The sequence below is a fragment of the Levilactobacillus hammesii DSM 16381 genome (genome assembly GCF_001434395.1).
In the GTDB taxonomy this organism is placed as follows: domain Bacteria; phylum Bacillota; class Bacilli; order Lactobacillales; family Lactobacillaceae; genus Levilactobacillus; species Levilactobacillus hammesii.
Genome location: NZ_AZFS01000059.1, coordinates 1 through 52,714, shown reverse-complemented (window position 1 = coordinate 52,714; position 52,714 = coordinate 1). Strand labels below are relative to the sequence as shown.

Sequence of the window (52,714 nt, the reverse complement as noted above, 5' to 3'; positions counted from 1 at the left end):
AACACAATCAGAGCCGGAGGAGGCCAGGGATGGAGCCAGCCGTGAAAGTGGTGTTAGCTGGCGATTTTTCTTCTGCCAGCTTACAGCACGGGCGACTTTGGAGACACATGGTTTTCGTGGCTCCAAAGCGAGCGAGAAGACCGGTGTTCTGCCGGTCTGAAGCGTCCCCACAGCAGGTGGAATCCCTGGCAGCCGGAGTGCGGCCAATTTACACGAATTTACTGGCGTGAATGCTTGCAAAAACTGGGACGCTGTGGGAAAGCTATTTGTACTTCATTTCTAAGCGACTCATCCAATAGCCCAGAGCCGTGCCTAAGACGAGGGCGACGCCGCTGTAGAGCCAGGTGGACCAGGTAGCGCCGGCATACGAGATGCTCTCGGCTGCGTGGGGGTTGGGTACCAGAATCAAGACGGTGCTTGCCACCACGATGCCCAGGATGAAGTGGTAAACGCGCGAGTGAAAACGGTGGATCAGGTAGTCCATGCCCTTGGAGAAGAGAATCATGGCCAGACCCCCGCCCAACGCGATTGGCAGGTAAACGCCGAGAAGATCGAAGTTCTTGAAGCCGGTCAGCATGGGCGTGAATAGACCCAGAATCAACAGCAAGTTCGAGGGACTCAGCCCCGGCACCAGTACGCCCAAGGCAATCAGGACGCCGGCGACCATAAAGCCGCCAAAGTTGGCCGGTAGCGTGCCAAACAGGTCACTCATAAAGTAGAGGAGCCCGCCACTGATGACGAGTGTGCCCAGGAACCAACCGTAGTCGGCGGCATCGCGAGGGGTGTGGGAACTGGCGGTGCGCATCAGGGCCGGCAGGGTACCAATGATGGCACCCGCAAAGCCCCACAGAACAATCACCTGCCAGTGGGCCAGCAGGTATTCCAGGGGAGCGGACAGTAGGGCGATACCCACGATACCGCCCAGTCCGACCGGCACAAAGTACCAGAAGTCGCGTTTGAAATTTTGCCGGAAGTGGGCCATGAAGCCCAGTAGGCGTTCGTAAATACCCAAGATGGCGGCGAGAACGCCACCGGAGACACCTGGAAGAATAAAGCCCAGCGCAATAATGACGCCTTTGAAGAAGCGTTTCACGGGGCTATCGGATCGCGTCGTCTGCATACGTTACTCCTTAATGGTGAATTTAACCGTTGGATTAGTAGTCTCAACTTAGCAAATCCGGCAAGTCCAAGCAACCCAAAGCACTCGGTTCGGGCTCATCTTAAGGTTTCGTTTGAAAAGCGTTTGGGGAACGGACCGTTGTCTAGGGCGGTTAGAGGCGCGGCCAAAAAAACACGCAGAACCAGAGTCGGTCTGCGTGTTTGCACGTTTGTGTGATGTTCGGTGAGACTGGCCTAGCTAGCCGTCAACTGCGGTTAGTCGTCATTCTTAGGTTGAGACCAGTAGTGGGCGCGGGTCAAGAGATCCTTGGATCGCTCATCCGCCGGCACGAAGCCGCGGGTAAACAGATGCTTGAAATACATCATGTTGTAAAGCGATCCCCAGAGGATCCCCCGCAACGTTTCCCAGCCCCCAACGGCCATAAATCTTGCCAGTTGGTTCATGGGTACCGTCATGGTTAACACCATCATGAGACTCAGTTCCACACCTAGGATACACAGTAAGTTGTACCAGTCTGCCCGGAATAGGGTTGGAAACGGGGGAAAGATAAACATCGTCCAGGAAAAGCCGACCTTGGCGATACGCATATTCCCCGTTTCAGGGTTAACAACGGTTGCGTAGTTTGGCGGTAACGGCAGTCCTTGAGGGCCGTCACCGTTTTGGTTATCTGGATCATCATCGTTGTTAAAGCCCTTGAAAGGATCTTGCATGTCATTTGCCAACTTTCTACAGAATTCAATGTCGTTACGTTAAATAAAAGTCTAACACGAAAAGACGTGTCTGCCTATTAATCTATTGGTCACGACGGGCGACCCCGGTTACCACTGCCGGTCAGCGGTGCGTTTAAACGCGGCGACTGAGCTTAACGACTGCTTCACAGCGCGCCGTTTGGGGCATCATGTCGACTGACTGGATGTAGTCCACGCGGTAGTCGTGGGCCAAGGTGACTAGGTCTTTGGCTAGCGTTGACGGGTTGCAGGAGATGTAAACCAGTTTCGGAGGACGAACGGCCAGGAGCGTCTCAATCAGGGTATCATCGAGACCGGTACGGGGTGGATCGACCACAATAGCATCCGGATGGAAGCCGGTCATGATCCACTTGGGCAGGAGTTCTTCGGCCGTCCCCAATTCGTAGTGGGCGTTGGTGATCCCGTTGGCTTCGGCGTTGGCGTTGGCATCGTCTACGGCTTCGGGGATGACGTCCATCCCGCGCACTTCTTCAGCGACACTGGCGAGTGACAAGCCAATCGTGCCGATTCCAGAGTAGGCATCGACGACGGTTTCGCCGGGTTGGAGATCCAACGCCTTTTTGGCTTCGGCGTAGAGGACTTCCATCTGGTAAGGGTTCAACTGCAGGAAGGCCCGCGCTGACAGCTTGAAGGCTAAACCGTCTAATTTTTCGGTAATGGCTTCGGCACCAGCGAGGTGTTCCGTCTTTTCGCCCCAAACCAGGGACGTTTTACCAGGGTTAATGTTTTGCATGACGGAGGTGACTTCCGGTAATTCAGCCGCGATCCGCGTAAGCAGGTCGTGTTTGTGTGGCAGCTTGGGTGAGTTGGTGATGAAGACCAGCTGCACATCATCGGTATGGGCTGCGGCCCGAACGACCAGCGTTTTCACGATCCCGGATTCTTGTTCTTCGTCGTAGATTGGCATGTCGAGGTCTTGAAGCATGGCAACGACGGCTCGCATGACGTGCATGGTCACGGGCATTTGGACGGAACAGGTGGGGAGATCAACCAGGTCATGGCTGCGTTCGGCGTACAGGCCGGCTTCGACTTGGCCTTCGGCGTTGCGGCGAACTTGGAATTGCGCCTTGTTGCGGTAGCCATAAGGATCGTCCATGCCTAACGTTGGGCGCAGGTCGTAGTGGCGGTAACCCTCTGGTTGGTAGCGTTCCAGGGATTGGGCGACCACGTCTCGTTTGAAATTCAGTTGTTCAGGGTAGTCTAAATGTTCCAGCTCAAAGCCGCCGACTTGATCGGCATAGCTGTCGCGTGGTTCCACGCGATGAGGGCTGGTCTTACGAACCCGGTGAATCTTGGCGCGCAGGTAGCGGGTAGCGACGCTGGTCACTTCGGCCACGACTTCTTCATTGGTTAAGGCGCCGGGAATAAAGACGGCCATGCGCTTGTAGTAGCCGATTCCCTCGCCGTTGATTCCCATGCGTTTGATGGTTAATGGGAACCGCTGACCAACTTCAACCTCAACTTGTGGGGTTTCACGCCGGCGGTTGTTCGACCGGCGATTATTGGTTGGGCGGTAATGGTTGTCGGTGCTGTGTTGACGCCGATCGTTGCGGTCGTTGTGAAAGCCGCGGTGGTTCTTTGACTCATAATTTGGCATATTTTCTCCTACTTAGGTTGACATTAGTTCAATCACTTTACTTTTTCCGAACAGTTACGGTCTTGAACATTATACCAAACTTTAGCGGTTGCTGGGGCGTTGCGGCTTTTTCACCAAAATGAAGCCGTTTCCATAGGCAATCTACCGCCGGTTAGGTATAATCGGTTTATATGCCGTTTGCACGCTCACACACTGGTTAAGCTTCACCTGCGGCAAGGCCAAAGATGGAAAACCTGTGCAGCATGGTGCCAACCTGCCGCCTTACCGTTCGCCAAATTCGGACTGGAACGCTGTGGGCAGGACGGTCCGAGCCTGAGGAGCGGTCTCGAACCTCGCTCTGAGCCGAAGACCACGTCTCAGAGTCGCCATTTACCAAGAAAAGTACTTGGTAAATCCCACGGCTGAGTCCGAATTTGGCTCACTCACGGCTACATACGATGGTGATAACTACGTTAGGTGAAAGCTGTCATGTCAGCGATGTGCCGCTCGCGTCCTGGCATGAAGCAAGTGTCACCGGAGGCAGCCAGAGATGGAGGTAGCTGTGACAACGGCGTTAGCCGAGGTTTCCTGACTCGGCTTACACCGTGGGACGCGTTTGAAGACGGTCGATCTTTGGCCGGCTTCGAACCGAGCCGGAGGACCGCTTCTCAGGCCGCAGGCGGTCCCCACAGACGCCGGAATCTTTGGCTGCCGCAGGGCAAGGCTGATGACTAATTTAATAGTTATCAGTTTGGTTAGCGGAACCGAACCGTGTGTTTGTTTAATGATCTAAGGCGGCAAATTTCATCTATTAGAGTTGCTTAGGAACTAACCTTGGTGTGTCAGTGCGTGTGAACCCGAAAGCCAAAAGGAGGCGGGCCAATGACCTTATTGGAATTGCAGAACGTGGGCTACCAGGTTGGCGAGACACCGATCTTGCAGGACATTAACCTGGAGATCGCTGCCGGGGAGTGGGTGACGCTGACCGGTCCGTCCGGGAGTGGAAAATCGACGCTAGTGCGCATCATCGCGTCTCTTCTGAGTCGGACCAGTGGCGAGTTGCGATTTGCGGGGAAGTCCATCGATGACTATGATCCCATCGCTTACCGGCGGCGCGTGTCGTATGGCTTCCAGCAGCCCACCTTGTTTGGTGAAACGGTTCGGGACAACCTTGAATTTCCGTATCAGATTCGCCAGTTGCCGTTTGATCAGCAGCGGGCCGTGACGGCGTTAGAGTACGTGGGGCTTACGGCCAGCGACTTGACCAAGGCCGTCGTCGACCTCTCCGGCGGGCAACGCCAGCGGGTGGCGCTCCTTCGCAATGTGATGATCTATCCGGAGGTCTTGATTTTAGATGAAGTGACGGCGGGGCTGGATGCCGATAACAAGGCGTTTGTCTGGTCCATGATCCGGCATTTTAACGTCGACGATGGCATCACGGTGATTGCCATCACGCATGATCAGTCGGAAATTGAGGCGGCGCAGCGGCTGGTCACGGTGGTCGATGGGCGTCTCACCACGGGAGGTGCGCAATGAATCTAGCGGTGAACAACCAATCGTTGATTCTGGCGCTGGGGCTGGTCATGATTGCCCTGGCCATTGGCTGGCATGAAAAGTTGGGTATTGACCGCGACATGATCATTGGCGTGGTTCGCGCGGTCATTCAGCTCTTCGTGGTCGGCTATTTATTGAAATACGTCTTTCGCTTGGACAAGGTTTGGCTCACGGCGGTGTTGATTCTGATCATCATTTTTAACGCCGGATACAATGCTAAACAGCGCAGTAACGGCATTCCCCGGGCGCTTCCCATCTCCGTGGGGGCCATTCTGATCAGCACGGCCGTCACGTTGGGCGTGCTGATGCTGGCGGGGGCCATCAAGTTTATTCCCTCGCAGATGATTCCCATTTCCGGGATGATCGCGTCCAACTCGATGGTGGCCATCGGCCTGTGCTACCGCAATCTCAACGCGGAGTTCAAGCAGGAGCGACAGGCGGTGCTGGAGAAGCTGGCGCTGGGTGCGGATCTCAAGGATGCGTCCCGCGATATCGTGCGCGCCAGCATCAAGACCGGGATGCAGCCGACCATTGATTCCGCCAAGACGGTGGGAATCGTGAGTCTCCCGGGGATGATGTCCGGCTTAATCTTTGCCGGCGTCGATCCGGTGCGGGCCATTAAGTACCAGATCATGGTGACCTTCATGCTGATGTCGGCGACCAGTATCGGTTCGGTGTTGGCCTGTTACTGGGCCTACCGGGAGTTTTATAATGAACGAAAACAGTTAATTGGACCGTCAAATTAGGAGGTAATGTTATGTCTCATCGAAAAGTTGCGTTGGTTACCGGTGCGTCGTCAGGAATTGGCAATGCGATTGCCCGGAGTTTGCATCGAAATGGCGTCACCGTTTATGCGGGTGCGCGGCGGGTCGGCCGGATGAATGATCTGGATGACCTGGGCGTCACGACTCTCGCGTTGGATATCACGGATCCCGACAGCGTAGAGGCGGTCGTCGATCAGATCGTGAGTGAAACGGGTCGGATTGACATTTTGGTCAACAACGCCGGCTACGGCCTCATGGGGGCAGTGGAAGACGTGCCCTTGGAACAGGCGCAGGATCAATTTGACGTGAACTTGTTTGGTGCGGCTCGCCTGATTCAGTCGGTGCTGCCCATGATGCGGCAGCAACACGCCGGTCGGATTATCAACGTGACTTCGGTGGATGGCAAGGTCGCACAACCCTTTGGGGCCTGGTACGTGGCGTCCAAATTTGCACTGGAAGGCTTGTCCGATGCGTTGCGCCTAGAGCTCAGCCCACAAGGCATTCACGTGGCGGTGATTGAACCCGGCGCCATTCAATCCGAATGGGCCGACATCGCGGCGGACCACCTGCAAGCTACCTCCGCCAATGGGCCTTACGAACAGGGGGCCAGTCGCGCGGCGGCGATTTTAAAGGCCGTTAAACAATTCTCCAGCAAGCCACAAGTCATTGCCCGGCTAGCGGACAAGGCGGCGTTGTCCCGGCGCCCCAAGACCCGTTACTCGGCGGGGGCCGGTAGCCAAATTCTCTGGGTACGGCGCTTCCTTTCCGACAAGACGATCGATCACCTGTGGGGGGTAATTGGTAAGGCGGCTGAACAGATTACCCGGTAACGCGAGAATCGTTGACGTGGCCGAAAAACCTGTTATGCTGGAATTAACCAGAACACTAGGGGTGTCCACGATGGACTGAGATGCGGGATGACCCGTGATCCCTTGGAACCTGTCAAGTTTGGACTTGCGAAGGGAATGTGTCGTGGCACTTAGGGCCGCCGGTTCACTACCTTGTGAGCCAGCGGCCCGTTTTTTATTTGGCGCTGTCCCGGGAACTTGCGGGTGTCGTCCCGTGTGATCTCTAGTGTTGGGGATGTTTGGACGGCTTTAGAACTGAACTTTTGGCAGAAACACCGTATCTTTTGTTGAAGTGAGCGGGTCAGCTGGGGGAGTGATCGCGGCGGCTTAAAATGGGGCCACCGTGAGTTTTCGCCGAGTCTGACCGGCTCAGACCGTAGAACAGTAGCCAGATTCCTAGGGGGAAGAAAATATGAAATTAGACTTGTTAGATACCTTACGGCAACAGAACCCAATCGTCTTTAACATCTCCAACTTCGTCACAGTGCAGGACGTGGCCAACGGACTCAACGCGTTGGGAGCCTCACCCATCATGTCCGAAGAGGTCGCCGAAGCCGGTGAAATGGTCGGCTTGTCCAGTGCCGTTTGCCTGAATCTTGGGGCATTTACGCAAACGCAGGTGGAACAGATTCGGACGGTCGGGGAGCTCGCTAACCAGAAGCACAAGCCGTTGGTGATCGATCCGGTCGCGGTCGGGGCCGTGGCTTATCGCAAACAGGTGGCGATGAATCTGTTGACGCACTTCCATCCGGATGTCATTCGGGGAAACGCGGGTGAGATTGCGGCGCTGGCAGATGTCGATTGGCAAGCCAAGGGGATTGATGCCGGCGAAGGGTCCGGTGACTTGGTCGCGATTGCACAGGCGTGCGCCCAGAAGCTGGCGTGCGTGGTGATCTTGTCGGGGCCAACCGATATCATTACCGACGGCACGCGGGTGGCCAAGGTGCTGAACGGGACGCCGTTGTTCCAAGTCCACGTGGGTTCTGGCGACATGTTGTCGAGTATCGTGGCGGCATTCTGCGCCGTGGATGCGGATTATTTTGAGGCTGCGCAGACGGCCTGCTTGGTTTTTGCGGCGATCGGGGAACGGGTTGCGAAGGCAACGCCGAACCTGGGTGCCGGGAGCTTCAGCGTCCAACTTATGGACGGGTTACAAATGACCACGACTGCCCAGATTGCGGCAATCGCGGCTTATCAGTAGAAGGGATGAATAAGGATGGCAAATGAATTTCCACAAACGTTAACGATCGCGGGGACTGACAGCGGCGGCGGTGCCGGTGTCATGGCGGATTTAAAGACGATGCAGGAGCGCAACGTCTTTGGGACGGCCGTGGTGGTCGCGGTGACCGCGCAAAATACGCTAGGCGTTCAGGACTTCATGGCCTTACCACAGAAACTCGTTGATGAACAGTTTGCCTCGTTGGCGGCCGACCTGAAGATTCGGGCCTGCAAGACGGGGATGTTGGCGGATGCCGAGCACGTTCACGGCGTCGTTGAGAATTTGAAACGCTACGACTTCGGCCCACTGACGGTCGATCCCGTCATGATCGCCAAGGGTGGCGCGGCCTTGTTGGCCGATGACGCCGTGGCGACGGTGCGTGATGAACTGGTGCCCCTGGCGGACGTGTTGACCCCCAATTTACCGGAGGCCGAACGGTTAACGGGTGTTAAGATTAGTGATGAGAAGGGCATGGAGGCCGCAGCCGTGGTCTTGCAAGACCTGGGCGCTAAAAACGTCATTATTAAAGGCGGTCACGAGACCACGCCACAGCAGGCCCGCGACTTTGTGTTACTTGAAGACGGTCGGTCCTTCTGGTTGACGGCACCGCGGATCGATACGGTGCGGACGCACGGTACCGGAGATACCTTGTCATCTTGCATTACAGCAGAATTGGCGAAGGGCCAAGATTTCGAAACGGCCATTCGCATTGGTAAGGACTACGTGACGGCAGCCATTGCCAATCCCATTGCAGTCGGAAATGGTCATGGGCCCTTGAATCATTGGGCTTACAGCCAGGGAGGTGCGCAATAATGTCAGTAACTTTTGAGCCCGGTCTATTACGGGCGTACTTTGTTGCCGGGAGTCAAGACGTTCCCGGACAAGACTTACGAGACGTGTTGGCGACCATGTTAAAGGCCGGCATCACGGCGTTTCAGTTCAGAGATAAGGGCACTAGTACCTTGACGCCGGAACAACGCGTGGCGTTAGGTAGCGATCTACGGGATCAGTGTCACGAGGCCAGTGTGCCCTTTATCGTGGATGATGACGTGGATTTGGCCTTACTGCTACACGCCGATGGGATTCACGTGGGCCAAAGTGATGAGAAAATCACCAAGGTGCTGAGTACCGTCAACGGCCGTGATATGTTCGTGGGCCTGTCGTGCAATACGCCGGAACAGGTGGCGAAGGCTAACCAGATCAAGGGCATCTCTTACATCGGCAGTGGCCCCATCTACCCAACGACGTCAAAGGACGATGCCGATCCCGCCATGGGCGTGACGGGTCTGCAAGCGCTCGTTGAACAGGCCAATGTGCCCATCGTGGCGATTGGTGGGGTGACGGTAGCTTCCTTGCCAGCGATTGCGGCGACCGGTGCGGCTGGTGTTGCGGTCATTACCTTATTGACGCGGAGCACGGACCCGCAGGCAGATACGCAGGCAATGCGGACGGCCTTTGCGGGCTAGTTCTTAAATAGATATTACTAAAACAACCGTCTGTCGTGGAAAATGCCATGACAGACGGTTGTTTGTTGGTCATCAGTGATCAGATTATTGCGAAAAAGTAAGTCATCGGTTTGTAACGTATTCATGACATTGTAACATGACCGAAAACACAAAAAAACGGAATCAGTCTTACCGCGTTTAAGTGACGGTAAACCTGGTCCCGCATTCAAAGTTGAGGAAGCTAGTTGACTAGGGCTAACTTCACAAGTTCATAATAACACGGATAGTTGGGAAATGCTACCCAAATGCTAAACTTTAATATTTCATTATTAGGACCTTGCGCGAACCTAGTACGCCAAGGAAATAGTTTATTTGTTAGGTGAACTAGTTTACCAGATGCGTCAATATTAGGCCTGAACGGTGCACTAAGTATACCGGTAAAAAAACAGATTGGTCTAGTGAATTTTGACCGAGCCCGGTTGCTGGCAATTGGTAACGGTTTCGCAACTGCTCGTGGGTTGCTTTGACGTGGGGCGAGGCATCTTTAAAGAAGCCGGCTAGAAAAATAAGACTTGCATTGTCGAACAAACGTTCGTATAATAAATTTATCAGCAAGGGGGTCGCGATGATGGACTATCGGAATGAGCCGCACGGATTGTTTTTTATGATTGACAATAAATCCTTTTATGCCAGCGTTGAGAGTGTTGCGCGGGGCCTAAACCCGTTACGGTCGGTCATCGTGGTCATGTCGGAAGCCGATAATACCGGGAGCGGGCTGGTTCTGGCAGCCTCGCCCATGGCTAAAAAGTTGTTTGGTATCAGTAATGTTTCGCGCCAGTATGAGGTGCCGGACGATCCCCGCATTCTAGTCGTGCCCCCACGCATGAACCTATATATCCAGGAGAACTTGAAGATCAATAAAATTTTCCGGGAGTACGTGGCTGATGATGACCTGTTTCCGTACTCGATTGATGAGTCAATTCTGGATATGACCAAATCGTGGCGCCTTTTTGGCAAGACGCCTGAGAGCGTTGCCCGCCGGATTCAGCTTCGAATTCGCCGCGAGATGGGGCTTTATACGACCGTGGGGATTGGCGAGAACCCCGTGCAGGCCAAACTGGCCCTTGATCTGCAAGCCAAGCACGATCACGAACTAATTGGTCGCCTGACTTACGAGACGTTTCCCCAATATATCTGGCCAATCACGGACCTCGAGAAGGTGTGGAGTATCGGTCGGCGAACGGCAGCGCATTTACAGCGCTTGGGCATTCACAGCATGCGCGACCTCGCCATGGTGGACCCCTATGCGTTACGCGCGGAGATGGGATTGATTGGCACGCAACTCTTTGCGCTGGCCTGGGGGATCGACCGTAGCCAACTCCGCCAGTTGCGACCGGCTAAGGAAAAGAGCTGGAGTAATTCGCAGGTTCTGCCGCGCGACTACCAGGTTCAGCAGGAAATCGAGCTGGTGATCAGGGAAATTGCGCAGCAGACGACCTCTAGAATGCGACACCATCATCAGCAGGCCGGTTGCGTGAGCCTAGGGATTGGTTTTGCGCGAGCGGGTGAGGCGGATGATGGGCGCAGTGGGTTTCACCACAGCTGTCGGCTGGACCCAACCGACAATGCGCAGACCATTGCGGCGACCCTGCTCCGGCTGTTTCGGCAGCACTGGGAGGGGCAGGCCATTCGTAATATCAGCGTGGGTCTGTCGCGTTTGAACACCAGTCGTGGTTTGCAGCTGGATATTTTTCAAGATCCGCACCGCCAGATCAAGGATGAACGGTTCGACCGAGTGATTGACGAACTTCGGGATAGGTTCGGCAAGACGGCGGTCATTCCGGCCAGCAGCTTGATGCCCGGTGGGACCATGCTACGGCGGGCCGCGTTAGTTGGCGGACACAATGGGGGGAATAGCTTTGATTGAGGCACAGCAAGAAGCGGAGCTGATTTACAGCCGCATCGTGCCGTTATTTACGGCACAGTGGCACTGTCAGTACCGGATTGACGTGGTGAACGATCAGTATGGTCAGACGTTTAATTTCTTTATGGGTATCAAACGCCAAAACCATCGGGAACGCTCGATCCCACTCCATACGCTGCGGACGACCGATCTGGCGGTGCTAGAACGGGTGATTGTCGCCTTGCAGCAGCAGACGCAGCTTTCCCTGAATTTTGTGGACTTCGGTCACGTGCGCTGGCCAGTGAGCCAGCGTTGGATTCACTGAGGACGTGATGAGCATGATCTTACGACAAGTACCGGATGATAAATTGGCAACGGCCTTCTTTCAGCGCGATTATCACGACCGCGGGATGCTCAAGTGGGGCGGCTTTTACCTGTCCGACCATACCAGTGCCTTGGCGAAGATGCATGCGGCTGAGCAGGTTGAGACGCCCCGACCGCAGCAGCCGTTGCCCGAACTCAGTCGTGCGTTGGCCGCGGCATGGCGGTCACAGCGACCGGTTCATTTGCAGCTGAATGTCTGCGATGATAATCAGGTGCTGACCACGGTGGATGGCGTGATTGCGGGCGTTGATGCGGACCAGATTGTGGTGCGGTTAGCCTCCGGTGAGTACCGGGATCTCCAGCTGACGGAGATTCGGTGTCTACTTTAACAGCAACAGTTGACTCTCAAAATGTCGGGTGGTCGTTGCTTATAGCTATTTTCGTGATAAAACACAATCAGCGCCGGAGGAGGTCAGGGATGGAGCCAGCCGTGAAGGTGGTGTTAGCTGGCGTTTTTTCTTCTGCCAGCTTACAGCACGGGCGACTTTGGAGACACGTGGTTTTCGTGGCTCCAAAGCGAGCGAGAAGACTGGTGTTTCTCCAGTCTGAAGCGTCCCCACAGCAGGCGGAATCCCTGGCAGCCGGAGTGCGCCCAGGTTAGACAAATTTAATGGCATGAATTAGCGACGAGGACTGCGAGCCTCGCCGCTTTTCTAATCTTATAGATAGGAAATTGGTTAACCTAATTAATGGATAACCCTGATAAGGGTCGCTTTTTGAAACGCTTTCATGTATGATAGGCAGTGAAAAATGGCCCGCAGATGATGAATCGTCTGAGGACCATTTGTAAATCATAGTGAAGGGCTAACCGGCGAAATGCGTTATGATTGATGTAACAGAATGAGGAGGCCGGTAGTCATGGATTTTATTGATTTAACGCCCATTGCATTGCGGCATACGCCACTGGGAACCCGATCGCAGTTGCCCAAGCAACACGATTGGCAATTGGATTGGCAGACGTTGGCCGCTTTGATTCGTGATAACCACGATGTCATGGCGGTCGTGCAGGCGGGATTGGCCGAGGACTGGTTGAATACGCAGGGAACGATTTGGGACGAGCAGCGGGGATATTACCGCTACCCGAATGATCCCCGCGAACCCGACGATACCGTCTTCTGGGCGGCCTCGACTTGGGCCACGCCCGCCATCTTAGTTACATTTCATAACGAGCTGACCCGGGCGTTCGCCTGTTATTGCGTTGGCCGTGATCCAGACTTCCACTATTTGGGTAGAAAGCCGTAACTCAGGTCACGTGAAAGGAGAACAATCATGAAGTTAGTCGACGGCCCCCACCTCACCCTGAGCGTTGAACGGACGCCACGTCGGGGAAAGTATGAGGCTGGCATCGGCCTAGCCGTCTTGTTAATGATTGCGGTTATTTTCGCTTTATTGTAAACAGCGTTGCATGAGGATAGAAGTTAGCAAAGGGAACGTCAATGCCGGGCAGGCGTTGGTGTTCCCTTTGTTGGAGATTGAGTTATGGTAGTTATTCCAGGCGAATCGGCCAAATACCAATTCGTCTCGGGGCAAGTATAACATTGTGAGCGTCATTTGAGCAGTATTTGGGCAAAGAAAGCGGTTAAATTCGCTGCTGCTTAAGGATGTGATTTCTGTTGTGAAACGCGTCTGACAGACCATTTGGTTGGCTAGCGCTGGTTGCGTAAAATTTTGGGGAAAAACTAAAAATTTCTGGCCACATTTTACGGAGTTAAGGGGTGGAACCTAAAAACTTCGGAATGGGTGGGGCCCATGGTTAATCTTGAGGTGATTGAAGGACTGGCGATTGCGCTTAAGAACATGTATGATGCTTTTAGCAATCAGCTTTACAGTCAGAATATTGATTTAAACCAATTAAAAAGTTTAAAACGCGTCAAATTGACGACGGATGATCCGGTTTGGAATAGGGTCAGTGCGATGATTGATAGCTACATGACGGGACTGAGTGAACTTGGTAACGAAAAATTGACGCAACTGCAAACAGTCTTTGATTTTCAGTATCGCATCAAGCTCCAGACAACTATTCTGTTAAAAATTAAGGTGAATATGGATAAACATCTGTATGTGGCTAAAGTTTTGAATGACTTTTTTGGTGCTCGTGTCGTTCTGACTGGCATAGAGGGACAACAATACCAATTGGATCAGCTTTTGCAGAATTTGAAAAGACAGGGTATCCTTTCCAGATACTATACTAGAAGTGATGGTCAATATCGTGCGACACATTGTTATTTTCAGACGGATAATCGCTACTTTCCTTGGGAACTTCAGATCTGGGATACTTTGCGTGAAAAACAGAATCAATTAGAACATATTCGTCATGAAAAAGAACGTCACAGATAGGGAAAGCTAGGTGAGACCGTGTACAAATATATACATTTTATTGTGATTGCCAAGTTTGGTGATCGTTCAGTCGCTTATGATTATGCCAGTGCTGACTATACTGATATTATTAAAGAGAAAAAAATATTTGATCGCAAAAGGCGTGTGCCAGGTTATTTGTACGGGATTCATTCGTTAAAAACCGCCCGTCCCGACTTCCAAGCCGTCCAAGAACGCGATCCCTATTTCAACGACTTCGAGGTCTTCGAAGATCTCGATGACTTCCTCGACGTCGTCTACCAGTTGGCGCTTCAAGCCAATGCCCTATAACCAAGAAAAGCAGTGCCCCCACCATCATCGTGGGGACACTGCTTTTTAATATGCCGTTTTAAAATTTATTGTTCGTTGCCTGCATCAGTTCGGCACCCTTGTTCACCAACAGGAAGCTCGACCCATTCTTGGTAAACTGAATCCCTTCGAATTCACGTTTGCCGCTGAAATTGGTGGCTTCAACTTGGCTGGCCTTTAACTTCCCTAACTTGGAAACGGGAAGGGAGGCGATACTGCTGTCGGAGACCAGGTACAGCCGGTTACGCTTGGCGTTGTAAGCCATAGACTGTGGCTTGGTCCCAGGACGGTTGCGCAGGCCCTGCATAACCAAGTGGAACTTGACGGACTTGCTGCCAATCTTCCCCTTGTAGATCTTGACCGCACCCTTTGGCGCCCAGCCACCGTTGGAGTAGGTGAAGAAGTAGGCGTTGCCGTGCTTATCAAAGGTCAGGTTGGATCCCATCGTGACGGTGCTCTTCAGCTTGAAGTTAATCTTCGTGATCGGCTTTAAGCTGCTGGTGCTGACCCGTTGGACGTTGGAGTTAACGGCGACGGGTTTACCGATGAACCAGAGTTGCCCGTTCTTGGGGTTCATGGCCAGGGATTGGCCGTGGCCCGTGTTGAACTTAGGCCCCACCTTGACATACTTCATGATCTGCTTGTCTTTGCTGGTCATCTTACCCACCGAGTGATCGTAGCTGGCCCGACGCAGGGCGTCCATGTGACTGGTGCTGATGCCAAATTTACTGCGGAGTTGGCCCAGGTTATATTTGACGATCCACCCCTGGTTACTGCCGCTGCTCTTCGTGATCAGTTCGTAGAGCGTCTTGCCATCCTTGGACAGGACCTCGGCCTGAGGATTGCCCCAGTCGGCGGACTTGTTGTAGGTGACGGGCAGAAAGACGTTGGACTTGAAGGTCGCGGTCTTGCCCTTCGTGCTGTGAATGCTGGTTGGCTTGGTCTGGAAGATGTTGCTGTAGCTGGACTTAAACGTGTACCGCTTAACGAATAAGTTCCGGTTCTTGACCGTCTTGTACTTCTTAACGTTGTAGCCGGCGAGGGCATTACCCCTCTGGTTGTACGTCTTGGCCTGTGCTAGGGTCGTGGTGCCACCCAAGAGCATGGCGGCTGCGGCGACTGTGGTTAACAAAAGTGCTTTTTTCATGAACCTAAATCTCCTCCTGAACGGGGTGGGCTGAGTGGTTGGCCGGTTGGTAGAGTTGTCGCCTCATATGTAACCGCTTACGATTAACGGTAAAACCAGCCGGTGATCGCCACGCAAGGCACCCCAAATTTGTCTCACATCATTATTTATACCACAAAACAATCACCCCGCCGCAACAAATTACCAAATTTATTTTGAACCCCAAAGTGAAAAAACGCGAGGTTTCCCGAAATAACGGCACGGACGACGGGGGCGCGCAAACCGGGCCTTTTTCGAAAATTGACGCGAAGGGGCGGACAAATTCCAGTAAAAACCCCGCCGATTCGCCAAATAATCCGCATTCGCCCTCGTCAGCGACTTTCGGTAGAGTGGGGGCTGACCATAGCGCTATGGATCACCACTTTTGAAGGGATGATTCTAAATGATGACCGACACTGCCGCCGCGTACCGTTTCTTGTACACCGGCGATCACGAAACGATTATTTACGCCGCACTCAAACGCCTGGGGATGCGCCCCCATCAGGACAGCTACGAGGACTATCTGCAGGAGGCGCGGGTGTGTTTTCCCAAGATCTACGCCGACTTCCCCGATGATCCGCTGGCCAAGCCGCACCAGTTCTTGGCATACGCTCAGAAGGCCTTGGTCTGGCAGCTGACCGATCAGATCCGCCGGGACCGCCGGCAGGATGTGCCACGCGAGGCTGGCGACCAGACGCCCTTGATTGAAGCGGTCGCCAGCGATGAGGACATCCTGGACGCGATCGGCCTCAAGGACTTTCGGACGTATCTGATTCAATTGATTGGCGGTGCCGGGACGACCGGCGAGTGGCGTTTTCTGGTGGGGACGCTGGTGGACCAGCTCACCCCGGAGGAGATTGCGACTAAATATGGCGTGGGGCGGGCCACCGTCTTTCGTTGGCGCCGGTCACTGTTGCGCCGCTTGGTCCACCATTTAGCCCCACCGGAAAGTTTTTTGGAATAAATTGAAAATAAGTGAGACTGATTTCCGATTTTTTTCGTTAGTAATAAGTGTAAGGGTTGGCCAACCACTTATAAAATCTCGCACCACGGAAGGAGCACCACCCATGCAAACAAATTGGAAGAAAACGACCATCACCTTTATCTTCGGCGACGCCCACGAAAAGCCCGTTAAGATCGTGCTTCAAAATGCGATCAACGCGCCGGCCGCGCAGCAAGTCGAAACGTTCGGTGGGTACCTCTCCGGTTTGACCGGTTTACCATTCCGCACCGCCGTCGTGTCCACACAAAGTGACGTTGCCTAACTACACTCCCGCAGAATAGAAAGGAAGTTCATCTATGAAGACTTTAGAATTGAGTTTTAAGGGTTCCGACAAACGCGTCAAGCACCTGCGCCTCAAGTACGTCAACACGGATCTCACGCCAACGGAGGTCGAAGCACTGATGAAGCAGATTGCCGACGCTAAGCTGTTCGCCAAGGGGGACGTTGACCTGTACGCCGAGCCCCTGCGTGCCGATGTGATTGAGACCACCAAGACGGCCTTGGTGGGTGGCCCGCAACCGGTCGCGCCGGTTCCCGCCCCCGCGGTCTAGGTCGCTAGGCACCCGTCGCTAAGGTTTGGTAACGCAACTCCGACTGGCCGCTGCCCTCTGTGTGAGGGTGGCGGTCGTTTGGGTACATAGTTCACCTCAGCCTAACTTGATGGCTAGCCTCGAGAACGCCTTGAATAGGTTTGAGACAGGAAATAAATGGGTGGGTTGACAAGTTGTAGGCTGATTCGATTGTTAGCCACAGAGGGATAAGATTAATTGAAAGATTTGGAAATAAAGGTTAAACTGTTACCCACAAGTAACGTTCTTAACGTGGAGGAGAATCTTTGAAAGATGACAGGTTTAAGGCGTCATTAGCCGTTGTCCGTCTCAGAGAGTTTTATCAACAGGGGAAGCTTCAGGTTGTTTTGAATCGTAAGTCGCGGTTATATTTGGATAGAACAGGGCGTTCTTATCGTGTGGTGGTTAAAGATGCGATTGAGTCATTAGAGGCCAGTCAGTATTTCCGAGGCCCCTCGCCAGTTCATCATCATGAGGATGAGCCCATGGCCGTCTATGAATTTTTGGTTATTTTGTATCAAGGAGAAATGTATATTAAATTTTATATTTCGGCGTTGGGAGCAGAGTTGCATTCGATTCATCCTGCCGAAAAGGCACCAGATCAGACGTTTTCAAAATTTAAGTGAGGCGATAAAATGACGAATAAGTATAAGATTGTTAAAACGATCGACATCGTCAGAACACTGACCGGTCAACCGGCCCATTTCACAGTCATTAGTCTAGACGAGGTGGTACAGGTTCGCCGGCGCGAGATTAAAATGACTCATGTATATTGGGTGCCGGAGGGTGAACGTTTAGATGATCCGGAAAATTATTTAGAGCCCATCGATGATCCGGATTTTAATTTACAGGCTGATTTTCGTGAGTATCGTCATCAGTTTGGGGTTTTGACGCCAATGGCAGTTCGGCAGATTCGGGAAAGTTATCAGTTGAGTTTGCGGCAGTTTGCCCTGATTTTGGGCATTAGTTACAGTACGTTGTCCGAAATTGAAAATGGCTTAGTCCTCCAGACGGACGAGCAGGAGAGCTTGTTCCGGCTATCGCAGAATGAACGGGCTTTCGCAGCGCTAGTGCAGGCCAAAAAAGCGATTATGTCGGTGAGCCAATACCAAAAGATTACGCAAAAAGTGGCGTTAGTATAAAAATAATCGTCGTTCGACTTGGCCAAGTTAGGGGCAAGTTGAGCGACGATCTTTTTATAAGCAGCAAGTCTAATAGCGAATAATATAATAGTCAGAGCGACACAGGTTAGCCCACGTGGGGATGTGCCAGCACCTTGTCCGGGTACTTCGCCGTCACGTAGGCGGTGATGGCCGCAATCATCTTGGCGGTCGAGGGTGCCTTGGCCTGTTCCGAGTTGACGACCAGACAGATGGTGCGGTAGAACTTGGTGTCAAAGGGGTAGACGTTGACATTGCCGCTGACCCGTTCGAGCGCGAGTTCGGGCAGAATGCCCATGCCCATACCGGCCTCGACCATGGCGAGGATCGACTGGTCATCGATGGAGAAGCGCAGCGCGTTGGGCCGAATCTGGTAGTGGTCCAGCGCCGCCTTGGTGTCCTTGTCGTAGTCGCCCCGTTGCAGGATGAAATTTTGATCGACCAGGTCGGCCGCGGTCACCGTCGTGCGGTTGGCGGGGATGAAGTCGGTAGGCGTGATGCAGTAGATCTCGTCCTTGACCAGCGGCAGGACGGTGAGCTTCTCGGAAACGGGTAGCGCGGAGAAGCCCAGATCCAGCCGTCCGGTCTTGACGGCCGAGGCGATGCTGCTGAAGTCGGCCTGTTCCACGTTGATGGCAATCTCGGGATAGTCTTGCTTGAACTGCCGAATGATTGGTGGCAGCCAGTTGATGCAGACGGACGAGAAGGCCCCCATGCGGACGGAGCCGGCGTTCATGCCGTTGATGTTTGCGGCGGCCTGCTGGAGCCGGTCCTCGGCGTTGATGATGGCCTGAATCAGGGGCAGGATGGTCTTGCCGTCTGGGGTCAGCTCGACGCCGGTCCGGTTACGGATGAAGAGGGGAAAGCCGAGTTCCTTCTCCAGTTGGTTGACCGAGTGGCTGATCGCTGAGGGCGTCACGTTCAGCGTTTGCGCGGCTCGGTAAAAGGTTTGTTCTTGAACAATGGTTTGAAAGACGCGATAGGCAAAGGGTAACATCGTGGCCACCTCCGATTGGTTAAGATGAATTACATTCATGCTATTTCTAGATAGTTGAAATAGTTTTTCTGTCAACGGTATTCTATCATACTCTGTGAGCAGTCGGAAGTGGTAATTGGCGGTTGGGACGGTGGTTGTAGGTAACGGTGAAGGGTGCCTCCGGCTGAACTTTACGGTGCATTACTTACCATTTCAAAGGGTTGCCGAATTGTTCCTTCCGTATTATCGGTGATCGTTGTCAGCGTAGTTTCCTATTCCCAGAAAGGTGTGATGATCATGCTCCAAGACTTATTGGCGCAACGTGCGAATCCCGATGTTCCCTCGGCTTTGAGTGGGCTGTTTCCGCAAGATACTGATCCACGGGCGCTGTCGTTTGCGGCGGGGAGTCCCCGTGAGGACCTCTTCCCGGTGGCGGCGATGCGGGCGGCCTTCGACACGGCGATTACGGAGAACGGCGCGCACCTCTTTCAGTATCAGACTGCCCAAGGAAATCCGGGGTTGCGGGCGAAGCTGGCGGCCCGGATTGGCAAATGGGGACAGGTGACGACCACCGCGGATAACGTGGTGTTGACGGTCGGTGGGCAACAGGCTATCGAGCTGGTAGCGAAGGCCGTGCTGAATGTGGGCGATGAGATTGCCGTGGAGGTGCCGACCTACGTGGGTGCGCTGGCAGCCTTTGACCTGTATCAGCCGACTTATCATGCGGTGCCGTTGCAGGCGGATGGCTTGGATCTCGACCGTCTGGAGGACACGCTGAAACGCCATCCACGGATTAAGCTGCTCTACACCGTGCCAGATTATCACAACCCGACCGGGATCACGATGAGCATCGCCAAGCGTCGGCAGCTGGTGGACTTGGCAAATCGCTACGACTTCATCATTTTGGAGGACTCGCCTTACCGTGATCTGGGCTATACCCACGTGCCGTTACCGGCGATTAAAAGTTTTGATACCGCGGGCCGGGTGGTCTTCGTGTCCAGCCTGTCGAAGATTCTGATGCCGGGGCTGCGGACGGGCTGGCTGGTGGCCGATGGGGACCTGCTGGCGGCGATTCTGCGGGTGCGGCTAGCGAGTGACCTGGAGACGGCTAACGTGGTGCACGCGGCGATTGACGCCTATCTGGAGGCTAATGATCTGGATGCCCACATCGACGCGCTGCGGGCCAATTACCGGGCCCAGTGCGCGGCGTTGGTGCAGGGTCTGACGGCGTATTTTCCGGATGAGGTGGGCTATACACGACCGGATGGCGGCTTCTTTGACTGGGTGACGCTGCCCGAGGAAGTGGACGCGGCGGCCTTGTTGACGCAAGCGGCGATTCCCCAGGCCCACGTGACCTACGTGCCGGGAACTAACTTCTACCCCAACCGCGACGTGCACAACGGCTTGCGGCTGTGCTTCACGGGACTGACGCCTCACGAGATTGACGTGGGGATGCAGCGACTGGGCGCCGTGGTGAAGCAGGCGGTGCGTGGGGCGCGGCCGGTGGTGTGATTTACAGGTAATGCAATCGCTGCTCTAACAAAGGGTGTGTTATAATCGCAACAGTGATTGATTGTTAGAAATTGATAGGCGCTTTTGGGGATCAATTCAATCTAAGTGAATTGATCCCTTTCAAGAGTTAGAGATGAGAGGAGGGCATGAGATTGCTAATTTATTTAAAAACTAGTCTTTTCGAGAGCCCAGCACAGGTGTTGGTGAATACAGTCAATACCGTTGGTGTCATGGGTAAAGGAATTGCCCTCGAATTTAAAAAAATGTATCCGCAAATGTTCACGGAATATCGGCGGCTCTGTGAGACTAAAAAATTAACCGTTGGTAAGCTTTGGCTTTATAAAACAGATAACAAGTGGGTTTTGAATTTCCCAACCAAGGAAAGTTGGCGCAATAAATCGAAGCTAACTTATATTGAAGCTGGTTTGAAAAAGTTTGTTGCTACCTATGAAGAGAAGAAAATTAAATCGATTGCCTTCCCGCAGCTTGGTGTTGGTAATGGTGGCTTAGATTGGGAGCGTGAAGTGCGTCCTTTGATGGAAAAGTATCTTCAGGACCTACCAATTAATGTCTACATTCATCTTTATGACGGCCAAACGAGCGAACCGGAGTTTAGTAATCCTGCAGAAATGAAGAAGTGGCTGGAGAAAGAACCGGCAATGTTGAGTGTGAATGAGTTTAAAGCCGAGTTTAAGCAACAGCAACCCGGGACGGTGTTTAGTGAAGATGGGCATCGCATTGAAATTCTGGATGAACAGCCGACTGATAGCCTTGATGACACTGCCGTAACGTTCATGTCAATTGAAAATGGTGAACAAATAAAATATGCGCTTTCGCAAGCGGATATGGCAGACTTTTGGACGCGCTTGCGACGTCAGGGTGTGGTTGTACCAACAGAGTTACCACAGTCACTACATCGCTATCATGATGAGGGACTATTTCGTTCTTTGGTTGCAAAGCTACCGTACATTAAGGTCTTACCGGCTGCATGGCAAGGGCAAGGGATGGAAGCCATTGTTCTGAATCAAAGCCAGTTGCCAATGGTGTCTGTGAAGAAACCTAATGCGACTTCACAGATGATTTCAGGAAGGAAACTGGGATAGTGAACTTTCAAGATGTGGTGAATGATTTAACTGCAGGCAGGCGGTCGACGGGACTGTCACCCTTTAAGCAAAAGATGTGGCCCCGATTTGCCTATCACTTTACAGATGTTGTAAACGCAGTTAGCGTGTTGCAGTCGCAGAAACTTTTCTCCAGAGAGTACGCACTTGAACATGGACTGATGAAGAATGATAATGCTAGTCGTGATGTGATTTCTCATACGGCTAACAATATCGAAAAGTATGTCCGTTTGTATTTTCGACCGCGAATACCTACACAATTTTACAATGAAGGATTCCAGGTGAAGCGTAAACAGCAGGCCTTACATGCTAATTGTCCGGTTCCTGTATTCTTTATATTTAAGCTCCCTGAGTTATTGGCGCGGCCAGATGTCCAATTTACAGATAGATCTTTGGCGTTGAAGCAAGTTGTTCCCCGTTATCACACGCCGCTAGAATTTAGTCAGCTTCCTTTTGAAGATATTTATCAAGAGGGGCCGTTAATTGGTTTGACAAGTGATCAGAAGAAGGTCATTACGGGACGAAAGCAGGCTGAGATTATTGTTCCTGAGAGTTTAGACTTGGATGACTTAAAAGTGATTTTGGTACGATCAGTTGCAGAGAAGGAAACGTTACTGAATCTGCTACATGATAAAGATGTGTATGCCTATGATCGTTTAATACGGCTTATACCTCAGCAAGAAGATTATTTCTTTATGGATAGAAACTTCGTTGAGAGTGTTGAGCTGCTGGATGACCGAATGCGAATATTCAGTAATGTTAATGAGGCGTATCCTAGTGATTGGTTCTCGTCACCTGAGAATGAAGGGTATGGTTTTGCGTTGAATAACGATGCAACACAGAATTATCTGAATATGACCACGAAAGTAATTTTGCCAGATGGAAGCTATTATCGTTGGCCCAATGCGAGTTTACGAGCATTGTTGCTGGATAAGATTGAGTTGACCTTACCGGAGTCGTTGGATCGGTACACGCTGGTGATCAATATTGATGATCACATTGCTTATAAGGGAATTTATGAACGGAAACTGGCGGATGCTGATATGCCATTTTAGAAGATTATTCAGCAGTTACTGAAAGAACTAGTTAGCCCTTGGTTGTTAGAGCTAGCTAGTTCTTTTAGTATAGGGGCAACTGTAAAGATTCAGGATAAGCCGAGTGGCATGGTTATGTGGATTCCTCTACATAGTTAAAAACCGTTCAGGGTGGCACACCGACCGTAACTTACCAGAATACCCCGCAGATGTTTACGTACATCTATGCTAAGGCGGGTGGAAATTCCGGCGGCACGGGGACTAGCGATTCGGCGGGGCCCGTGACGGTTCATTATCAAACCACCGCTGGAACCAAGCTGGCCGCTGATGAGGTGATCACGGGGTCACGCGGCACCGCATATCGGACGAAGGCAAAGACGATTGCGGGTTATGTCCTGCAGCGCGTGATTGGTAAGCCTACTGGGAAGTTGACGGCCGATGAGCAGACAGTGACCTACGTTTACGCAAAGGCAAAGGCTGCGGCATTCAAGTCGTTTAGGATCTATGGCAAGCAGGGACTGTACCGCTACGCGAAGCCAACGTTTAAGCGGAGTCAACGACTGGCCCACGTCAAATACTTGCCGCGGATACGCGCAAAAATATTCAGAGTGGTTGGCACGGCAACCTCTTCGCAAGGACGATTACGGTATCGGCTGGCCGATGGGAGTTATGTGACGGCCAGGGCCGACTATGTCGCGAACCTCTATTGGCAGGGCAAGCACTATCGCAAGCTGGTGGTGATAAATCCCAAGGGCACGTATGAATACCAGAAACCAATGTTCAAACGAAGCTATCGTGTCAAACTGTTGCATAAAAAGACCGTGGTTAAGGTCAAAAAAATGGTAAGACGCGGTGATATGACGCGCTACCAGTTGACGAATGGTCGCTATCTGACCGGGAATAAGCAGTGGGTGTCCGTTAAATAGATTGTATCCAAAAAAACTTGTGGTGGGCGTTGTGGGCCTGCCGCAAGCTTTTTGTGCTGATGGGACCGGATAGTCGTTGTGCTAAATGGTTTGGTCCTATACATAGGAAGAAACTAATATCAGGATGATTTATGATGCTGAGAGATAAAAGGTAAGCAGCGTGGACGGGAGTAATCAAAATACGAAGTGACCGCTTTGAAAAATGACGCTCCGCGGGATTGGCTAAAGGATGCGGCCAACCAACGATGATCACCCATGACAGATTGCGATGGAATCAGGATTCAAGCGTAAAATAAAAGCGCCAGCGAAAAGATTTCGCTGGCGCTTACCTTAAAGAAGTTAATCGTTTCCGTTCTCCGCGGAAGCGATCACTTTAAGGTAACTATTTCCAGTTGCCAAAAAGCATCACCCCCTTTCATTTAATGACCACAGTATGGACCCGCCACGGCAGAAAAGCAAGTGAATTGCCTTACCTTAAGTCTGCGTTAAATTTCAGCGAATCAAAATGGGGTAACAGAGGCTTAACAAATATCTTTCATAGCGGTTTCAACGTTTAAAGATCAAGGGTTTAAATGACAGAAGTATTACAAAACTCGTGATATTGTTTCATTCAAGCGACAAAAAGGAGTTAATCCTTGTTTATTAACGCTTATCCGGCTATAATCAATATCGTAGTTAGGGGATAGCTTGAACGGGTTAGCGAGTTATGGAAGAAATTTCTTAACAAAAACGCTAACTTCGGTTATACTATTCTTGCTTGATAAATTACATACATTATGTTTGGAGGAAGAAATTTATGCAATCAAGTTTAAAGAAATCACTTTACTTGGGCCTCGCTGCTTTGAGCTTTGCTGGCGTTGCTGCAGTATCAACTACTGCTAACGCTAAGTCATATGCTAAGGCCGGTGCCTACAGCACTTTGAAGTCAGACGCTACGACTCGTAACGTTGAAGCAACTGGTTCAAACGCTTTATACACTAAGCCAGGTACTGTTAAGGGTGCCAAGGTTGTTGCTTCTACTAAGACGATGAAGACTTTAGCTTCTTCAAAGAAGTCTGCTGACTACTTCCGTGCATACGGTGTTAAGACCACTAACCGTGGTTCAGTTTACTACCGTGTTGTATCAATGAACGGTAAGTACCGTGGTTACATCTACGGTGGTAAGGCTGACACTGCCTTTGCTGGTGGTATCAAGTCTGCTAACACTACTGTTGACAAGACTGCTACTGACGCAATGGTTGGCAAGACGGTTTACTTTAAGGCCCCTGGTACTGCTAATGTTACCTGGACTGCTCCTAAGTATACCCAATACAAGGCATCCAAGAATGTTGTTAACACTAAGCCATTCACTAAGGATACTTTGACTGTTACCAAGGCTGCTACTAAGACTCGTGAAGGCTCATTGTACTACTATGTACAAGATGCTACTCACCCATCTGTTAGTGGCTGGATCTACAGTGGTGCGGTTACTACTGATTCATCCAATGCCTTTGATGAAGTTACTGATGTAAAGGTTAACTTCGTAGGTGCTGATGGTAAGACTGTTACGTCTACTATCCTTCAGAACTTAGCTCCTGATGATACTACTATTGGTACTACTGCTAAGACTACTGGTACTGCTGTTGGTACTGCTGCTAAAAATGCATTTACTGCTGATGGTTCTACTGTTGCCTCTAAAGCATTGACTGGTACTGGTTACGCTTTAACTAGCCCATTATCAAATGCTAATCAAGCTGCGTTATTAGCTGCTAAGACTGGTGCTACTGTTAACTTGACTGTAACTAAGAATAACACGGTTACGACTCCATTATTCTTCAAGACTGCTAACAGTACTTCAACCTCTTCAGATTCTGAAACTTTGAGTCAATACACTACTGGGACTGCTAATGCAACTACTGTTGTGCTTCCTTCATTGAGTGCTGGTTTCAAGGGTATTGATGGTGCTAACTTCACCGGTGCTACTTTGGAAGCATTTGCTAAGGCAAATGGTCTTACTACCCTTTACACCCCTACTTACACTACTAGTGTTAATGGTAAGGATGTAAACACTTACGTTAAGTACACTTTGGCAAACGGCCAAGATGGCGTTTACGGTGCAAAGAGTGCTGCTACGTTGGTATACACTGCCAATGTTGTAACTGGTTCTACTTCACCTGCTGATGCATCTACTTCATCTTCTTCAAGTGATGGGAGTATCATCGGTTCTGTATCAACATCATCATCTTCATCATCATCTTCATCATCAGCTACTAGCGATGCTAATGCTGCTAGTGGTCAAACTGGAAGTTCAGAAGTTAAGTAATTTGAATTTTCTAATTGATTTGTAATAAAAAGGCGGCTCGTACGAGTCGCCTTTTTATTTACCGATTTATCTAAAAACTGAGAGGATTATTATCTTTTAGTTTAATAATTTGCAGCTCGAGGGGGACTTCCTTTGAAAAATAGTAAAATGTCTCACCATCTAATGTCACGTCGAATGATTCTGGCTCTTTCTTTTTCTATACCGATCGTTATTATGTCAGTCTATTTTGCATATCGACATATGGAACCATTTGGCTCTAATAGTTTATTAACTGTTGATTTGGGTCAACAGTATGTTGACTTCTTTTCATATTTTAGAAGGGCAATACTGCGCGATCCTAGTAGTATCTTTTTTTCCTTTTCAAATGGACTAGGAGGAGAGATGCTTGGAACTTGGGCGTACTATTTGTTAAGTCCGTTGAATTGGATTTTATTATTTTTTTCCGGAACGACATTAACTACAGGCATTTATTTTTTGACAGTGATTAAGTATGGATTAGGTGGTTTAGCGTTCTCATGGTTGCTAATTAAAGCTACAAAACAATCTGGATTAAACGCTGTCGCTTTTTCAACTATGTATGCTTTAATGGGGTGGTTCATAGCTAATCAGTTGAATATTATTTGGATGGATACAATTTATTTATTGCCTTTAGTTTTCTATGGATTGTATAGCATGTTACGTACAGGTAAGTGGCGTACATATGTAATTTGGTTAACGATTGCGCTTGTTGTGAATTATTACATGGCATTTATGATCTGTCTATTTATGGTATTGCAATTTATAGTTATTTCTGTTGATCAATATACCAATCGTCATGATCTTTTTTATAAAGTGAAACTCTTTTTAAAGACATCTATAGTATCAGCTCTTTTAGCCGCGTTTGTGCTATTGCCAACATGGTGGTCTCTATCCCAAAGTAAGGCACAATATACAGTGAAGTCAGTTCAATGGAAGTTTGAATATTTTCCGTTTAAAATGATTTCTAAGCTTTTTTCAGGAACTTTTACTTTTGCTCAAATGGAGAATGGGATGCCCAATCTTTTCATTGGTGCAATTGCATTGTTAGGGGCTTTGTTCTATTTCTTTGATAACCGCGTGAAAATTCGAACAAGGATAACAGCGGGATTTATAACATTTTTCTTGGCGCTTTCAATGTGCTATCAACCACTAGACTTATTGTGGCATGCGGGTCAATTTCCGGTATGGTACCCATATCGATTTTCATTTGTAGTTGGATTTTGGTTGATATGGCTTGCTTCACAGACGATAACGAAAGACTTTGAACCATCTTGGAAAGCGACATTACTAATTTTCTTAATTGTGTCTATTGGAATAGTTTATATAGGTTTGACCATAAAAGACTTTAAGTATTTGCAAATGTATCAAATTATTCTGGGGATCGTATTTTTGGTTTTAGCGTTCATTTTGATTTTATCACCCATTAAACATAAAGGTATTTATCCGGTCCTATTTTTGATAGTTGCGATTACGGATGTTTCCACGAATATGGTTATTTCACTTGATAACATAAACTATACTCCGCAAAGCGAATATAGCATGTATACCAATAGACTTCAGGTCTTAGTCAATAAAGTACAGAGACAAGATAAAGGTTTTTATCGTATTGGGAAAACTTTTTTGAGAACAAAAGGCGATGCATTTCAAACTGGATTTAATGGTGGTGGAGTGTTTACTTCAGTTTTACCTCAAAATATTCCAGCGTTTTATGGCCATATTGGGAGTGTGGATGGTGCAGGTTTTGTTGATTATACTAATGGTTCGCTACTAACCGATTCTTTGTTAAATATGAAGTACTTTTTCCATCAGAAAGTTATAAAATCGGGTGCGATTGATATTACCAATCCATTAAAAGCATCTGCCAATAAAGCAGACTTATCGGCTTATAGAATTATCGATCAAACTCAAAGCGTCGATATTTACAAAAATAGCTCGGCATTGCCTTTAGGCTATGTTGCTAACCGTCAAATTCTGAGTTTAAAAAACGGGTCACAAGATCCGACAAAATTTCAGGGGAACTGGTTGGCGGCTTTAACTGGGAATTCATTGAACAAACAAATTTTTTCTGTTCAGAACTTTAACAAAATAACGTTTGATAACGTTCAAAAGCAGTATAAAGTTACAGAGGCTGTGTTTAAAAAGGTAGATAATAGCAAGCCAGCATCATTTAGTTTGTATTTTAAACCTAAAACAAATGATTCTTATTATCTTACTTTAGGTGCCCAACTTAATGAGAAGACAGTATCTTTCCTTTTGAATGATAAACCATTGGCACAAAGTAATCCTTATCGTCATACTGTTTTGGTCAGTGTGGCAAATCACGCTAAAGGAAAGCTGCAAAAGTTAACGGTAAATTTACCGCAACCTTCGATACACCTTCAAAACTTTACATTGTATAGTTTAAATAGCTCGGAGCTAAAGACAGCTGTAGATCAACTGAAATCGCAACCGTGGAAAATTAAGAAACATACCAATCGTTTCTTAATTGGAGATGTTAATTCAACGCAAGCGGATCAAGTTCTCAATACGTCAATACCTTATTCTCAGGGGTGGACTGCGAAAATTAACGGTAAAAAAGTTAAAACCTACAAAACCGTAGATATGTTTACAGCTGTTAAACTGCCCAAGGGACAAAGCACGGTTTCATTTTCGTACTGGCCGCCTTTGTTAAATATTGGTGTTTTAGTTAGCTCAGTGACACTTCTAGGCTTAGTTGGTTATAGGTGGATCAATTATAAAAAGAAAAGTTAAGATTCTTTGTCAACGGGTGTTGATGAGGGAATTCGGAGAGGTTTAATTCACTTGCGAATTGAGCCTCTTTTCTGTACCCTGATTTTGAATTACGAATTTACTTTGAAGCTTATTAGGTGGAAAATAAGCATTGGCAAGTTGAAGTAAAAAAATTATTCGAATATCAAACTAATACAATAAGCAGTATAATTACGAGTAATATAGATAATAGGTGAGTAATCTAATTTAGGAGGTACGTCATGTATTTATCAGAGCTAAATTTATATAACTTTAGAAGATTTTCTGGTTCATATAAAAATAAGCAACCGGGATTAGTTGTTCATTTTCATAAAGGATTGAATATCATCATTGGTGAGAACGACTCTGGTAAAACTGCCATCATTGACGCTATTCGATTGATGCTGGGAGATGTAAGTGACGACTTCCAACGCATTACGGACGATGATTTTCATGCTACTAAATCGGGATTAGATGAAAACACTTTTCAAATTGAAGGAATCTTCTGCGACTTAAGTGAACGTGAAGCAGGAATATTCTTAGATTGGCTATCTTTTGATAAAAAAGGAAACTATGAGCTGCGGATAAGCTTATCTGTTGAAAAGAAGAAGAATGATAATGATCAGGTTTACCTTGATCATAAGATTGTTGCTGGAGAATCGAGTTCGTCGATGCCGTTAAGTGCTAGTGCACGTTCCTTCTTAAAGGTTACCTATTTGAAGCCTCTACGCAATGCAAACGATGAATTGACACCGGGTTTTCGTTCCCATTTACCTAAGATGTTGATGGCACATTCAACGTTCAGTAAAGATAACCAAAGCAAAAGCGAACTAGAAAGAATAATGAAGAGTGCAAATTTAGAGATTGAAAATTTTTTTGATGGAGATGCTAACGTATCTGATCAATCCAGTCATGCGTCATTAAACACAGAGCTCTCCAAAGTGTTATCACAGCTGTATGATCAACAGGATCAGTCTAAGAGTAAGGTGAGTCTGAAGCTTCCAGAAGCAACACTTTCTCAAATCCTGAATCAGTTGAGCTTAAATCCAGATAGTAGAAATCTTGGGCTTGGAAACATGAATCTTCTCTTTATTGCGACTGAGCTTGCTCTGTTAGATGATCATTTAACCCATACCGTGTATGGTCCCAACCTGATGTTGGTGGAAGAACTAGAGGCACATTTGCATGTGCAGGCACAAATTCGGTTAATAAAGTATATCGAAAAGTATATAGAATCACATCAGTCAAAGGCAAGCATGCAATTTATCCTGACTTCCCATAGTGTTTCTCTTACGGCTTCTGTCGATCAAAAATTACTTATCTATTTACATGATGGACAGGCCTATCCCATGGGACCATCTTATACGATGTTGAAGGAAGAAGACTACAGATTTTTGAACCGCTTTCTTGATGCCACTAAAGCCAATTTGTTTTTTGCAAAGGGCTTAATTTTTGTTGAAGGATATGCAGAAAATATTTTACTGCCGGTATTGGCAGATTTGATAGGTTATTCATTACATGAAAATGGCATATCAATCGTAAATGTTGGTGGCCGCAGTTTTGATAACTATGTCAAACTATTTTCTAGAAAAAATGGATCAATTCCAATTAATTTGCCAATCTCGATAGTAAGAGATTCTGATGTTAGGCCATACACTTACCGTATTAATCAGAATAATATTGATGGAATTAGAGAGTTGCTTACTTCTAACGATTTTAATAAGAATCGTATGGGGAATACCTACTCTACCTTCAATCAGCTTCAAAAGAGCCTTAAACTAAAATTTTCGAATGAAAACTTTAGCAAAATCTCACAAATAGCATACCAGCTTTTAGACGGAGACGAATTAGCTACTTCTCAAGGAAAAAAAGCGGAAAAACTTGAGAATGCTTACCATGATTTGAATGTTAAGCAACAAGTGTTCGTTTCCCCTGCTTGGACTCTAGAGTATTCGCTTTTAAAAAGTCCATTGGGGGATTTATTGCTACAATCAATTGCAGATGCAAAATTTAATCTTAAAGCAGATGCTGAAAATAAGAAGCGTGAGTTTATAGCTACGTCCCAGAGTGGTGATCTGATTCAAATATATAGTCAGTTTGAGCATAGTGATGTATCGAAAGCTGAGACTGCACAGTTTTTGGCTGAAAAATTGTATAATTTGGATGAAGAAAAAAGGAATAAGCTTAAAGTAGCGGTATTAGGCAATAGCTATTGTGCATATCTTGTCGACGCTATTAAATTTGCATGTGGTCGTGATGAAGATGATTGATAATTTAGAACAAGTAGAACGTGTTCTTTTACCACCAGGAAAACGGTTCTCTACTGAACAGACGCAGGTTATCGGCGCGGATGGGAACATAGATATTGTAGCTGGCCCAGGATCGGGGAAAACGACGGTTCTGGCAGCCAAACTAATTATGTTTTTATCGAAGCAACGACGAGGTGATAAAGGTATATGCTGCATCACTCACACCAACGTTGCCGTAGCTGAAATAAAGAAACGAATTGAGCAATCTGGCCTAGGGAATGTTGAGTACCCAAATTTTGTTGGGACTATTCAAAGATTTTTCGATCACTTCTTTGGGAGTAAGGCATTTGGGCTTTTATTTCCTCAAAAAGCATTACGGATACTGGACGGAGATCAGTATACTAATGTTTATGCTGAAAATTTTCTTCAACTGGCTCCTTCATGGTGGAAGAATAATGATTATGATGCGCCAGACTACAGGAGGCGAGAAGCGCGACTAGTAATTTCCGAAGATAAGAAGGCGTATTTTGTAAATAATGAGCATAAGAACTATGGACCAATTATTAATGAAGCCCTTGGAGCTTTGCTTAGTCGTGGAATTGTTAATAGTGAACAAATGACGGAGTTAGCTCGATGGTATATTTCTTTACACGGTAATTATCTGTCAACGGCAATGAGTGAACGGTTTGATTATTTATTATTAGATGAGGCTCAAGATACTAATGATATTCAATACAAAATTCTTATGGAGCTAACGAAAGGTAAGAATATACACTTTCAGAGATTTGGAGATCCATATCAAGCTCTATACACTATTTATGGGAGCGAGAGTGAGGATGCATGGAATCCTTTTACTGAAGAACAAGATAACATTGCTCAGATTAAAGAGATTTCTACGACCGCACGTTTTGGACCAGGTATTGCTGGTCTTGTTCGGGATGTTTGTTATGAGAAGTATCCTACTTTCCATTCAGATATTTCTCAGAAAACTTTTAATAATCGTTTTATTATTTTTGAAAGTGGAGATGACTTAAGAGAAAAATATCAACGACTTTTGAGACAATGTGAATCGGAGAATGATAGTTTCTTAAAATGTCCCAAGAAAGATAAAATTGTGGCGCCAATGTATAAAGATCTGGAAAAGTGGTTTAACGCTTATAAAAAGCCAACACATTCTCCCATAATCCACGTCCAGCCAGCTACAGATTTATTTTATTCTGTGTTACGCAAATTGGCATATGCTAATCGACGAACTATATCTGAGGAACATATGATTTTACAAGAGAATATGGAACTTGCTGAGTCAGTGGCCAAGAGTGTTAAGTGTTTATTTTCCAAAGATGAAACGCAAACAACATTGGAAGGGCTAATACATCCACTTTTGGAGAATGATGCTTGGATGACGAGTGCAGATGTAAGCAATGATTTGATTAAGGAAACTATGCATGTTGATGAATCTAATATGGAACTTTCTAATAGTATGGAATCAGAGATTATCTTGTCAACAATTCATGGGGTTAAAGGGGAAACACATCGTTCGACTCTTCTGCTAGTAGATTCGGAGGTTTACGGAGGAGAAAAAATTCATGAAAATTTTTTCTTCAAAGATCTTTTCCCATTTTTAATCGGAGAACGCAAGGTGTATGATACCGATCCTCATTCGAAACGTATTAAAGCCTGTTTAAAGTATGCATATGTGGCACTTAGTCGACCTGTTTTTTTGGCGGGAGTGGCTATTCCGAAGGGAAGTGTTACGTCGACTCAAAGAGAAAAGATGGTATCTTATGGGTGGAAAGAAGTAAAGTGATTTTTTGAGGGACGATGATAATTCTAGTGAATGATAACTGATAAATGCTGTGTGATGAAACAATCTGATCAGTTAGATTGGATCGCCTATGGAAAAAATATCTAAGGTCTGTCCCCAAAACATTTCAATAGAGGCATGATAGTGCAGATATACGTGGTAGCCAGAAAGCTGGTAGCTAGCTTATCGTAGCGGATGGCCAAGTGTCTAAACAAGGAGTTATCGATGATCAAGGCTTGGTTTCGTCTGGCTTCAGAGAAACGTTGAATATATTTAATCAGATGAATCACTAAAAGGACCACCAGACGTTGCCAGTTGGTTTGAGAATCATTCAAGCAATTGCGAGCGGGTCCGCGTGGAAGATTTAACAGAAATCGCGCGAAAAAGGGAATAGCATAAAAAATTGTTTATAATAGCCACTCAAACAGTACTGAATAGCCACTCAAACAGTACTGACACTGAGATTACCTTAGCTTTGAGAACATTATCATGTTGCAGAATAACAGGCAAGTGTATCAATTTACCAAAATGTTTAAAATAATAGTGAAAATCAGTGATGGAATTAGGTATATTAGACATGAGCATGGATTCTCTTTATATATTGGTTTTAGACGATTCAATTAAACTCCTGGAGTAATCCATGCCTTTTATTTAACCTTTTTAACTTCTAACCTTTGGGTGGTTTAGCTAAAATTTCGGTAAAGCTCGTAAGTTCAGGCTACTTTCTCACCGTTTCCTGGTATACTGAAAAGTGTTGTGAAGCTTTCAACAACAAATTTGTTTCATCGGAGGAGAACAAAAGATGCAAAAAAGTTTGAAGAACTCACTGTACTTAGGTTTAGCAGTGTTGAGCTTAGGGGCCGTTGCTACGGTTAACACCACGGCAAGTGCCGCATCCAAGGCCAAGGTAATGTCTGACGTTACTTTAAAGACGCCAGCAGAATCACGGAATGTTGAAGCAACGGGGACGAATGCTTTATACAGCAAGCCAGGGACTGTTAAGGGTGCCAAGCGCGTGGCTTCTAAGTCAACGATGAAGAAGATGGCGAACTCCAAGAAGTCCGCTGATTACTTCCGTGCTTACCGTGTAGCCAAGACCAACAAGGGCCTGGTTTACTACAAGGTTGTTTCTATGAACGGTAAGTACCGTGGCTACATCTACGGTGGTCGGAGCACGAAGAACTTTGCAAAGGGGATCCAATCCGCTGACACGACGCAAAAAGCAACGATGCCAACGAAGACGACCGGTTACCACTTGGCTAACGCTAAGAAGAACGGTCTCTGGACGGCACCTAAGAACACCCAATACAAGGCTAAGAGTGTTAGTCTGTACGGTGCTGGCTCTAAGGACACCTTTACGGTATCTAACGCCGAAACTAAGACGCGTGAAGGTAGCTTGTACTACTATGTAACCGATGACCAAGACAACTCAATTGCCGGCTGGATTTATGCAGGTAAGGGCTACAATGCTTCTGCTACGACCCAAAGTCTGGGTGGTTTGGCAATGAAGGCTACTGATGCTAAGGCTACGGTTGACAACAGTGTGACGATCAACTACGTGGGTGCTAATGGGAACTCTGTTGGGACTTCTACGTTTGTGACGGCTGCTAAGAACACGAAGCAAAATGACAAGGTTGGTGCTGCAACTAACGCGGCTGGTGACACGCTGGCTAAGTTCGTTAACGATAGTGCTAACACGCCAGCAGGTTACAAGCTGGACACACCAGCAACGGATGCTAGCGTTTCTTCAGCTGTTTACGGTGGTACTGTGACGGTTAGTGTTTACAAGTCTGCTACGTCTACGATTGCTTTCTACGCGCCATCAACTGATGGTTTGACGGCGGGAACACAGTTGAATGTTAATGATTTCTCTAATGGGAAGCCAGCATTAAGCACAGATAAAGTTGCGAAGTTAACTGGTCCGGCTGACACGCCATTCGCAACTTCAATTATTGATCACTTCTTTAGCCCAATTAATTCTAAGCTGTTGAAGGCTACTTCTGATATGACGTTTACGAATACGGGTGACAATGCTAAGCCTACGACGATTAAGAAAGGTGATAGTTACTACATTACCTACACTTACAATGCAGCTAAGACTGCAACAGCCAATGCTAATATTAAGTATGGCGATACTATTCGTGCCGTCTTTGACCAACAAGTGACTGTAAACAACACAGTGCCTAGTGATACTAGCAACGGGACGACTAACTACTAGAATCTTAGTTAATTTATAGATGTTTTGGAGGGCCTCGGATCTTTGATCTGGGGTCCTTTTTGTCAAAAAAGCATTTAGATGCCGACGAGATTTGTCGGAACCTAAATGCTGAATTTTAATAAACCGTTGCGGGTTTAACTGTAACTGTTTTACGTACATGCGTCTTGTGATGACTGTATACCAAGGCCGTCTTGGAGCTACTTGGTACGTTCGTGTATTGTAACAAAACCTTTTGCTTCTTGCCGTTGAACTTCATGGTTTTAACTTTATAGTTGGTTGCGGATAAGTATCTAGCCGTTACAAATGATGTCCAACCGTTCTTCATCTGAAATAGGCGGAAGCCCTTTTCATAGTTACCTTTGAACTTAAAGACCTGAGTCTGTTTGAAGCCCTTATGTAAGTAAGGAACACCATAGTACTCAAGTTTACCAACGTTATCGGCAGAGAACTGATAGGCCGATTTTGAAATCTTAACGTGTTGATATTTTTTAGCAGTCTTATTATACGCGTACCAGTTACCTGTCAATGCGCTGGGAACCTTATGAATCTTGGTTAAAGTTGAAGCTGACGCGGATGTACCGGTTGAGACCGTGACACCGCCGATACCCAAGCCAGCCAACAGGGCGGCAGACAAGATAAGCTTTTTCTTAGTCTTCATGGCGAATAACCTCTTTCAGTTTAGTTAAGATACAGCTTAATTTTATACTTGAACAGTTAATTTATCAATATAAAGAACATTTATGATGGGGAGTAGACGGATCAGATGGTCTATGCGAAGGCCAATGATTATTCTAGTGGGAGGATAACAGTAGTTTTCAGTTTGCCTGTTTTCTAATTACCCAACTTTAGTTTCGACTTGCGCGAAAATACAGATCTAATTCATAACATCTTTCCCAACTTAAAGGTGGTAAACTAGGCCATAGTACTTAATGATTTGTGGGTTTAATACTTAGAACGGAGGAGTATTTATGCGGAATACAATGTTAAAGATGGCAGTTGGAGCGGTCAGTCTCAGCTTGGGGCTAGTTGCCTTACCGCAAATCGCCCAAGCCAGCAAAACGGTGACGACAGTTCCTACAGCATTACGCGGAACGTGGTATCAACGTGAGAGCGGTTGGACGTATAAGTATGTATTTAATAAAAAATCGGTGAAGATGACGTCTACCTTCAAAGGAAAATCCATGGGGACCATCAAGACTAAGTTGACGAAAAACTTGAAGTATACAACACAACCTAAAACGGTGTTATTACAGAAGCAAGGCCATGGCTGGTATGGAATGAGTCTTAATAATGCTAATGGTATTACCGAAATGAAGCGTGCAACTTATAAGATTAAGGGGAAAAAGTATCAGTCACTTTACTTACAGAGTATGAGTGGAGCTAGTATGACGCCAAAGAAGATGAAAGTGGGGGTCGCTTTCCACAAGAACTTTAATCACGTCTACACGCGAAGTGTTTCAACCAAGGGAATGTTGAAGTAATAACATCACTACCATGATAGTAATATCAGGCGCAAAAGGGATGCTCTCATCACGAGGGCATCCCTTTACATTACCGTATTATTTAACTTTCACCACATGATTCCTAACCACCCATGCCTGATGACCGGCACGATCCTTGATTTGGTAATGATAGCTGATCTTGCCCTTGGACTTAACCTTGGCAAGTTTGATCAGTTTCCATTTCTTCACGGATTTTTTAGGGGCATGGCCCTTTAACTTTTGTAGGTAGGCGTCTTTGAATAGCTTCTTATTCGCCTTTACACGATAAGTGAACTTCGTATTGAGTTTCTTGGTTGAAATAATCTTAGTCTTGGGCTGCTTCTTGTGAGGCTTAGCCGGTTTAGACGGCTTAGTTGGTTTACTTGGTTTTTCGGGTTGACTAGGTTGTGTAGGTTCAGGAGTTGGTGCCGGCGTCGGGGTGCTTGGAACGACAGGAGCAGCCGGCTTGCTAGGGGCTGGGTACGGCGTCTGAGCATCGTCCGCGGACACCAGATATTGTGACCGCAATTGGGCTTGCTGTGCCGGTGTGAATTGCAAGAGATCCGTGATGTACTTGTCCATAGAACCATAGCGGGCCAGAATCTCACGGTAATATTCCATAATCCAAGCCCGTTCAACGCGACGGCCCGTTTGGTTGGACTGCATGTAGTCGTTAATAATGGTCTTTCGATCCATCCCCAAGATCGTCATAATCAGGACGGTGCCGATCCCAGTCCGATCCTTACCGGAGCTACAGTGATAGAGGGTAGCGTTGGGATTAGTCAGCAGCATGTTCAAAAATTGATGATAACCCGTCACAGCGTGGTAGCCGAATTCCAGCTGCCAGTTGTAGAACTCACCATCGCCCTTACCGTTGGTGTCGGCGAGGCTTCCCAGAACCGAAATGGACGTTAACGATGCGCCAGGGATGGCTTTGTCGGGTTGCTTGGCTTGTTGCCCAGGCGTCCGGAGATCAATGATGGAGGTGACGTGATGGTCCTTGGACAACGTTGTCGCGTCACTAGCAGTCAGTGTGCTTAAATTATCAGAACGGAAAATCCGGTTTGGACGAATTTTCCACTTACCATCGGACGTTTTGTACCCGCCAATATCCCGGGTGTTCTTGGTACCTGAAAGAGGAATCAGCGTGTCTTTGACGTCGCCATACTGCGCGACTTGGTCGGCTAAGTATGCGGGATATTCTGGCGAACCAGGTTTGGGCTGGGTAACGGTCGGGGCCGCAGTCTGCGTCGTTGGGGTAGTCTCTGGTGTGGTAGCGGTCGTTGCGGCTAGGGCGCTGGATGTTCCCAGGCCACTTAAAGACAGGGCCACCCAGGCGAGACTTAGTGATTTGACGATCGTTGCGCGTTGCATATGATTCCTCCTGTGTTGTTTTTACTTGATGACAAGAACAGAGTATAGCAGGGGAATGTTACAATATTGTAGATTTTATGTATAAACACGGTAAAAGTTTGTGAAAAGATGAATTAGTTGTTGGGGTTAGATATTAGAACTTTTATAACTCGGCAGGGTGAAATGGTCGTTCACGTTATCAGCGTTTGGTGGCTTTTTTTAGGGAGCAATGTGTTTTCAGTTAACCTGATAGTCCTGAGGGCGTGCGATCGGGCACGGCTTATCTGTGCCCATTAGCTATAACTTTATTTGTAAGCCAACATCCACCACTAAACCGGCCAAATTCGGTATAGTAATGAAGACGTTGAAAATACGATCTGGTTTTCAGAACCTCACTGAATGGATGTAAACAGTCAGTGACTTGGTTTTCGGAAGGGGAGTCGGCGACATGGTTAAAGTGGTTGCAAAGGTGAGTCACCCGGATATTACGGGGGCGCCCGTCGAATTTAAAGTGATTGAAGTAGAAGAACGGCTCACGATTTTTAGTGAGCCCATTGCCAACACGCATCGTTACTGGGTGCCAGCTGCCGCTGATGTTGACGATGAAGAGGAGTACCTGGAACCGGTGGATGATCCCGATTACAATTTCCGGACGGATTTTGCCATTTACCGGCGGAAATACAATTTTTTCCAGCCCGAAGAGATTCGCTCTGCCCGGCAGCATCTCGGCCTGTCACAAGCCGAGACCGCGGTCGTTCTGGGCGTGGACGAGAGCCTACTGGCCGACATCGAAGCCAACATGGCCCTGCAACCCTACGACCAGGAGGTCAAGCTCCGTTGGTTGCTGTCTCCCATCGCGCTACAGGACTTTGCCCGCAGTCATCAAGAGATTCTTCGCGAACGGTGCCGTCAGGCTGAGATGGACGCTGAGGGCCTACTCACGAAGCTGGCAAACTATGAGGGCCGGCCCCATCTTTAGGCAAAATTACATAAGGCTAGTGAGAACTCATCGATTGTCTTGACCCGCAATCGGTGAGTTCTTGCTGTCTATTAGTGGGGACACTTTTAATTAAATTATCAGTAATTAGTTAAATAGTTTGGTATACTGGAAAACGTTAACCTATTACTTTAACCCTTAGAGGAGATCACATAACTATGAAATCAAGTTTAGCAAAATCACTGTATCTTGGTTTAGCTGTCTTGAGCTTAGGTGCCGTTGCCACGGTAGCCACCACCGCTCAAGCCGCTAGCAAGGCCAAGATTGTTTCCAGTAAGACCTTAACGACCGACGGGACCAAGCGTAACGTTCAACCAACCGGGAAGAACGCCCTGTACACCAAGCCAGGAACGGTTAAGGGTGCCAAGAAGGTAGCTTCAACCGCCACGATGAAGAAGCTGGCTTCCTCCAAGAAGTCCGCCGATTACTTCCGTGCCTACAACCAACAAATCACGAACAAGGGAACGGTCTACTACAAGGTTGTTTCCATGGATGGCAAGTACCGCGGTTACGTCTACGGCGGTAAGAAGGCCGGCACCTTTGCTGGTGGGATCAAGAAGGCTTCTACCATGAAGTCCGTCACCAAGCCTGCCAACAAGACCGTTTACTTCGCGAAGCCCGGCAAGTCTAACGTGACATGGAGTGCGCCTAAGAACACGCAATACAAGGCCACGAAGGCTGTTAAGGATACGACGAGTTACGCCAACGACACTCTAACCATCACGTCTGCCGCTAAGAAGACGCGTGAAGGTTCCCTCTACTACTACGTGACCGACAGCGCCAATCCTGCCGTTAATGGCTGGATCTACGCCAAAGCCGTGACGACTACGAAGCCAGCCGCTGACACGTTTAACGACAAGACTGACGTCAAGGTCAACTTCAACACCTCTACTGGTAAGACGGTCGCTACGTCAACGCTGACGGGCTTAGTAGACGCTGCTGGCAAGACGCCAACCGCTACTGGCACCGCCGTTGGGAGCAGTGCCACTTCCCAAGCCACTAATGACTGGGGCAAGGCTGTTCTGGCAGGGACTGGGTACAAGTACTCCCGTTCCGACTCCGTTAACCTGACGGCGCTTAACAACGCCAAGACCGGTGACACGATTACGTTAAGCGTGGCGCAAAACGACGCGAAGTCAACCAAGATTAACTTCTTTGCGACGACCGGTAACGGCGACTTATCTCAAGCCGCAACGGCCTTAACGGCTTACGCCACGGGGAGCAAGGCTGCCAGTGATACGGTAGTCTTCCCCGCCGCATCCGACTTCTCCGGTGTTGAAGGCATGACCTTCGCTGCTAGCGATGTGACCACTTACCTGAACGGGGCGAACTTAGGCACGTTATACACGCCTAACTACACCAAGGGGACTGGCACAACGCAATACTTCACGACTTACAAGTTGAGCAGCACGTTGAGCGGGACTTACGGTTCAACGACCAAGGCCTTCTACGTAGGGACTGAAAGTCAAGGTACCTCACCAGCTACGACGGCGACCGCTACCACCACGACTTATTTCGCCAACGCGATTGCTAAGTAACCCATTTCTCTAGAGTCAAAAACAAGGACCGCCCAATCTGGGTGGTCCTTTTGTTAACTTCAAAAATTATCGGCCACCGCCCGCAGTTGCCGTTCAACCGCCACTGCTAAGTCGGGCGCTTCCAAAAATGGGCGCAGATCAGTCACCTGCAGTTGCGCCGCTACCGCCGCCACAATTTCTTCGGGTACCGGGATCTGGGCCGCTTCCATCTGCCAATAGGCCATGGGCGAGACACCATAGATAAGGCTTGCCGTGTGGATGGGGCAGTCACTGGTCTCCAAACGCATGCAGCGCAGAATGTCGGCGTAGCTGTTCCGATCACGGGGATCAGTGGGCTTAATGACGCCGTGTTTCGCGGCAAATTCAGCGCTGTTCGGCCAGTCCATCTCTTGGTGATGGTTGGCCGCCAGTTGCAGATCGTCGGAGATAGTTAGTTCAAATAACGCCGTGGTGAGGTCCTCCGCTCGTTGCAAGTCGGCCACCTGTTGCGCATTTAAACCGTAACATTGGAAAATCAAGGCCAACAGGTCGGGATTGGGGTGGGCGATGTGGCTGTGCTCCAGCTCGCTTAGGTACCACCCCGGGATATCCAAATTTTTCAAGACCTCCTCATAGCTCGCCCCATCAGCTAAAATAAGTCGTGCTTTGGTGAGCACGGCACTTAAGGAATGACGTTGCTTGACCATCACCCATCACCTCACTTTTACCTAGATTATAGCAATTTCCGCGCGTCTTTACATGAAATCTCCATGAAAATCCAGGCTAAAATTATGAGAAAAATCGAATTTAAACCGTATAATTTAAATTATAGTTCGTGTATTTTGGGGCGAATGATTGTGGCCAAACACCATTGATAATGGGAAGATGTTTATATTTTGTCTGATAAATTATTTTTAAAATTCAATGTTTATTTCTTGCTATAATTCGGTTTTTGTGGGAATCTATAGCTGAGCCACAGGAAGACCGTGGTCATCAGTCAGACACGTTAATTTTCGTTAGAAGGGAACTAGTAAATGGCTAATTTGTTGAATGGACTAGCGCACGACGTCCGACAAGAGATTGAGAAAACGGGCGTCATCGATTTTACCCATCTGAAACCAGAGGATATTGCCCGCGCCGTCCCACGGGGAGAGATTGATGTGGATTGGCAGTCGCTCTTGTTTGTAAAGAACAACCGCCCGGCCGATACCATCGTTTTAACTGAAAACGACGGCTTCTTTCGAACCCCCTTGGCACCAAGAGAATTAGTCAATATGGCAGTTGATTCCACGGATAAAACGTGGCACGACTATCACACGAACGTGGCACTATTGAATCTCAGCGGCCCGACGCCGATTGTCAGTGGCAACCTGCAATTGTTGGTTACCGAACAGCCGAAACGCAAGAATCAGACCAGTTGGGTGGGAATTCAGGCAGTCGAACGTGTCAACGCGGTTTCTGAGAAGAGAGTCCGCGTGCAACTGAAGGATGGGATGGAGATGATATTTCGGGATACGGATACCCGGTTGCGCAAGAAGATCAAAGAGGCGAGCGCGATTAAGCGTCATCTGATCAAGGAACATCAAGAGTCTCTCCGTCACTTTGCGCCCGACGATTACCAGAACGCCACCAAAGATAGTTTTGATGGACGAGCATTTCGCCTAGAACGGGTTGTGATTATCGTCTCAGCCTGCATGACTGTATGCAATCATCCCAAGAGTCGTGAGACCATTCGCCGGGTGGTCTGCAGTGTGTTGCGCGGCAACCGCGAGATCTTTCACTTGGAGGATGAGCAGTACTAGACCGTGATGACCGATGTTGCAACGTTCTTAAGCTCTCCGTATTAAGAAATTAATAGCAAATTTGGCTAAGATGTGATTTGTTTATAATGTAGTCTGTTATCTGTGGTAGGATGTTTAGGGGAGGTAACTTTTAGGGCTTATGGTTTTACCCACTGAGTTACCACTACGCGATGACTATGTTAAAGACGGACCGACGAGATCAGACTGTCGGTGGTCACGAGGAGGAAGAGTAACATGATGGAAGCCAATAAATTAGCCGTGGACGTCCAACGGATTCATCAGCTGAATTCGTTGCTGCGTCCCTTTATCAAACGGCCAAGCAGCGGGGATGCAATTACGTTTGAACAGTATCGAATCTTACACGAACTCGCCCTAGAGAAAGTCAGCACCAGTGAACTGGCCCGGCGGCTCAATGTGGGCCAGTCCATGATTTCGATTCAGATTAGCCGGCTGCTCAACAACGGCTACATTGATGACGAAACGTTAGCGACAGACCGTCGTTATCACGTTTTTGAAATCACACCGCGTGGCCGACGCATTGAGGAACACGTCAGCGACGTTCTCAACGAGGAGCTACCGGAGTTGATCCAGCAGCTGACCGAGATCGTCAATGCCCATTAACCGAGACTAACCAAGAAGATGCGGGACAACTTGCATCTTCTTTTTCGTAGCGGCACCCAGGTATAGTCCGACCGCTGGTTTTAAGCTGGGCAAAATGTGCCCACAATAAAAGCCGATCCCTATTGCGGACCGGCCAATCTTTAATTATTCTGCTGCTTCCAGCGGTTCGTCGTCTGGTTCCGCCATTGGCTTGCCAGCGGCGTCCACCAGTTGGAGCTCACTGAGCCGAATGACCACTAAGTCACCGAAAGAGTCAATTTTATCTGTTTCCTTCTTGGCGAGTTGTTCAGGTTCAACCTTCACCAGTGCGGAGTGTTCGTAGATCTTGGTAATCGTCCCGTAGAATGAATTTGAGAAAAGTTCTGTCTTTTCACAATAGACCCGGTTTTCTTCATGCAATGCCATGAGCAATCGTCCCCCATAAAAGTAATTTATAACAGATTAAAGGTCGAGTGCCCAAAAGTCAAGCGAATTCCACAAAAAACGTTAAATTGGTCAAATAATTTCACCCATAACTTAATAAGTGAACAACTTAACGAAGTTTATAGTCGCCGGAGACGATCAATGCGAGACTGCGTCGTGAAGTTTTGCAGGGACTCCGTCTGCTGGGCCAATTTAGTGGCAAATTCCGTGAGAAAATTGAGTTCCAGGTCGGTTAGGGGCCGTTGTTCCTGAGCGGCCGTGAGCAGTTCGTCGACCGCGCCGGTCAGCTGGGCATTGGCCGCCAACAGCTGCTTGAAGGCTGGTGTGCCGGAGAGTCCGGTGAGACCGGTGGTTTTGATCTGAACGGGCCGCGTCGTTGGCTTGGCAGTCGTCGTGCTCGTGGCCGCCGCACGCTGGGCCTGCCGTTGCACCTTGGCCGGAGCCGGCATGTCGGCATCGAAATAGTAATAGACCTCCCGGGGTTTCACGGCGGCCTTCTTGATCCGTGGATCAATGGATGGCGCTGCTGAGACCGCGCCCATCACGACGGATTGCACGTAGCCCAATTTGCCCAACATGGCGCGGAGCTTGACGGCCCGGATACCCCGAATGCCGGGGAACTTGTCTTCAGAAACGACCTCTGAGGTCTGGTCGTCTTGTAACCATGAAATAATTTGTTGCCGAATCTTTGCCGCTTGACTGTTCTTTGTATTTGCCATTGTGGGCCTCCATCGAAGTTACGTAATTACTAGTCATTTAATAATTAAGGTGGCCGGCTGATCCCTGCTATCAGCGGTGATGCGCTTCGTACACGGCCCGGCGACCAATAATTAATTACTTTATTACTAATATTGAAGCATGTTTCCCCCGTCACTGGCAAGGGGATGGCTTAAGTTTTCGCAAATATTGCCGGCTGGCCGGCCGTGACTAATCTTTTTAGAGCAAGTATGGTACAATCTAAGTACATAGAGGAACTATCCTGGTGAAGCTGGACTCTTTGTGGTTTGGCAAGGCTGACATCACTGTGCGCACGTAGGTTAATCATTGGTTGATGAGCCGTGATTGTCGACAGCCGCGGCACGTTTCCCAATCTTGATTGGCTACGGGCCGATAACGGAAGGGGAGCGTCGTTGCGACCCTTCCTTTGTTTTTGTGCCGAGATTAGGGTAGTTTCAATCAATTTAGGAGTGAACAATTTTGCACATTTTTAGAGATGAAAACGGGATTCGTCTGGTCGTTTCTCACCAGCTCGGACATTACGCCGTCCATTTTGCGGAATACGCCCCCGAACAAGAATTCGTGAACTATGGCTTGAGCAAGGACCGGCATGGCCGTTATCATCTGACCATTGAGAAGACGAACCTGACCGAACTTGACCAACCTGTCTTTGCGAAGGAATTGGTCTTCGGTGACCTCGGCGACAGTCTCACGCCAATCGAAGGCGTTACGTTAATGTTGATTTAAATTTCAAAGAGCACCTCAGTCGTTGCGGCTGAGGTGCTTTTTATTTGGGTCGGTTAAACCGAGCCACCTAACGGAACACATTGCCTGTAGTCACTATCTATCAAGTGAGATCGTTTAGCATATAGCCCAAATTTGGCTCGCTCGCAGCTACATTGGGGAGCGACTTTCTACTTCATAAATCGGTGTATTTCTAACCTAACTTCAAAATCAAGCACTACCGTAACCGAAGGCGGCTAATGATGGAGGCAGCTGTGTCGACGCTGTTGACCGAGGTTCCTCACTCGGTTTACAGCGTGGGACGTGTTTGGAGACTGACGGTTTTGGTCAGGCTTCAAACCGAGCCGGAGGACCGTTTCTCAGGGCGCAGGCGGTCCCCACAGCAGCCGGAATCGTTGGCGGACGAGGTGGCAGGAAACAGCCATAACGCTCATCAGCCTGTCATAGCACGCGATTGCGGCCATTTTATTGTCAATGGGTCAGAGAATTTATCACAGATCAACCCTTTTCGGTTGCTAAATGTAACTGCAAGTATTACAGTATAACCGTAGACAAAAACGAAAAGGGGACATAATGATGACAAACGTATTAGTACTGGGTGCCAATGGGAAAATTGCTAAGTTAGCAACTGCACAGCTCTTAGAGAATGATCAGAATCAGCTGACCTTATTTCTGCGAAACGCCAAGCGTCTAGCCGATGCCGCGAGTGATCGGGTGAAGGTCGTTGAAGGGGACGCCAGCAATGAGGCGGACCTAAAGGCAGCCATGACGGGCATCGACATCGTTTACGCCAACCTGGCGGGTCACAACATTGAGGCTGAAGCCAAAGCGGTAGTGGCTGCGATGACGGCGAGCCACGTGGACCGGTTGATCTGGATCTCCACGTTGGGCATTTACGATGAAGTGCCTGGTAACTACGGCAAGTGGAATCACCAGATGCTGGATGGCGGCTACTTGGAGACTTACGCCGCTGCGGCTAAGGTCATCGAAGATTCCGACATTAATTACACCTTGATTCGGCCGGCTTGGTTGGATAACAAGGATGAGATTGATTACGAAACCACCAAGAAGGGTGAAGCCTTCAAGGGAACCGAGGTTTCACGCAAGAGTATTGCCGCGGTTGTGGCTAAGCTAGTGGCCGACCCTAGCCAGGCTAACCGTGAATCACTGGGGGTTAACAAGCCCAACACGGATGGTGACAAGCCAGCGTGGTATTAATTTAGAAATGCGGGGGGCAGTGCCGGAGCAGGTACTGCCTTTTTACGCGATAATAACAAAATTAATTTTCCTACCATAAATGCCCCTGCGACAGCACTTGTTCACACCGACCCAAAATTGTGGGTTCAAAAAGTGTGCATTACAAGTAAATTCGCGGTATAACTATGTTGTGTGTTGCGCAAGGCGCCGCACGACCTGTGTGTTTTGTGTCATTTAATTTGGAATCAATTTACTAAGCTCATCTCTGTGAAACTTTTCCTCCAAACAAGAACCCATGGAATTTGCCTGGAATTGATTCATACGTTGCGATACCGTTAACGACCACGACTCGTTAGCGGTATTTTTTTGGCCCAAAAGCCGGTCTTATCGCGTTTGTGGCGGGTCAGACAAAATAAGTTGAGAAGTTTTATCAAAACTGTTGCAAACGCTTACAATCCGTGTTACTATTATGTCACGGAAAGGAATTAAGAGTTGTGATTGCACCACATGATCTAGTTGATACAATGCTTTAGGAAACTGATTTCCGTTTTGACGTAAGTCAGATTTTTACGAGTAGAGTAACCCGCAACACAGAAAGTATCAGACAACTCCGATAAACCTTCTAACGAACTCTGGTGGATTCAAGCAACAAGTAACAGGTTCAAGAATGATGAACAACTGAATATAGTGTCAGCTTAGCGCTTCACGTAAGCGTGTGTGTTTAGAGACGTGTAGACAGTGTTACAGGCGTTAACTAGAGCTCGGATGTTGCAGTAGCAGAGGTCATGCAAGGATTTTAAGTAAAATCGTTAAAGCGTGTTCTGTTAGGGTAATGAAGGAATTAAGCGTCACCGTTACAAACCAAAACGGTAGCCTGAAATAAAATATAGTATGATTGTACGGCTGCGACAGTTGGTTCGAAATATTAGTTATGAGGCGATTAAGTATTAAAATGATTACGAAACGGGAATTAAGTCACAACCTCCTTTCCGGAAGTTAGCGGACTTCAAGTTATCTCCATTCAACTTGAAGCCCGTTTTTGTGACTTCTAAGGTAAGTTGTTCGGATCAACCAAATGATTGCGGGCCTAAAAATAGTCCAGCCCGTAAAACAGTTTGACAGGTGAGCTTCCCAGTGGTACGGTATTTCATGTCAAGTGGTAGCGCTAACATTGTGGATTGGGGCGCCGAGTAAATCCTTTTATGCAATTTGGCACCAACCCCGCTAATCGCTGGCAGATAGCCGGATTGAGCCGCTCACTAACGGTGGTTAATGGCCGCAATGTTCGGAATTTGAGTTTCTCATTTTTCTTGCAATCACCCATTTACAGGGGCTCGCGGAAACGGTATATTATTACTAGACCGAAAAAACACCAGCTGGAATTTTGTTTCAGTGTTGACCTAAGGAGTGAGAAATGGTGGCATTTCATCGCATTTTCGTGATTGACTTTGCCGGTTTAGGTTTGGGGGAAGCCCCGGACGCAAACCGCTTCCAGTCTGTCGGGACTGACACGTTAGGTCATGTCGCGGTTAGTTGGTCGGGTAAACTAAATCTTCCAACATTACAGCGGTTGGGACTCGGAAATATTCGGGTTGACCATCCGATACTGGGAGTTGATCCCGTGGCCACGCCCATGGGGTTCTTCGGTCGCTTACACATGGCGGCCCAGGACAATCGACCGGCAACGGGTTTACGTGAGATGTGGGACTACAATGGTCGCACCCGCACGCAGAGCGTCCTGGCGACCTTGCCAGAAGCGGGTTATCCCGTGACGATCGCGGCACCGTTCCTGAGTTATTTACAAACACAGGATGCGGCCGAGAAGGTGCAACTGGGTAGTAACCAGGAAGCTTTCCGCGTGATCAACGAGCTGATTTATCGGCCCGCCTCGGGCATGGCGTTGGTGATGTTACCGGACTTCCAGTTCGCTGGTGAGCACGGCGATATCGAGGGCTTCGGTGAGGCGCTGATGCACACCGACGAGGCGCTTGGTCAGGTGATTCACGACATGGGGGTTAACGACCTGATGATTGTGACCGCCAGCCATGCGGTTGATCCCACGGCGACCGTGACGCCGACACGAGAGTATTTGCCGGTGCTGGCTTATTCAGCCTCGCGGCCCAGCACACATGCGTTGGGCATTCGGCGGACGCTAGCCGATGTCGGCGCAACCGTGCTGGAGAACTTCGGTTTAGCGAACCACGCTGCCGGACATAGCTTTTTAAATGAATTTACGCAATAAAAAACGTTTTGAACGAACCTTGAAGGGGGGTGAGGAAGCACCAGTATCAGGGGGTAATCGCTAGGTTGCAAAGGTCAACGTCGAGTAAGCAACGATACATCTATTATTTTGCAATTTCACCATTCGCTGAAAACGTTGAAATCTAGCTGTTACGAACTGATGTCGTTCGTTCGTAACAGAAGTTATGCGATACATAATTTCTGCAGCAACATCGTGTCAACTTTTGTATGGCAAACGTCCATACATCAAAGAATAATATCGGAAAGAGGTATTTTGACCAATGCTAGTCGCAGTCAATATTTTAGGGGTAATTGTTTACCTCGCCATCGCTTTCTTGTTCTCGAAGAATAAGAAGAAAATCAACTGGAAATCAACTGCTATTGTTCTGGTTCTTAACTTGGTTCTGGCTTGGTTCTTCACTAGTTTCTCCATCGGGCAAGACATCGTTAAGGGTGCTGCCGATGGATTCAACTGGTTAGTCCAAGTGGCTTACCAAGGGATCGTCTTCGCCTTACCTAACTGGGTTACCCCACAATTCGGCGGGACTGCCAAGTCAATGAACTTCATTACGAGTTCATTGCTGCCAATCTTGTTGGTTGTTCCAATGTTCGATATCCTGACTTACATCGGGGTATTGCCTTGGATCATCAAGTGGGTTGGTCGTGGCCTTTCCTTCATCACTGGACAACCTAAGTTCGAATCATTCTTCTCTGTTGAAATGATGTTCTTAGGTAACACTGAAGCCTTAGCCGTTTCTCAATTACAATTAAAGAGCATGCGTAAGGAACGTAACTTGACCCTTGCCATGATGTCAATGTCATGTATCACTGCTTCCATTCTGGGTGCATATACCCAAATGGTTCCTGGTCAATTCGTTTTGACGGCCGTTCCAATTAACATCTTGAACGCCATCATCGTGACGAACATGTTGAACCCTGTTGAAGTTGCCCCAGAAGAAGATACTATCGCCAAAATCGGTGGTTCAAACTCTGGTGCCGAAGCAGACGCTGTTGAAGATGACGGTAAGAAGGAACCATTCTTCTCATTCTTGGGTGACTCTATCCTGGGTGCCGGCCGTCTGATCTTGATCATCGCCGCAAACGTTATCGCCTTCGTTGCCTTAGCTGCATTGATCGACCGTTTGCTTGAACTCTTCAACCCATGGTTATCCTTGGAACACATCTTGGGGATCATCATGTTCCCATTTGCTTGGTTAATGGGTCTGAACGTGCACGATGCATTCGGCTTCGCCCAATACATGGGTACTAAGCTGGTGACGAATGAATTCGTTGTTATGGGTAAGATTGCTTCTACCATCAACACGAACGCCTTCTCACCTCACTACCGTGCCATCTTGACGGTCTTCCTGACTTCCTTTGCTAACTTCTCAACTACTGGGATGATCATTGGTTGTTTCAAGGGGATTGTCGACCGCGAAAACAACGAATTGATTTCTAAGAACGTTGGTTACATGTTACTTTCTGGGATCTTAGTTTCCCTGCTTTCTGCCGGGATCGTTGGTCTCTTCGTTTGGTAAGATTAAACCAATCGTTAGCTTAGATTGAAGTTTAAAAATTGATAGCCCAGGGCCGTTGGCTTTGGGCTATCTGTGTCAAATGCCCCCTTAATCAGTACAACAAGCACCGGTGACTTATCTCGGGTAATGGTGGCTGAGCGCCTTGCTCAAATGGTTTTACGAAGCCATTGGAGGTAACGTCGGTGAGTGAAGGACTGATGAGTGGTGGCGGTTGATTTTGAACTCTGAGGCAGTATTTTGAAGGTCAGTTTGGGTTCTAACCGAAGTTAGCCGTGAGGGTGGGCCAAATAGGCTCAGCCGTGGGAATTCACTTAGCGGTGGGTTATGCCGCTTAGAGAATTGGTGCCATTGAAACTCGATTCTCAGAGGTTCAATGGCAAGCCAGAAGACCGCACTGTGGCTTCTGGCGTCCGCCCACCGCGTTCCAGTCTATTTGGCCCACCCGGTAAGGCGACTACATCGGCATTTGTTACCCAACTGCCTTCACCACAAGTTTTAACAAAGATTATGTACAATGTAGCGAGACTAACGAGTGACTGCTTGATTAGTCCGTACGGGTGCCGACCTTCCTAGCCGGGAAGTGAAACCCAGCCGGATGCGTGAGACCATTCGGTTGCAAAGCCCGTTGAAGTCTGTGCGTCGGGTAATGATGCATTGAAAGATAGGGATTTTTATGGATAAGCAACCATCGCAGGTGGACTTAGCGAATAACATGACGCTTCGAGAAGCCTTGCGGCATAAGGATGTCGTCCGCAACGAGCTGATCGCGGGAGTTACTGGCTTTTTCGCCATCTCGTATATTATTATTGTGAACCCGCTGATTTTAAAGGATGCGGGGATTCCCACCGATTTGAGTGTCTTCGCGACCATCTTCTCCTCGGTGATCGGGTGTTTGGTCATGGCCTTTTGGGCCAATGCGCCAATCATTCTGACGCCGGGGATGGGGGTCAACGCCTTCTTTACCTACACCATTGTGGTGAACATGGGTCTGAGTTGGCAGGAAGCCTTGGGAATTGCGGCGGTCGCCAGTTTTATTTACATGTTGATCGCCTTTACCAAGGTGTCGACGATTCTCTCGGAGGCGATTCCCGAATCGTTAAAGAGTGGGATTACCGCGGGGATTGGGCTCTTCTTAGTGGAAATCGGCCTGGAAAAAGCCGGGCTGATTGTCGCCGGGAAGACCTCTTCGCTGGTCGTGTTAGGGGACTTGACCAAACCCACGCCGTTATTGGCCCTGTTTGGCCTAGTTCTCAGCCTGATCCTGTACATTCGTAAGGTGAAGGGCAACTTCTTCATTGCGATTATCGCAACGAGTTTAGTGGCCTTCTTCTTCGGGGTAAAGGATAGTGACACGCCCAGCGTGGACCTTGCACGGTTGGGACAGTACCACGAGATTGTCTTCAAGAACGATTTCTCTCACTGGTTAAGCACGCCATTTATCTTGGCGGCCTTCTCCATGACCATGATCTTGGTCTTTGAATCCATGGGCCTCCTGCAGGGCCTGTTGCCTAATCAAAAGAAGTTCAAGAAGACCTTCGAAGGTAGTTCGGTCACAACCTTCCTGTCTAGTTTCTTAGGAACTAGTCCCACGGTTGCCGCGGCCGAAAGTGCTTCGGGAATCGAGACTGGTGGGCGGACCGGGATCATGGCGTTAGTCGCCGCGGTGCTGTTCGCGCTGTCACTGGTCTTCGTGCCCCTGTTGGCCTATGTGCCATCCGCAGCCATTGCGCCGGTGATTATCATTACCGGGGCGCTGATGATGGCCGCTATTGGCAACATTAAGATGGCTGATTTTTCCGAATGGTTCCCAGCATTCTTGATCATTGTGCTGATTCCATTCACGAACAGCATTTCGACCGGTCTGGCCTTTGGTTTCGTGTGCTACCCGATTATGAAGGTGGTTCTCGGTAAAGCCAAGGAGATGACGTGGCCCGTCTACTTGTTAGGCGTGCTGTTCCTACTTGATTTAGTATTTAGTGCCCTGCTGTAACGGCAGGGTTTCACTTAAGGGTTAAACGTAAGCGGTTACTGACCGCGCTAAAAATTGAATTCATTTCATTGGGAGGAAATTAACATGACGATTAAAATTCTTATGGATACAGACCCAGGTATTGACGATGCAGCGGCTTTGACGATGGCCATCAACGACCCTAACATCGACTTGAAGTTGATCACGACGGTTGCTGGTAACGTAACGGTTGATAAGACCACCATCAACGCTTTGAAGATCGTTCGGTTCTTCAACCAAGACATTCCAGTTGCTGCGGGTGCTGAACAACCATTGTTCAAGGACTTCGAAGACGCTGCCCGGATTCACGGGGCTTCAGGGATGCCTGGTTACGAATTCCCAACTGACTTGCCAAAGCCACTCCACAAGACGGCCGTGGAAGCCTTACATGATGAAATCATGGCAAGTGCTGACCCAATCACGTTGGTTCCAACGGGGTCATACACGAACATCGCATTGCTCTTCTCAGAATACCCAGAAGTTAAGAGCCACATCGACCGCATCGTAGCCATGGGTGGTGCTTTAGGCAAGGGGAACATGACCAGTGCTGCTGAATTCAACGTCTTCACCGACCCAGATGCCGCCGCTATCGTTTACAAGTCTGGTATTCCAATCGTGATGGTTGGTTTGGACATTACCATGAAGGCCCTCTTGACGCACGAAAGCATCGAAGAGTTGCCAAAGATCAGCGAAACCGGGAAGATGCTGCATGACATCATCATTAACGATGGTGACAACAACGACAACGGTATCGCGATGCATGACGTGAACACCATCTTCTACCTGCTTCACCCAGAAGCAATCAAGACGGAAGACATGTGGATCGACGTGGTCACTGATGGCCCAGCCATTGGTGAAACGGTTGGTGACATCCGTGGTGCTTACCACGATGGCAAGACCAATGCCAAGGTTTCCGTGGACATCGACGCGGTAGCCTTCAACAAGTGGTTCCTTGAAGAAGTTCGTGCCATTAAGAACTAATTAAGTGACCTCGATTTAAAATTGAAGTGCAACACCTGCTCTACTAGACCAGTTCTTTATTCA

48 protein-coding genes and 1 riboswitch are annotated in these 52,714 nt (G+C 48.4%); of the genes, 38 read left to right on the top strand and 10 right to left on the bottom strand.

Annotated elements, in window-relative coordinates:
• Positions 1–262: 262 nt before the first annotated feature.
• The 3 genes from FD28_RS06975 to rlmD form a co-directional block, all read right to left on the bottom strand.
• Positions 263–1,120: a DUF368 domain-containing protein gene (locus FD28_RS06975; RefSeq protein WP_057733976.1), complete on the bottom strand. Its 858-nt coding sequence runs from the start codon at positions 1,118–1,120 to the stop codon at positions 263–265.
• A 254-nt stretch (positions 1,121–1,374) separates the two neighbouring features.
• Positions 1,375–1,830 carry a hypothetical protein gene (locus FD28_RS06970; protein ID WP_057733974.1) on the bottom strand — a complete coding sequence of 152 codons (456 nt, stop codon included), beginning with the start codon at positions 1,828–1,830 and terminating at the stop codon, positions 1,375–1,377.
• Between the two features lie 133 nt (positions 1,831–1,963).
• Positions 1,964–3,466, bottom strand: a complete 1,503-nt coding sequence (gene rlmD / locus FD28_RS06965; RefSeq protein ID WP_083478142.1) for a 23S rRNA (uracil(1939)-C(5))-methyltransferase RlmD — start codon at positions 3,464–3,466, stop codon at positions 1,964–1,966.
• A gap of 861 nt (positions 3,467–4,327) precedes the next feature.
• On the opposite strand from rlmD, the gene FD28_RS06960 reads away from it, so the two are divergent.
• The 13 genes from FD28_RS06960 to FD28_RS13425 all read left to right on the top strand — a co-directional run bounded on the left by FD28_RS06960 (position 4,328) and on the right by FD28_RS13425 (position 14,208).
• Positions 4,328–4,981 (top strand): ABC transporter ATP-binding protein, encoded by a 654-nt coding sequence (locus FD28_RS06960; protein WP_057733972.1) that lies wholly within the window; start codon positions 4,328–4,330, stop codon positions 4,979–4,981.
• Entirely contained in the window at positions 4,978–5,745 is a 768-nt protein-coding gene (locus tag FD28_RS06955) for an ABC transporter permease (protein ID WP_057733970.1), read from the top strand. Before FD28_RS06960 ends, FD28_RS06955 begins: the two co-directional genes overlap by 4 nt.
• A gap of 11 nt (positions 5,746–5,756) precedes the next feature.
• A complete protein-coding gene (locus tag FD28_RS06950; RefSeq protein WP_057733968.1) occupies positions 5,757–6,593 on the top strand; it encodes an oxidoreductase in 837 nt (278 codons plus the stop codon).
• Positions 6,594–6,640: 47 nt separating this feature from the next.
• A riboswitch (TPP riboswitch) is annotated at positions 6,641–6,746 on the top strand.
• Positions 6,747–7,023: 277 nt separating this feature from the next.
• Entirely contained in the window at positions 7,024–7,812 is a 789-nt protein-coding gene (thiM, locus tag FD28_RS06945) for a hydroxyethylthiazole kinase (protein WP_057733966.1), read from the top strand.
• Between the two features lie 15 nt (positions 7,813–7,827).
• A complete protein-coding gene (gene thiD, locus FD28_RS06940; protein ID WP_057733964.1) occupies positions 7,828–8,643 on the top strand; it encodes a bifunctional hydroxymethylpyrimidine kinase/phosphomethylpyrimidine kinase in 816 nt (271 codons plus the stop codon).
• Positions 8,643–9,296 (top strand): thiamine phosphate synthase, encoded by a 654-nt coding sequence (gene thiE, locus FD28_RS06935; protein ID WP_057733963.1) that lies wholly within the window; start codon positions 8,643–8,645, stop codon positions 9,294–9,296. The genes thiD and thiE overlap by 1 nt, the downstream gene beginning before the upstream one ends.
• Positions 9,297–9,903: 607 nt before the next feature.
• Positions 9,904–11,202: a Y-family DNA polymerase gene (locus FD28_RS06930; protein ID WP_057733961.1), complete on the top strand. Its 1,299-nt coding sequence runs from the start codon at positions 9,904–9,906 to the stop codon at positions 11,200–11,202.
• On the top strand, positions 11,195–11,503 hold the full coding sequence (locus tag FD28_RS06925) for a hypothetical protein (protein WP_057733959.1): 309 nt from the start codon (positions 11,195–11,197) through the stop codon (positions 11,501–11,503). Before FD28_RS06930 ends, FD28_RS06925 begins: the two co-directional genes overlap by 8 nt.
• A gap of 13 nt (positions 11,504–11,516) precedes the next feature.
• The gene (locus FD28_RS06920; RefSeq protein WP_057733957.1) at positions 11,517–11,891 is read left to right on the top strand and encodes a hypothetical protein; all 375 of its coding nucleotides are present in this window, start codon (positions 11,517–11,519) and stop codon (positions 11,889–11,891) included.
• 529 nt (positions 11,892–12,420) lie between these two features.
• Complete coding sequence (locus FD28_RS06910; protein ID WP_057733953.1) at positions 12,421–12,804, top strand: hypothetical protein; 384 nt, start codon at positions 12,421–12,423, stop codon at positions 12,802–12,804.
• A gap of 27 nt (positions 12,805–12,831) precedes the next feature.
• The gene (locus FD28_RS13520) at positions 12,832–12,957 is read left to right on the top strand and encodes a hypothetical protein (protein WP_268888933.1); all 126 of its coding nucleotides are present in this window, start codon (positions 12,832–12,834) and stop codon (positions 12,955–12,957) included.
• 354 nt (positions 12,958–13,311) lie between these two features.
• On the top strand, positions 13,312–13,899 hold the full coding sequence (locus tag FD28_RS06905) for a hypothetical protein (RefSeq protein WP_057733951.1): 588 nt from the start codon (positions 13,312–13,314) through the stop codon (positions 13,897–13,899).
• 144 nt (positions 13,900–14,043) lie between these two features.
• Entirely contained in the window at positions 14,044–14,208 is a 165-nt protein-coding gene (locus FD28_RS13425) for a hypothetical protein (RefSeq protein WP_235806866.1), read from the top strand.
• A 58-nt stretch (positions 14,209–14,266) separates the two neighbouring features.
• Here the strand turns inward: FD28_RS13425 and FD28_RS06895 are convergent, their stop codons facing one another.
• Complete coding sequence (locus FD28_RS06895) at positions 14,267–15,373, bottom strand: hypothetical protein (protein ID WP_057733948.1); 1,107 nt, start codon at positions 15,371–15,373, stop codon at positions 14,267–14,269.
• Positions 15,374–15,794: 421 nt separating this feature from the next.
• Here FD28_RS06895 and FD28_RS06890 point away from each other — a divergent pair, with 421 nt between their 5' ends.
• The 5 genes from FD28_RS06890 to FD28_RS06870 all read left to right on the top strand — a co-directional run bounded on the left by FD28_RS06890 (position 15,795) and on the right by FD28_RS06870 (position 18,105).
• Entirely contained in the window at positions 15,795–16,355 is a 561-nt protein-coding gene (locus tag FD28_RS06890) for an RNA polymerase sigma factor (RefSeq protein WP_057733946.1), read from the top strand.
• A gap of 103 nt (positions 16,356–16,458) precedes the next feature.
• Positions 16,459–16,656: a hypothetical protein gene (locus tag FD28_RS06885; protein WP_057733944.1), complete on the top strand. Its 198-nt coding sequence runs from the start codon at positions 16,459–16,461 to the stop codon at positions 16,654–16,656.
• Positions 16,657–16,690: 34 nt separating this feature from the next.
• On the top strand, positions 16,691–16,945 hold the full coding sequence (locus FD28_RS06880) for a DUF2922 domain-containing protein (protein ID WP_057733942.1): 255 nt from the start codon (positions 16,691–16,693) through the stop codon (positions 16,943–16,945).
• 284 nt (positions 16,946–17,229) lie between these two features.
• Positions 17,230–17,589 (top strand): hypothetical protein, encoded by a 360-nt coding sequence (locus FD28_RS06875; protein WP_057733941.1) that lies wholly within the window; start codon positions 17,230–17,232, stop codon positions 17,587–17,589.
• A 9-nt stretch (positions 17,590–17,598) separates the two neighbouring features.
• Positions 17,599–18,105: a helix-turn-helix domain-containing protein gene (locus FD28_RS06870; RefSeq protein ID WP_057733938.1), complete on the top strand. Its 507-nt coding sequence runs from the start codon at positions 17,599–17,601 to the stop codon at positions 18,103–18,105.
• A gap of 106 nt (positions 18,106–18,211) precedes the next feature.
• Here the strand turns inward: FD28_RS06870 and FD28_RS06865 are convergent, their stop codons facing one another.
• Positions 18,212–19,120 (bottom strand): LysR family transcriptional regulator, encoded by a 909-nt coding sequence (locus FD28_RS06865; protein ID WP_057733935.1) that lies wholly within the window; start codon positions 19,118–19,120, stop codon positions 18,212–18,214.
• A 276-nt stretch (positions 19,121–19,396) separates the two neighbouring features.
• Here FD28_RS06865 and FD28_RS06860 point away from each other — a divergent pair, with 276 nt between their 5' ends.
• The 9 genes from FD28_RS06860 to FD28_RS06820 all read left to right on the top strand — a co-directional run bounded on the left by FD28_RS06860 (position 19,397) and on the right by FD28_RS06820 (position 35,031).
• Positions 19,397–20,611 (top strand): aminotransferase-like domain-containing protein, encoded by a 1,215-nt coding sequence (locus tag FD28_RS06860; RefSeq protein ID WP_057734262.1) that lies wholly within the window; start codon positions 19,397–19,399, stop codon positions 20,609–20,611.
• Positions 20,612–20,763: 152 nt separating this feature from the next.
• Positions 20,764–21,714: a macro domain-containing protein gene (locus FD28_RS06855; RefSeq protein WP_057733933.1), complete on the top strand. Its 951-nt coding sequence runs from the start codon at positions 20,764–20,766 to the stop codon at positions 21,712–21,714.
• Complete coding sequence (locus FD28_RS06850; RefSeq protein WP_057733931.1) at positions 21,714–22,787, top strand: DarT ssDNA thymidine ADP-ribosyltransferase family protein; 1,074 nt, start codon at positions 21,714–21,716, stop codon at positions 22,785–22,787. Before FD28_RS06855 ends, FD28_RS06850 begins: the two co-directional genes overlap by 1 nt.
• Positions 22,788–22,975: 188 nt before the next feature.
• Positions 22,976–23,692: a MucBP domain-containing protein gene (locus FD28_RS06845; protein WP_057733930.1), complete on the top strand. Its 717-nt coding sequence runs from the start codon at positions 22,976–22,978 to the stop codon at positions 23,690–23,692.
• A gap of 796 nt (positions 23,693–24,488) precedes the next feature.
• On the top strand, positions 24,489–25,994 hold the full coding sequence (locus FD28_RS06840; protein WP_191982162.1) for a hypothetical protein: 1,506 nt from the start codon (positions 24,489–24,491) through the stop codon (positions 25,992–25,994).
• A 132-nt stretch (positions 25,995–26,126) separates the two neighbouring features.
• Positions 26,127–28,763 carry a YfhO family protein gene (locus tag FD28_RS06835; protein ID WP_235806865.1) on the top strand — a complete coding sequence of 879 codons (2,637 nt, stop codon included), beginning with the start codon at positions 26,127–26,129 and terminating at the stop codon, positions 28,761–28,763.
• Positions 28,764–29,002: 239 nt separating this feature from the next.
• On the top strand, positions 29,003–31,030 hold the full coding sequence (locus FD28_RS06830; RefSeq protein ID WP_057733928.1) for an ATP-dependent nuclease: 2,028 nt from the start codon (positions 29,003–29,005) through the stop codon (positions 31,028–31,030).
• Positions 31,017–32,816 carry a UvrD-helicase domain-containing protein gene (locus FD28_RS06825; protein WP_057733925.1) on the top strand — a complete coding sequence of 600 codons (1,800 nt, stop codon included), beginning with the start codon at positions 31,017–31,019 and terminating at the stop codon, positions 32,814–32,816. The genes FD28_RS06830 and FD28_RS06825 overlap by 14 nt, the downstream gene beginning before the upstream one ends.
• Positions 32,817–33,615: 799 nt before the next feature.
• Complete coding sequence (locus tag FD28_RS06820; RefSeq protein WP_057733923.1) at positions 33,616–35,031, top strand: hypothetical protein; 1,416 nt, start codon at positions 33,616–33,618, stop codon at positions 35,029–35,031.
• 115 nt (positions 35,032–35,146) lie between these two features.
• Here FD28_RS06820 and FD28_RS06815 read toward each other — a convergent pair whose 3' ends face one another.
• Positions 35,147–35,689: a hypothetical protein gene (locus FD28_RS06815; RefSeq protein ID WP_057733921.1), complete on the bottom strand. Its 543-nt coding sequence runs from the start codon at positions 35,687–35,689 to the stop codon at positions 35,147–35,149.
• A 310-nt stretch (positions 35,690–35,999) separates the two neighbouring features.
• On the opposite strand from FD28_RS06815, the gene FD28_RS06810 reads away from it, so the two are divergent.
• The gene (locus FD28_RS06810) at positions 36,000–36,512 is read left to right on the top strand and encodes a hypothetical protein (protein WP_057733919.1); all 513 of its coding nucleotides are present in this window, start codon (positions 36,000–36,002) and stop codon (positions 36,510–36,512) included.
• Between the two features lie 78 nt (positions 36,513–36,590).
• Here the strand turns inward: FD28_RS06810 and FD28_RS06805 are convergent, their stop codons facing one another.
• On the bottom strand, positions 36,591–37,886 hold the full coding sequence (locus FD28_RS06805; protein WP_057733917.1) for a tyrosine-protein phosphatase: 1,296 nt from the start codon (positions 37,884–37,886) through the stop codon (positions 36,591–36,593).
• Between the two features lie 427 nt (positions 37,887–38,313).
• On the opposite strand from FD28_RS06805, the gene FD28_RS06800 reads away from it, so the two are divergent.
• Positions 38,314–38,844, top strand: coding sequence for a helix-turn-helix domain-containing protein (locus FD28_RS06800; RefSeq protein WP_057733915.1), 531 nt, complete (start codon positions 38,314–38,316; stop codon positions 38,842–38,844).
• A gap of 176 nt (positions 38,845–39,020) precedes the next feature.
• Positions 39,021–40,400, top strand: coding sequence for a hypothetical protein (locus tag FD28_RS06795; RefSeq protein ID WP_057733914.1), 1,380 nt, complete (start codon positions 39,021–39,023; stop codon positions 40,398–40,400).
• Positions 40,401–40,459: 59 nt separating this feature from the next.
• Here the strand turns inward: FD28_RS06795 and FD28_RS06790 are convergent, their stop codons facing one another.
• The gene (locus tag FD28_RS06790) at positions 40,460–41,086 is read right to left on the bottom strand and encodes a hypothetical protein (protein ID WP_057733912.1); all 627 of its coding nucleotides are present in this window, start codon (positions 41,084–41,086) and stop codon (positions 40,460–40,462) included.
• Between the two features lie 327 nt (positions 41,087–41,413).
• Between FD28_RS06790 and FD28_RS06785 the strand changes: the two genes are divergently transcribed.
• Positions 41,414–42,181, top strand: coding sequence for a hypothetical protein (locus tag FD28_RS06785; protein WP_057733910.1), 768 nt, complete (start codon positions 41,414–41,416; stop codon positions 42,179–42,181).
• Between the two features lie 234 nt (positions 42,182–42,415).
• A complete protein-coding gene (locus FD28_RS06780) occupies positions 42,416–42,802 on the top strand; it encodes a MarR family winged helix-turn-helix transcriptional regulator (protein ID WP_057733908.1) in 387 nt (128 codons plus the stop codon).
• A gap of 144 nt (positions 42,803–42,946) precedes the next feature.
• On the opposite strand, the gene FD28_RS06775 is transcribed toward FD28_RS06780, so the two are convergent.
• Together FD28_RS06775 and FD28_RS06770 are read right to left on the bottom strand one after the other, a co-directional pair.
• Positions 42,947–43,207 carry a hypothetical protein gene (locus FD28_RS06775; protein ID WP_057733907.1) on the bottom strand — a complete coding sequence of 87 codons (261 nt, stop codon included), beginning with the start codon at positions 43,205–43,207 and terminating at the stop codon, positions 42,947–42,949.
• A 137-nt stretch (positions 43,208–43,344) separates the two neighbouring features.
• On the bottom strand, positions 43,345–43,944 hold the full coding sequence (locus tag FD28_RS06770) for a hypothetical protein (RefSeq protein WP_057733904.1): 600 nt from the start codon (positions 43,942–43,944) through the stop codon (positions 43,345–43,347).
• A gap of 478 nt (positions 43,945–44,422) precedes the next feature.
• On the opposite strand from FD28_RS06770, the gene FD28_RS06765 reads away from it, so the two are divergent.
• The 6 genes from FD28_RS06765 (at position 44,423) to rihC (ending at position 52,651) form a co-directional block, all read left to right on the top strand.
• Entirely contained in the window at positions 44,423–44,689 is a 267-nt protein-coding gene (locus tag FD28_RS06765; RefSeq protein ID WP_057733902.1) for a hypothetical protein, read from the top strand.
• Between the two features lie 522 nt (positions 44,690–45,211).
• A complete protein-coding gene (locus tag FD28_RS06760; RefSeq protein ID WP_268888934.1) occupies positions 45,212–45,904 on the top strand; it encodes an SDR family oxidoreductase in 693 nt (230 codons plus the stop codon).
• Between the two features lie 1,393 nt (positions 45,905–47,297).
• Positions 47,298–48,125, top strand: a complete 828-nt coding sequence (locus FD28_RS06755; protein ID WP_191982161.1) for an alkaline phosphatase family protein — start codon at positions 47,298–47,300, stop codon at positions 48,123–48,125.
• Between the two features lie 280 nt (positions 48,126–48,405).
• Positions 48,406–49,662 carry a NupC/NupG family nucleoside CNT transporter gene (locus FD28_RS06750; protein WP_057733897.1) on the top strand — a complete coding sequence of 419 codons (1,257 nt, stop codon included), beginning with the start codon at positions 48,406–48,408 and terminating at the stop codon, positions 49,660–49,662.
• 673 nt (positions 49,663–50,335) lie between these two features.
• Positions 50,336–51,652, top strand: a complete 1,317-nt coding sequence (locus tag FD28_RS06745; RefSeq protein ID WP_057733896.1) for an NCS2 family permease — start codon at positions 50,336–50,338, stop codon at positions 51,650–51,652.
• A gap of 84 nt (positions 51,653–51,736) precedes the next feature.
• The gene (rihC, locus tag FD28_RS06740; RefSeq protein ID WP_057733894.1) at positions 51,737–52,651 is read left to right on the top strand and encodes a ribonucleoside hydrolase RihC; all 915 of its coding nucleotides are present in this window, start codon (positions 51,737–51,739) and stop codon (positions 52,649–52,651) included.
• The last annotated feature ends 63 nt before the right edge of the window (positions 52,652–52,714 follow it).

Bases quoted from the DNA above. Each gene is read 5' to 3' on its own strand.
- FD28_RS06975 (WP_057733976.1), bottom strand. From the start codon at position 1,120: ATGCAGACGACGCGATCCGATAGCCCCGTGAAACGCTTCTTCAAAGGC.
- FD28_RS06970 (WP_057733974.1), bottom strand. From the start codon at position 1,830: ATGCAAGATCCTTTCAAGGGCTTTAACAACGATGATGATCCAGATAAC.
- rlmD (WP_083478142.1), bottom strand. From the start codon at position 3,466: ATGCCAAATTATGAGTCAAAGAACCACCGCGGCTTTCACAACGACCGC.
- FD28_RS06960 (WP_057733972.1), top strand. From the start codon at position 4,328: ATGACCTTATTGGAATTGCAGAACGTGGGCTACCAGGTTGGCGAGACA.
- FD28_RS06955 (WP_057733970.1), top strand. From the start codon at position 4,978: ATGAATCTAGCGGTGAACAACCAATCGTTGATTCTGGCGCTGGGGCTG.
- FD28_RS06950 (WP_057733968.1), top strand. From the start codon at position 5,757: ATGTCTCATCGAAAAGTTGCGTTGGTTACCGGTGCGTCGTCAGGAATT.
- thiM (WP_057733966.1), top strand. From the start codon at position 7,024: ATGAAATTAGACTTGTTAGATACCTTACGGCAACAGAACCCAATCGTC.
- thiD (WP_057733964.1), top strand. From the start codon at position 7,828: ATGGCAAATGAATTTCCACAAACGTTAACGATCGCGGGGACTGACAGC.
- thiE (WP_057733963.1), top strand. From the start codon at position 8,643: ATGTCAGTAACTTTTGAGCCCGGTCTATTACGGGCGTACTTTGTTGCC.
- FD28_RS06930 (WP_057733961.1), top strand. From the start codon at position 9,904: ATGGACTATCGGAATGAGCCGCACGGATTGTTTTTTATGATTGACAAT.
- FD28_RS06920 (WP_057733957.1), top strand. From the start codon at position 11,517: ATGATCTTACGACAAGTACCGGATGATAAATTGGCAACGGCCTTCTTT.
- FD28_RS06910 (WP_057733953.1), top strand. From the start codon at position 12,421: ATGGATTTTATTGATTTAACGCCCATTGCATTGCGGCATACGCCACTG.
- FD28_RS13520 (WP_268888933.1), top strand. From the start codon at position 12,832: ATGAAGTTAGTCGACGGCCCCCACCTCACCCTGAGCGTTGAACGGACG.
- FD28_RS06905 (WP_057733951.1), top strand. From the start codon at position 13,312: ATGGTTAATCTTGAGGTGATTGAAGGACTGGCGATTGCGCTTAAGAAC.
- FD28_RS06895 (WP_057733948.1), bottom strand. From the start codon at position 15,373: ATGAAAAAAGCACTTTTGTTAACCACAGTCGCCGCAGCCGCCATGCTC.
- FD28_RS06890 (WP_057733946.1), top strand. From the start codon at position 15,795: ATGATGACCGACACTGCCGCCGCGTACCGTTTCTTGTACACCGGCGAT.
- FD28_RS06885 (WP_057733944.1), top strand. From the start codon at position 16,459: ATGCAAACAAATTGGAAGAAAACGACCATCACCTTTATCTTCGGCGAC.
- FD28_RS06880 (WP_057733942.1), top strand. From the start codon at position 16,691: ATGAAGACTTTAGAATTGAGTTTTAAGGGTTCCGACAAACGCGTCAAG.
- FD28_RS06870 (WP_057733938.1), top strand. From the start codon at position 17,599: ATGACGAATAAGTATAAGATTGTTAAAACGATCGACATCGTCAGAACA.
- FD28_RS06865 (WP_057733935.1), bottom strand. From the start codon at position 19,120: ATGTTACCCTTTGCCTATCGCGTCTTTCAAACCATTGTTCAAGAACAA.
- FD28_RS06860 (WP_057734262.1), top strand. From the start codon at position 19,397: ATGCTCCAAGACTTATTGGCGCAACGTGCGAATCCCGATGTTCCCTCG.
- FD28_RS06845 (WP_057733930.1), top strand. From the start codon at position 22,976: ATGTTTACGTACATCTATGCTAAGGCGGGTGGAAATTCCGGCGGCACG.
- FD28_RS06840 (WP_191982162.1), top strand. From the start codon at position 24,489: ATGCAATCAAGTTTAAAGAAATCACTTTACTTGGGCCTCGCTGCTTTG.
- FD28_RS06830 (WP_057733928.1), top strand. From the start codon at position 29,003: ATGTATTTATCAGAGCTAAATTTATATAACTTTAGAAGATTTTCTGGT.
- FD28_RS06825 (WP_057733925.1), top strand. From the start codon at position 31,017: ATGAAGATGATTGATAATTTAGAACAAGTAGAACGTGTTCTTTTACCA.
- FD28_RS06820 (WP_057733923.1), top strand. From the start codon at position 33,616: ATGCAAAAAAGTTTGAAGAACTCACTGTACTTAGGTTTAGCAGTGTTG.
- FD28_RS06815 (WP_057733921.1), bottom strand. From the start codon at position 35,689: ATGAAGACTAAGAAAAAGCTTATCTTGTCTGCCGCCCTGTTGGCTGGC.
- FD28_RS06810 (WP_057733919.1), top strand. From the start codon at position 36,000: ATGCGGAATACAATGTTAAAGATGGCAGTTGGAGCGGTCAGTCTCAGC.
- FD28_RS06805 (WP_057733917.1), bottom strand. From the start codon at position 37,886: ATGCAACGCGCAACGATCGTCAAATCACTAAGTCTCGCCTGGGTGGCC.
- FD28_RS06800 (WP_057733915.1), top strand. From the start codon at position 38,314: ATGGTTAAAGTGGTTGCAAAGGTGAGTCACCCGGATATTACGGGGGCG.
- FD28_RS06795 (WP_057733914.1), top strand. From the start codon at position 39,021: ATGAAATCAAGTTTAGCAAAATCACTGTATCTTGGTTTAGCTGTCTTG.
- FD28_RS06790 (WP_057733912.1), bottom strand. From the start codon at position 41,086: ATGGTCAAGCAACGTCATTCCTTAAGTGCCGTGCTCACCAAAGCACGA.
- FD28_RS06785 (WP_057733910.1), top strand. From the start codon at position 41,414: ATGGCTAATTTGTTGAATGGACTAGCGCACGACGTCCGACAAGAGATT.
- FD28_RS06780 (WP_057733908.1), top strand. From the start codon at position 42,416: ATGATGGAAGCCAATAAATTAGCCGTGGACGTCCAACGGATTCATCAG.
- FD28_RS06775 (WP_057733907.1), bottom strand. From the start codon at position 43,207: ATGGCATTGCATGAAGAAAACCGGGTCTATTGTGAAAAGACAGAACTT.
- FD28_RS06770 (WP_057733904.1), bottom strand. From the start codon at position 43,944: ATGGCAAATACAAAGAACAGTCAAGCGGCAAAGATTCGGCAACAAATT.
- FD28_RS06755 (WP_191982161.1), top strand. From the start codon at position 47,298: ATGGTGGCATTTCATCGCATTTTCGTGATTGACTTTGCCGGTTTAGGT.
- FD28_RS06750 (WP_057733897.1), top strand. From the start codon at position 48,406: ATGCTAGTCGCAGTCAATATTTTAGGGGTAATTGTTTACCTCGCCATC.
- FD28_RS06745 (WP_057733896.1), top strand. From the start codon at position 50,336: ATGGATAAGCAACCATCGCAGGTGGACTTAGCGAATAACATGACGCTT.
- rihC (WP_057733894.1), top strand. From the start codon at position 51,737: ATGACGATTAAAATTCTTATGGATACAGACCCAGGTATTGACGATGCA.